General features: G+C 49.7%; 53 protein-coding genes (2 of these 53 only partly in view). 25 read left to right on the top strand and 28 right to left on the bottom strand.

Annotation, left to right across the window (positions count from 1 at the left end; genetic code table 11):
- From ACO05Z_RS16330 to ACO05Z_RS16340, 3 genes are all read left to right on the top strand, one after another.
- Positions 1–1,625: the 3' portion of an NTP transferase domain-containing protein gene (locus ACO05Z_RS16330; protein WP_421903244.1), read on the top strand. The gene continues 217 nt to the left of window position 1, outside the view; the window shows 1,625 of its 1,842 coding nt (coding positions 218–1,842); its start codon lies off the left edge, out of view; it ends in the stop codon at positions 1,623–1,625.
- Between the two features lie 84 nt (positions 1,626–1,709).
- Positions 1,710–2,300, top strand: coding sequence for a hypothetical protein (locus ACO05Z_RS16335; protein ID WP_421903245.1), 591 nt, complete (start codon positions 1,710–1,712; stop codon positions 2,298–2,300).
- Positions 2,301–2,486: 186 nt separating this feature from the next.
- Positions 2,487–3,677 (top strand): PhoH family protein, encoded by a 1,191-nt coding sequence (locus tag ACO05Z_RS16340; protein WP_421903246.1) that lies wholly within the window; start codon positions 2,487–2,489, stop codon positions 3,675–3,677.
- A gap of 81 nt (positions 3,678–3,758) precedes the next feature.
- On the opposite strand, the gene ACO05Z_RS16345 is transcribed toward ACO05Z_RS16340, so the two are convergent.
- The 3 genes from ACO05Z_RS16345 to thyX form a co-directional block, all read right to left on the bottom strand.
- Complete coding sequence (locus ACO05Z_RS16345; RefSeq protein ID WP_421903247.1) at positions 3,759–4,451, bottom strand: DnaA N-terminal domain-containing protein; 693 nt, start codon at positions 4,449–4,451, stop codon at positions 3,759–3,761.
- A gap of 208 nt (positions 4,452–4,659) precedes the next feature.
- Complete coding sequence (locus tag ACO05Z_RS16350) at positions 4,660–6,021, bottom strand: chromosomal replication initiator protein DnaA (protein WP_421903248.1); 1,362 nt, start codon at positions 6,019–6,021, stop codon at positions 4,660–4,662.
- 980 nt (positions 6,022–7,001) lie between these two features.
- Positions 7,002–7,745, bottom strand: coding sequence for an FAD-dependent thymidylate synthase (gene thyX, locus ACO05Z_RS16355; RefSeq protein WP_421903249.1), 744 nt, complete (start codon positions 7,743–7,745; stop codon positions 7,002–7,004).
- Between the two features lie 286 nt (positions 7,746–8,031).
- Here thyX and typA point away from each other — a divergent pair, with 286 nt between their 5' ends.
- Positions 8,032–9,879, top strand: a complete 1,848-nt coding sequence (gene typA / locus ACO05Z_RS16360) for a translational GTPase TypA (RefSeq protein WP_421903250.1) — start codon at positions 8,032–8,034, stop codon at positions 9,877–9,879.
- A gap of 84 nt (positions 9,880–9,963) precedes the next feature.
- Here typA and ACO05Z_RS16365 read toward each other — a convergent pair whose 3' ends face one another.
- Positions 9,964–11,895, bottom strand: a complete 1,932-nt coding sequence (locus ACO05Z_RS16365; RefSeq protein WP_421903251.1) for a PAS domain-containing protein — start codon at positions 11,893–11,895, stop codon at positions 9,964–9,966.
- A 204-nt stretch (positions 11,896–12,099) separates the two neighbouring features.
- Here ACO05Z_RS16365 and ACO05Z_RS16370 point away from each other — a divergent pair, with 204 nt between their 5' ends.
- Entirely contained in the window at positions 12,100–13,110 is a 1,011-nt protein-coding gene (locus ACO05Z_RS16370) for an asparaginase (RefSeq protein WP_421903252.1), read from the top strand.
- A gap of 59 nt (positions 13,111–13,169) precedes the next feature.
- Here ACO05Z_RS16370 and ACO05Z_RS16375 read toward each other — a convergent pair whose 3' ends face one another.
- The 4 genes from ACO05Z_RS16375 to ACO05Z_RS16390 all read right to left on the bottom strand — a co-directional run bounded on the left by ACO05Z_RS16375 (position 13,170) and on the right by ACO05Z_RS16390 (position 17,828).
- The gene (locus tag ACO05Z_RS16375; protein ID WP_015853060.1) at positions 13,170–13,451 is read right to left on the bottom strand and encodes a peptidylprolyl isomerase; all 282 of its coding nucleotides are present in this window, start codon (positions 13,449–13,451) and stop codon (positions 13,170–13,172) included.
- Between the two features lie 123 nt (positions 13,452–13,574).
- Positions 13,575–15,080 carry a leucyl aminopeptidase gene (locus ACO05Z_RS16380; RefSeq protein ID WP_421903253.1) on the bottom strand — a complete coding sequence of 502 codons (1,506 nt, stop codon included), beginning with the start codon at positions 15,078–15,080 and terminating at the stop codon, positions 13,575–13,577.
- A 35-nt stretch (positions 15,081–15,115) separates the two neighbouring features.
- Positions 15,116–16,246 (bottom strand): ABC transporter substrate-binding protein, encoded by a 1,131-nt coding sequence (locus tag ACO05Z_RS16385; protein WP_421903254.1) that lies wholly within the window; start codon positions 16,244–16,246, stop codon positions 15,116–15,118.
- A 106-nt stretch (positions 16,247–16,352) separates the two neighbouring features.
- Positions 16,353–17,828 (bottom strand): STAS domain-containing protein, encoded by a 1,476-nt coding sequence (locus ACO05Z_RS16390; RefSeq protein ID WP_421903256.1) that lies wholly within the window; start codon positions 17,826–17,828, stop codon positions 16,353–16,355.
- A gap of 146 nt (positions 17,829–17,974) precedes the next feature.
- On the opposite strand from ACO05Z_RS16390, the gene ACO05Z_RS16395 reads away from it, so the two are divergent.
- Positions 17,975–18,889, top strand: coding sequence for a DUF362 domain-containing protein (locus tag ACO05Z_RS16395; RefSeq protein WP_421903257.1), 915 nt, complete (start codon positions 17,975–17,977; stop codon positions 18,887–18,889).
- A gap of 19 nt (positions 18,890–18,908) precedes the next feature.
- Here ACO05Z_RS16395 and ACO05Z_RS16400 read toward each other — a convergent pair whose 3' ends face one another.
- From ACO05Z_RS16400 to ACO05Z_RS16420, 5 genes are all read right to left on the bottom strand, one after another.
- Positions 18,909–20,015 (bottom strand): HD domain-containing phosphohydrolase, encoded by a 1,107-nt coding sequence (locus ACO05Z_RS16400; RefSeq protein WP_421903258.1) that lies wholly within the window; start codon positions 20,013–20,015, stop codon positions 18,909–18,911.
- 186 nt (positions 20,016–20,201) lie between these two features.
- Complete coding sequence (locus ACO05Z_RS16405; RefSeq protein WP_421903259.1) at positions 20,202–20,711, bottom strand: peptidylprolyl isomerase; 510 nt, start codon at positions 20,709–20,711, stop codon at positions 20,202–20,204.
- A 57-nt stretch (positions 20,712–20,768) separates the two neighbouring features.
- On the bottom strand, positions 20,769–22,055 hold the full coding sequence (locus ACO05Z_RS16410; protein ID WP_421903260.1) for a DUF401 family protein: 1,287 nt from the start codon (positions 22,053–22,055) through the stop codon (positions 20,769–20,771).
- Positions 22,056–22,175: 120 nt separating this feature from the next.
- Entirely contained in the window at positions 22,176–23,891 is a 1,716-nt protein-coding gene (locus tag ACO05Z_RS16415) for a tetratricopeptide repeat protein (RefSeq protein ID WP_421903262.1), read from the bottom strand.
- 2 nt (positions 23,892–23,893) lie between these two features.
- Positions 23,894–24,658 (bottom strand): glycosyltransferase family 2 protein, encoded by a 765-nt coding sequence (locus ACO05Z_RS16420; protein ID WP_421903263.1) that lies wholly within the window; start codon positions 24,656–24,658, stop codon positions 23,894–23,896.
- Positions 24,659–24,843: 185 nt separating this feature from the next.
- On the opposite strand from ACO05Z_RS16420, the gene ACO05Z_RS16425 reads away from it, so the two are divergent.
- Positions 24,844–25,302 carry a hypothetical protein gene (locus tag ACO05Z_RS16425; protein ID WP_421903264.1) on the top strand — a complete coding sequence of 153 codons (459 nt, stop codon included), beginning with the start codon at positions 24,844–24,846 and terminating at the stop codon, positions 25,300–25,302.
- Between the two features lie 12 nt (positions 25,303–25,314).
- A complete protein-coding gene (locus ACO05Z_RS16430) occupies positions 25,315–26,091 on the top strand; it encodes a dimethylarginine dimethylaminohydrolase family protein (RefSeq protein WP_421903265.1) in 777 nt (258 codons plus the stop codon).
- A gap of 49 nt (positions 26,092–26,140) precedes the next feature.
- On the opposite strand, the gene ACO05Z_RS16435 is transcribed toward ACO05Z_RS16430, so the two are convergent.
- Both ACO05Z_RS16435 and ACO05Z_RS16440 read right to left on the bottom strand, forming a co-directional pair.
- The gene (locus ACO05Z_RS16435; protein WP_421903266.1) at positions 26,141–26,665 is read right to left on the bottom strand and encodes a shikimate kinase; all 525 of its coding nucleotides are present in this window, start codon (positions 26,663–26,665) and stop codon (positions 26,141–26,143) included.
- A gap of 74 nt (positions 26,666–26,739) precedes the next feature.
- Positions 26,740–27,420 (bottom strand): class I SAM-dependent methyltransferase, encoded by a 681-nt coding sequence (locus ACO05Z_RS16440; RefSeq protein WP_421903267.1) that lies wholly within the window; start codon positions 27,418–27,420, stop codon positions 26,740–26,742.
- Between the two features lie 139 nt (positions 27,421–27,559).
- Between ACO05Z_RS16440 and cbiQ the strand changes: the two genes are divergently transcribed.
- From cbiQ to ACO05Z_RS16460, 4 genes are all read left to right on the top strand, one after another.
- Positions 27,560–28,333, top strand: a complete 774-nt coding sequence (gene cbiQ / locus ACO05Z_RS16445; RefSeq protein ID WP_421903268.1) for a cobalt ECF transporter T component CbiQ — start codon at positions 27,560–27,562, stop codon at positions 28,331–28,333.
- On the top strand, positions 28,330–29,028 hold the full coding sequence (locus ACO05Z_RS16450) for an energy-coupling factor ABC transporter ATP-binding protein (protein ID WP_421903269.1): 699 nt from the start codon (positions 28,330–28,332) through the stop codon (positions 29,026–29,028). Before cbiQ ends, ACO05Z_RS16450 begins: the two co-directional genes overlap by 4 nt.
- Positions 29,029–29,053: 25 nt before the next feature.
- A complete protein-coding gene (locus ACO05Z_RS16455) occupies positions 29,054–29,452 on the top strand; it encodes a 3D domain-containing protein (RefSeq protein WP_421903270.1) in 399 nt (132 codons plus the stop codon).
- 186 nt (positions 29,453–29,638) lie between these two features.
- Positions 29,639–29,974 (top strand): restriction endonuclease, encoded by a 336-nt coding sequence (locus tag ACO05Z_RS16460; RefSeq protein ID WP_421903271.1) that lies wholly within the window; start codon positions 29,639–29,641, stop codon positions 29,972–29,974.
- A gap of 244 nt (positions 29,975–30,218) precedes the next feature.
- Here ACO05Z_RS16460 and ACO05Z_RS16465 read toward each other — a convergent pair whose 3' ends face one another.
- Genes ACO05Z_RS16465 through ACO05Z_RS16475 form a run of 3 tightly spaced genes read right to left on the bottom strand, consistent with a single transcriptional unit; the run spans position 30,219 to position 33,469 of the window.
- On the bottom strand, positions 30,219–32,369 hold the full coding sequence (locus tag ACO05Z_RS16465; RefSeq protein ID WP_421903272.1) for a Tex family protein: 2,151 nt from the start codon (positions 32,367–32,369) through the stop codon (positions 30,219–30,221).
- 7 nt (positions 32,370–32,376) lie between these two features.
- A complete protein-coding gene (locus ACO05Z_RS16470; protein ID WP_421903273.1) occupies positions 32,377–32,862 on the bottom strand; it encodes a hypothetical protein in 486 nt (161 codons plus the stop codon).
- Between the two features lie 28 nt (positions 32,863–32,890).
- Complete coding sequence (locus tag ACO05Z_RS16475; RefSeq protein ID WP_421903274.1) at positions 32,891–33,469, bottom strand: hypothetical protein; 579 nt, start codon at positions 33,467–33,469, stop codon at positions 32,891–32,893.
- Between the two features lie 131 nt (positions 33,470–33,600).
- Between ACO05Z_RS16475 and ACO05Z_RS16480 the strand changes: the two genes are divergently transcribed.
- Positions 33,601–34,146 carry a tetratricopeptide repeat protein gene (locus ACO05Z_RS16480; protein ID WP_421903275.1) on the top strand — a complete coding sequence of 182 codons (546 nt, stop codon included), beginning with the start codon at positions 33,601–33,603 and terminating at the stop codon, positions 34,144–34,146.
- A gap of 105 nt (positions 34,147–34,251) precedes the next feature.
- Here the strand turns inward: ACO05Z_RS16480 and ACO05Z_RS16485 are convergent, their stop codons facing one another.
- The gene (locus tag ACO05Z_RS16485) at positions 34,252–35,682 is read right to left on the bottom strand and encodes a PLP-dependent aminotransferase family protein (protein WP_421903276.1); all 1,431 of its coding nucleotides are present in this window, start codon (positions 35,680–35,682) and stop codon (positions 34,252–34,254) included.
- Positions 35,683–35,818: 136 nt separating this feature from the next.
- Between ACO05Z_RS16485 and ACO05Z_RS16490 the strand changes: the two genes are divergently transcribed.
- Genes ACO05Z_RS16490 through ACO05Z_RS16500 form a run of 3 tightly spaced genes read left to right on the top strand, consistent with a single transcriptional unit; the run spans position 35,819 to position 37,431 of the window.
- Positions 35,819–36,529: an AzlC family ABC transporter permease gene (locus ACO05Z_RS16490; protein ID WP_421903277.1), complete on the top strand. Its 711-nt coding sequence runs from the start codon at positions 35,819–35,821 to the stop codon at positions 36,527–36,529.
- Complete coding sequence (locus ACO05Z_RS16495) at positions 36,529–36,852, top strand: AzlD domain-containing protein (protein ID WP_421903278.1); 324 nt, start codon at positions 36,529–36,531, stop codon at positions 36,850–36,852. The genes ACO05Z_RS16490 and ACO05Z_RS16495 overlap by 1 nt, the downstream gene beginning before the upstream one ends.
- 24 nt (positions 36,853–36,876) lie before the next feature.
- A complete protein-coding gene (locus ACO05Z_RS16500; RefSeq protein ID WP_421903279.1) occupies positions 36,877–37,431 on the top strand; it encodes an HDIG domain-containing metalloprotein in 555 nt (184 codons plus the stop codon).
- Positions 37,432–37,784: 353 nt separating this feature from the next.
- On the opposite strand, the gene ACO05Z_RS16505 is transcribed toward ACO05Z_RS16500, so the two are convergent.
- Both ACO05Z_RS16505 and ACO05Z_RS16510 read right to left on the bottom strand, forming a co-directional pair.
- A complete protein-coding gene (locus ACO05Z_RS16505) occupies positions 37,785–39,347 on the bottom strand; it encodes a hydantoinase B/oxoprolinase family protein (protein WP_421903280.1) in 1,563 nt (520 codons plus the stop codon).
- Positions 39,348–39,365: 18 nt separating this feature from the next.
- Complete coding sequence (locus ACO05Z_RS16510; RefSeq protein WP_421903281.1) at positions 39,366–41,336, bottom strand: hydantoinase/oxoprolinase family protein; 1,971 nt, start codon at positions 41,334–41,336, stop codon at positions 39,366–39,368.
- Positions 41,337–41,669: 333 nt separating this feature from the next.
- On the opposite strand from ACO05Z_RS16510, the gene ACO05Z_RS16515 reads away from it, so the two are divergent.
- From ACO05Z_RS16515 to ACO05Z_RS16525, 3 genes are read left to right on the top strand one after another with little or no spacing between them, the layout of a single operon-like run.
- Positions 41,670–42,644, top strand: a complete 975-nt coding sequence (locus tag ACO05Z_RS16515) for a TRAP transporter substrate-binding protein (protein WP_421903282.1) — start codon at positions 41,670–41,672, stop codon at positions 42,642–42,644.
- Between the two features lie 6 nt (positions 42,645–42,650).
- A complete protein-coding gene (locus ACO05Z_RS16520) occupies positions 42,651–43,136 on the top strand; it encodes a TRAP transporter small permease subunit (RefSeq protein WP_421903283.1) in 486 nt (161 codons plus the stop codon).
- Positions 43,126–44,463 (top strand): TRAP transporter large permease, encoded by a 1,338-nt coding sequence (locus tag ACO05Z_RS16525; RefSeq protein ID WP_421903284.1) that lies wholly within the window; start codon positions 43,126–43,128, stop codon positions 44,461–44,463. The genes ACO05Z_RS16520 and ACO05Z_RS16525 overlap by 11 nt, the downstream gene beginning before the upstream one ends.
- A 174-nt stretch (positions 44,464–44,637) precedes the next feature.
- Here ACO05Z_RS16525 and ACO05Z_RS16530 read toward each other — a convergent pair whose 3' ends face one another.
- The 6 genes from ACO05Z_RS16530 to ACO05Z_RS16555 all read right to left on the bottom strand — a co-directional run bounded on the left by ACO05Z_RS16530 (position 44,638) and on the right by ACO05Z_RS16555 (position 51,202).
- Positions 44,638–45,447 (bottom strand): sugar phosphate isomerase/epimerase family protein, encoded by an 810-nt coding sequence (locus ACO05Z_RS16530; protein WP_421903285.1) that lies wholly within the window; start codon positions 45,445–45,447, stop codon positions 44,638–44,640.
- 28 nt (positions 45,448–45,475) lie between these two features.
- Positions 45,476–47,134 carry a M99 family carboxypeptidase catalytic domain-containing protein gene (locus ACO05Z_RS16535; protein WP_421903286.1) on the bottom strand — a complete coding sequence of 553 codons (1,659 nt, stop codon included), beginning with the start codon at positions 47,132–47,134 and terminating at the stop codon, positions 45,476–45,478.
- A 43-nt stretch (positions 47,135–47,177) separates the two neighbouring features.
- Positions 47,178–47,882: a hypothetical protein gene (locus ACO05Z_RS16540; RefSeq protein ID WP_421903287.1), complete on the bottom strand. Its 705-nt coding sequence runs from the start codon at positions 47,880–47,882 to the stop codon at positions 47,178–47,180.
- Complete coding sequence (locus ACO05Z_RS16545) at positions 47,882–49,150, bottom strand: L,D-transpeptidase family protein (RefSeq protein WP_421903288.1); 1,269 nt, start codon at positions 49,148–49,150, stop codon at positions 47,882–47,884. The genes ACO05Z_RS16540 and ACO05Z_RS16545 overlap by 1 nt, the downstream gene beginning before the upstream one ends.
- Before the next feature lie 294 nt (positions 49,151–49,444).
- Positions 49,445–50,740, bottom strand: coding sequence for an adenylosuccinate lyase (gene purB / locus ACO05Z_RS16550; RefSeq protein ID WP_421903289.1), 1,296 nt, complete (start codon positions 50,738–50,740; stop codon positions 49,445–49,447).
- A 174-nt stretch (positions 50,741–50,914) separates the two neighbouring features.
- Positions 50,915–51,202, bottom strand: a complete 288-nt coding sequence (locus ACO05Z_RS16555) for an FmdB family zinc ribbon protein (protein WP_421903290.1) — start codon at positions 51,200–51,202, stop codon at positions 50,915–50,917.
- Positions 51,203–51,761: 559 nt separating this feature from the next.
- Here ACO05Z_RS16555 and ACO05Z_RS16560 point away from each other — a divergent pair.
- Positions 51,762–52,280, top strand: coding sequence for a hypothetical protein (locus ACO05Z_RS16560; RefSeq protein WP_421903291.1), 519 nt, complete (start codon positions 51,762–51,764; stop codon positions 52,278–52,280).
- A gap of 53 nt (positions 52,281–52,333) precedes the next feature.
- Here the strand turns inward: ACO05Z_RS16560 and ACO05Z_RS16565 are convergent, their stop codons facing one another.
- A complete protein-coding gene (locus tag ACO05Z_RS16565) occupies positions 52,334–52,834 on the bottom strand; it encodes a C40 family peptidase (RefSeq protein ID WP_421903293.1) in 501 nt (166 codons plus the stop codon).
- A gap of 313 nt (positions 52,835–53,147) precedes the next feature.
- Between ACO05Z_RS16565 and ACO05Z_RS16570 the strand changes: the two genes are divergently transcribed.
- The 5 genes in view from ACO05Z_RS16570 to ACO05Z_RS16590 are tightly spaced (at most 48 nt apart) and all read left to right on the top strand, a layout consistent with a single transcriptional unit that may run on beyond the window.
- Complete coding sequence (locus tag ACO05Z_RS16570; RefSeq protein WP_421903294.1) at positions 53,148–55,052, top strand: NADH-quinone oxidoreductase subunit L; 1,905 nt, start codon at positions 53,148–53,150, stop codon at positions 55,050–55,052.
- Positions 55,052–55,900, top strand: a complete 849-nt coding sequence (locus ACO05Z_RS16575; protein WP_421903295.1) for a respiratory chain complex I subunit 1 family protein — start codon at positions 55,052–55,054, stop codon at positions 55,898–55,900. Before ACO05Z_RS16570 ends, ACO05Z_RS16575 begins: the two co-directional genes overlap by 1 nt.
- Positions 55,901–55,904: 4 nt before the next feature.
- Positions 55,905–56,339, top strand: coding sequence for an NADH-quinone oxidoreductase subunit B family protein (locus tag ACO05Z_RS16580; RefSeq protein WP_320174339.1), 435 nt, complete (start codon positions 55,905–55,907; stop codon positions 56,337–56,339).
- Positions 56,340–56,359: 20 nt separating this feature from the next.
- Positions 56,360–56,731 carry an NADH-quinone oxidoreductase subunit C gene (locus ACO05Z_RS16585; RefSeq protein ID WP_421903296.1) on the top strand — a complete coding sequence of 124 codons (372 nt, stop codon included), beginning with the start codon at positions 56,360–56,362 and terminating at the stop codon, positions 56,729–56,731.
- A 48-nt stretch (positions 56,732–56,779) separates the two neighbouring features.
- Positions 56,780–57,671 carry the 5' portion of a nickel-dependent hydrogenase large subunit gene (locus tag ACO05Z_RS16590; protein WP_421903297.1) on the top strand. Its footprint extends 185 nt past the window's final position, so the window shows 892 of its 1,077 coding nt (coding positions 1–892); it begins with the start codon at positions 56,780–56,782; the stop codon falls past the right edge of the window.

Raw genomic sequence — 57,671 nt, forward strand, 5'->3', positions numbered from 1 at the left:
ATATATTCGAATCCCGCAGTTCCCTAACCGGAATCCACTCAGCCCTCTATCATTCACGCACTGATCATGTGTTCATCACCGCCTGCGATTCACCTTTTCTTAACCGGGAGCTGATCAACGAATTACTTAGCCGGGTAGAGCCGGAAGACGATGTGGTCATTCCCAAGCACCCTGACGGATTTTACGAACCGCTCTGTGCTGTTTACTCAAAACGCTGCCTGCCCTTTATTGAAGAAAACCTCAAAAAGAATATCTTCCAGATTATTCGCTTTTTTCCGCAGGTGAAGGTCAAAACCGTGGACACGGACCTGCTGGCCCAAAAAGATCAGCAGCTGACAACTTTTATTAATATAAACACCCCCGACGAACTGAACCGTATTCGCCAAGACCTGAACGATTCTACCGGCAACGCAGAAGACGGACAAAACTCTTTTCCGCAATCCATACCGCGCAGCGCAGCCCTAAAACTTATCCGCAAAGCCGTCACCATGCCGGAGAATGAATATGTCCCGGTTACAGACTGCTCCGGGCTGGTCTCCGCAACGACGATTGAATCAGGAATTTCCCTGCCCGATCACGACCGCTCAGCCATGGACGGTTTTGCCGTACCCAGCGCGTGTACTGCTGAGGCTTCTAATGACCACCCGCTGGAACTTAAATTTTCCGGTGAAGTACGACCCTCATGCACGGTTCCGGAAAAATGCGACGGACAGGCAGTGCGCGTGCTCACCGGAGGCATTGTTCCTGAAGGCACTGACGCGGTTGTGCCTTTTGAGAATGTTCAGGTTGGGAAATGCTCCATCAGCATCAGCTCCCCGGTACGCAAAGGAGATTTTGTCCGCAAAACCGGATCGGACATCATGAAAGGGGAGACCATCGTCAAATCAGGGGCTGCTATTTCGCCCTGTGATGCCGCTCTGCTGGCTTATGCCGGCATCCGTTCTGTTCCGACATACCCGCTACCCAAAGTGGCTGTACTGGCCGTTGGCAACGAGCTCTGTGACCCGGCCGAGGAAACCCAGTGCGGACTTATCCCGGCGGACAACCTGATCCTCATGAAGTCCCTGTGCTGCCGTTACGGAATTCGTAATGTGCGCATTGCACCCTGCGCCAACTCACCGGAAGCAATCTCCGAAGCAGTGCAGGCCAACAGCGATTGCAGACTTATTGTCACCACCGGAGGAACTGGACCCGGCAACCGTGACTTCGTATTCAATTCCATCCAGCAGGCCGGAGGAAAGCCTATTTTCAAGGGACTGGCCATGCATCCGGCAAAATCCGTCTTTGCATGCAGGCTGAATGATTCCATTGTCATCGGGCTGCCCGGCCCACCCAATGCAGTGAATCTGGCCTTCCACACCATCATCCACCCGGTCATCAACATATTGCAGGCCAAGGCGCTAACTTCAGCCACCAGCCCGGCAATTCTTACCGAGGCTCTCAAGGGTGGCCGGGACCGGGAAAAGCTGCGTCCTTGCCGTATTTTTGAAGAAAACGGGAAAATATTTGCTGACCCCCTGCTTGACAAATCCCTTTCACCTCGCAAGGTTATGAGTCTAAGCAACGGCATTATCATTCTCCCTGCAGACTGTGGTGACCTTTCCCCAAAAGTATTGTTCAGGTGATCCGCCTCTAGCTTATTATTTCAGGCATAATTTCTGCATAAATTCGGCTCAGGAAAAACTTGCCCTAAATCCATGGAGCCGATCATGATCAATTCCGTTCAATCAACATACGCAACACAATCAGTCAACGAAGTTCAGCAATCCCGGACCAAAGCCCAGAACATCCAGCAGGACCAGCAATCCGGGGACAAAGTCACTATCTCTGATTCCGCCAAGACGCTTGCTTCTATCGGCAGTTTTTTCTCTGATATGAACATTCCCTACACCCCGGGCCAATCCATCTCCCTTGATGATCTTAAAACAGGTCTGGAAACCAGCACGAAAAAATTTCAGGATGATGTAAATGTGCTTTTCTTACAAAACGATATCAGCACAGATCCCCCGGTGGAACTGACCACCGATCATTCCGGGAACGTGCGGGTAAAGGGAGACCATCCGCAAAAGGAAAAAATTGAGCAACTCTTTCAGGACAACCCCGATCTGGCCAATGATTTCCGGGGAATAAGCGGCCTAAACAGTCTGGTGGAAGCAGGTGAAGAATACCTCGGATTTGCCAAGGCTTACGAAAAAAATCCCTATGAAGCCGTGGCTAAATACAGCCACATTTTTAACGGTATGAATGTTGAACAATTCAGCATGCTCATCGGCGGGGATGCCTCTGTCGCAAAAACTTAACCTAAACGGAATATATTTTCCTTCCTCTGCAGCTCATGATGTTGTACCTTGAAATCATGAGAAAAAATCAAGCAGGCAAGACCTGCAGTTTTACTGAACTAAAGGATTACGGATCTATTTTGCATATTAAGGCGACCCGATGCGGTCGCCTTTTCTCTTTTGGATAACCGTAAAAGAGGAGGATTTATGGGACAAAAGAACTTCGTGCTGGACACCAACGTACTCATCGAAAACCCCAAATGCATCACCGCCCTGCGCAACGGGGTGGAAAACAAAGTCCATCTTCCCTACACAGTCATAACCGAACTGGACAAGCTCAAGCGCGACCCGCGCATCGGGCATATTGTTTCGCAAGCCGTCCGTTCAATCCTTAAAGACGATAAAATCACTATTCTCTCCCCTGAGTATGCTGAAACACTCGGCGATATCAGCCCGGATGACAGCATTCTCAAAGAAACCCTCAACGCGTCCATTGATAATCCGATTCTGGTAACCAACGACCGTATCCTGCAAATCAAAGCCGGAATTCATAACCTTACTTGGGAGGAATACAAGGATTCCGACCCCTTTCGTTCCGACTCCCAGATGTACACAGGATTCGTTGATGAAGGCGAGACTCCCTACGTAAACAGCTTCCGCTGGGAGAACGGAAATCCTGTCTTTTACGGTCACAAGGAGAACAAAAATATAACCTATACCCACGAGGTCTGGGGGGTAAAACCTCGCAATGTATATCAGAACCTAGCTCTTGAGCTGATGCTGAACCCTGAAATCAACCTTGTCTCAATACAGTCCGAAGCAGGGTACGGTAAGACCTTTCTCGCTCTGGCCTCCGCCCTCTATCTGGCCTTGGAGAAGAAGGATAACCCCTTTGAAAAAGTCTACCTGGTCAAACCCATCTGGGAGATCGGGGCAAAAATGGGCTTCCTGCCCGGAACAGTGGAAGAAAAGATGCAGCCCTATGTGCGTTACGTACGCGACCTGACCGTGAAACTGCATGAGCAGCGTCCGGCCAACCGCATATTCATGGATACGGATTCCGAAAAGTTCCGCTTCAACCAGAAGAAATTCGAGATCCTGCCCATTGCCTATATCCGGGGCATGAACCTTGAAAACTGCGTGGTCATCATCGATGAAATGCAGAACATGTCCCGTTCCGAAGTTCGCTCACTGCTGACCCGCATGGGTGAAGGCGTAAAATGCATCTGCCTCGGCGATACTCGGCAGGTGGATAACCCTTACCTCAATGAGAGCAACAACGGGTTAAACTGGGTAGTTAAGAAACTGCGCGACAACAAGGAATACGCACACATGGTTCTCAAGGGCGAACGCTCACGAGGCCCCATTACCGACATGGTTCTGAAGACAGGACTATAAAGAGAATAGCCCCTATTTGGAAATCAAAAAAAACGGCAGTCCTTGCGGGCTGCCGTTTTAATTTTTATTTATGAAATTTTGTTATTTTTGGAAGATCCTCAGGAGGAGTTCGTCGAGGTCTTCTCCGTTATCAATTGCTTCGGAAATTTCGCTTTCCAGAACCTGTGCGCCCTTGCGCACTTCGGAAACCGTGCAGTCCATGTTCAAAGCCACTTCCTCGGCAGGGATACCGTAACGGAAGCAGAGGTAGTACAAAGCCCTTCGAGCCAGTACGGCATGCTCGTTGGCCTGCAACATCAGATCGCGAAAGGAGACCGCAAAAGCCTCCAGCACCGCATCAAGGATGGAATCAAAGGTCTGCGCTTCAAGCTCAGGCATGACCTCGGTGGCTTCAGCCTCAAAATCGCCCTCTTCGAAATCAACAGGGCTCACACTGCGCACAATCCCGGTCAGCCTATTAATGCTGGCCAAAATTTCCTCTGCTGCATAATAGGCAGTCACATCGGAAATGAATTCCCGAGGAGTGTCGGCCTTACCGCTTTCCAAATCAATGGTTACCCCGACCTTGGTCTCAAGCACTTCCTGCGCAGCATCCTTGATACGATCCAGCAAATGTTCCTGCACCCAGTTCATGACAAACTCATTGGGTGCGGTCAGCTGAACCACGCCGTCTTCATAGTGTGCTGAAAGAGGTTCCACCCAAACCCTGACCAGCACCGGATTAATGCGAACAAGAAGCTTTTTCTTTATGGAGCTCCATACATTGGAATTCATTTCCCACCTCTGCAATTTAGGCCCTTAAAAAAGGACCGCCAAAAGACATTTACAAACCGGTTGCAATGAATATCCCCAAACCCGAAAAAGAGCAAACAGCTTTATGCTGTCACTCTTTTTCGGAAATTCAAAACGCCAAAAAACAAAAACAACAGAATAACTTCCCATATGGGAATCATAGAAAATCTGTTGTCCAAAAAAACCAAACTTACGGAGTAAGGCGGTCTATTGTATCCTGCAACTGCCTTCCAAGAGGAGTCTGCAGGGAAATTTCGCGTTCAATATTGGTGATACCTTTGATTACGGTAGAATGTCTGCGGCCCAGTCTGGTTCCGATATCCTTGAGGGAAAGTTCGGTATGTTTGCGGGCGAGGAAGAAAGCGGTGTTTCTGGCCAGAACAATCTGGCGTTTACGGCTTTTCGAACGCAGTTGATCGGGAGTGAGCTCGTAAGAACGACAGATATGATCCACAATGGAATCGTAGCTGGGCGCGACTTTGGCAATGGAGTAGTTCTCCAGTACCTGCCATGCCAGTTCCTGCGAAACATCACGGTTGAGCAGTCTTGCCTTAAGTACAAGGTTCTGCAGGCAGCTTTCCAGCTGTCTTACGTCTGTGGTAATACGGTCCGCCAGAAGTTCGGAAATAGAATCCGGAACCTGGGTTCCCAGTCGCATGGCCTTGCTTTCAACGATTCTCTTTCTGGTCTCGAAATCAGGAGTGGAAATCAGTGCGAGAAGCCCTGAACTGAAGCGGGAAACCAACTGCTGGTCGATCTTTTCCAGTTCGCGGGGCAGGAAGGAACTGGTCATAACCACCTTGGAGCCGCGCAACTGCAAGCTCTTCAGGGTTTCCAGAATTTCATCCTGCATCTTCTGCTTGCCTTGGAAGAAATGAATATCTTCCAGCAGCAGGCAATCCACATTTTCTCTGAATTCGGATTTGAAACGGGAAATTTCACCGGCTTTAAGAGCCAGAACCATTCTGTTCGCAAACTCTTCCGCTGTAAGGCAGGCAATGGAAATGTGCTTCTTATTACTGGAAGCGCAAAGATTCTTACCAATGGAATGCAGCAGATGGGTTTTTCCCAGACCGGGAGCAGAGCTCAGGAAGAGCTGGTCACCGGGCAGGGAATTATCACAGAGACTTCTGGACGCGGCGCAGGCAAGTCTGTTGGACTCGCCAATTACGAAATCGTCAAAAGAAAAACGCCAACGGGGAATACGAGTATTGACCACCGCGGAAGACATCATGGGAAGCCCCATGCTTGCCTGTACTGGACGGGCTGCCGCAGGTCTGGGTCTATCAACCTTGACCGCGGGCCTTTCTACGGACTTCCGAACCCCAATCTCCACCTTGGGGCTGGTGCCGAGAACCTGCTCGCCAGCTTCTTTGATGTTGTCCATGAGACGGTCCCTAACCCAGGCTGCGACAAAGTCATTGGGAGCATACAATTTAATTGTATTGCTGCTGACTTCTGCCTTCAGGGGCTTGATCCATACTTTGTACAGACCGGGGTTCAGTCCCTTCTCAAGAAATTTTAGAATTTTATTCCAGCTGTCTCTCATCATGAGGGGTTAACTAATTCAAAGAGAGTGTAACCATCAACTCGTGATAAGGCGGCAGACAACCAATGACAGCAGGATTGTTTTCTACAGCCCAAAACACTGTTTTTAATAGCTTTTCTTCTAAGGCTAGCAATTCGGTCGGCAACACGAAAAAGCCGTTAAAGGCCGGAACTACAAGCTTGAGCAAGATTCTCAATTACTTTTTCCACACCTGTGGAAAACTTTTTCCACAAGCAATTCAAAAAAAAACTCCATATTACGCAAAATTTCGTCTTTTCCCTCATTGTTACATTTCTTCTTACTCATTATTTTAAATATGAACTTCTTCACGAATTTGCAACAACAACTCCATAACAACCTGATTTAATGAATATTAAAAAAAATAACCCAAAAAACATCAAGCGTTTATAAATATCCTTTCAAAGACGACACCCCGCTAAACCCAGTAAACTAAAGGGTTCTGAGGTACCCCTATTTAGAACAAAGCGTAAACACTTAAAATAAAACACTTTTTATTTCCTTGACACTGAGCAACCCTTGGAAACAAAGACTTTTCAGCCGCACCAGTTACTGACAGAGGCGTATGAAAAAATGCAATGGTTGATCAAATAATCAATCTGGTCACCTTCTGTACTTCCGTCAGATTAAAGTTACTGGGAATATAAGTATCTATGCGGCACCAGCTGTTGTATGTCGTGAAATAATGAACTTGGTTTATGTGCCCCAATCGATCTGGGCAGCTTATTTTTGCCTCCTTAGAATCTACCCAAAGCCATTTAATCTGTCTCAAAAGCCATTTTAAGCAAATTTTCATACCTAATTCCCAGTTTTAGCCAATTTCGCCCGATTTCAGACAAATTCAGGACAAAAAAAAGCCCGTCCATAATCAATGGACGGGCATATAAAAAAAATCACTGAATATAAATATAGAAAAACTAAGCTGAGCACATACTCCATGCGGACATATTATATAATGTAGGGGATCACTCGCCCTTGGTCAGCTCTTTGAGAGTCGGGTAACGACCACAAGCAAATCTGTCTGCCTCAGGACAATACCCCAATTGCTCACAGCTGGCTCCACCGTGCTGGAAAATTGCCGGGAATTCTTCCTTACATATCTTGAGCATCTTGTCAGCCATCTTGCGAACTTCCCATTGCGCACGCTGGCAGCAGCGCAGATTGAAGAAATGCATCAGGGACCGACAGTTCATAGTGATGACGATCTTGGTCTCAGCGGCCTGCGGCAGCACAAAACGGGCGTCTTCGTTGGCCTTGGCTTCACGTCCGGCATCAACCAGAATCTCGCGCAAATCCTTATAGGCACTGCCTACTTCTTCCATGAACTTTTCAAAACGCTCACGGGCTGCGGGGATCTTGGCAATTGCCGGGGGAATGATGTAATCCATATCATTTTCAGTCACATAACGCTGACTCTGCTGGGAATAAGAAGCAATGCGATGACGCACTATCTGGTGTGAGCAGGCCCGGGAAATCCCTTCAATAGCAAAAGTAAAACTGACATGCTCAATGGGGCTGTCATGGCCGGACTCAAGAATCTTGGAAACAAAAGCGGACTGCTTTTCTTTTTCAATTTCACCGTTCAGGAGCCGGGGCCACATATCTGCCACGAATCCGGCATGATAACATTGCCGAAAAGAAGCATAAAGCAGCTCCAGTGCATTGGGGGTCATGGACAACAATTCCACTCGTAAATCTTTCTCAGGCATATGCGCTCCTTAAATTTATGCACCCTACATAAAGTAATTCATACCGGGGCGCAACTTGATATAGGGAGTGCGCTTGAAAAGCAAGCCCTAGGACTGCAGCAGAAAATTATTCGCCTGAATGTCACCTGAAAGCCCATTTTTTCTCTTGCCAGCCGCCCTAATATACCCTAACTAACGTCTCCTTATCTCTACTTTAACCAGCCGCTGAGAATTTTGCCCCTATTTTAAGACTGCACACCCCGTGCAGGGGATTTTTTTTGGCAAATCTCCGGCGCCGGAGGAATCCGTGACTAATCTTATCCAAAACGAAAAAATTAGAAATATAGCTATCATAGCACACGTTGACCATGGCAAGACCACTCTGGTTGACGGTATGTTCAAGCAGAGCGGCCTGTTCCGTGAAGGTCAGGAAGTTGATGACCGTCTCATGGACAGCATGGACCTTGAACGCGAACGCGGCATCACCATTGCTGCAAAAAACTGCGCTGTTGACTGGAAAGGCGTCAAGATCAACATCATCGACACCCCCGGTCACGCCGACTTCGGTGGCGAAGTTGAACGTTCCTTATCCATGGCCGACGGTGCCATCCTGCTGGTTGACGCATCCGAAGGTCCCTTGCCCCAGACCCGTTTCGTACTTAAAAAAGCACTTGAAGCAGGTCTTAAAATCATCGTTGTCATCAACAAGATTGACCGTGGCGATGCCCGCCCCGACGAAGTACTCGACGAGGTATACGACCTCTTCATCGATCTGGATGCAAACGAAGAACAGCTCGAATTTCCCCTGCTCTACGCCATCGGCCGTGACGGTATTGCTCAGGAAACCCTTGAGGAAAAAGGTGAAAACCTTCATCCGCTCATGGACCTCGTTCTGGAGCAGGTTCCCGGTCCTTCATACAATGAAGAAGAGCCTTTCCAGATGCTGGTATCCGACCTCGGTTACTCCGACTACCTCGGCCGCCTTGCTATTGGTAAAGTAATCCACGGCTCTGCCAAGCAGAACGAACCTCTGGTCTGCATCAATGAAAAGGAAGAACACGTTTCCCTGCGTCTGACCAAAATCCAGACCTACGACGGCCCTTCCTTTGCTGAGACAAAATCAGCTGAGCCCGGAGATATCGTTGTTGTTTCCGGTATTGAAGACATCACCATCGGTGACACCATCTGCACCAAGGAAGCACCCAAGGCCCTGCCGCGCATCACGGTTGACGAGCCTACTGTTTCCATGCGCTTCACCATCAACACCTCGCCCATGGCAGGTCTTGAAGGCAAGCTGGTCCAGTCTTCCAAAATACGCGAAAGACTGCACAAGGAAACACTGCTCAACGTGGCTGTAAAAGTTGAGGAAAGCGACGAGAAAGACAGCTTCATCGTCAAGGGCCGCGGAGAATTCCAGCTGGCTATCCTCATCGAAACCATGCGCCGCGAAGGCTTTGAGCTTTCCGTGGGCCGTCCTGAAGTTATCTACAAGAACGAAGGCGGACAGAAACTCGAACCCATGGAACAAGTCTTCATCGACTGCGAAGAAGATTTCCTCGGCGTGGTCACTGAAAAGCTTTCCACCCGCAAGGGTAAGATGACCAATCTGGTCAACAACGGAAAAGGCCGTGTACGCATGGAATTTTCCGCACCTTCCCGCGCCCTCATCGGCTACCGTGACGAGTTCCTGACCGATACCAAGGGTACCGGTATCATGAACTCCCTTTTCGCCGGTTACGAAGCGTACCGCGGAGATTTCCCTTCCCGTTACACCGGTTCCCTCGTGTCCGACCGTGCAGGTAAAGGTGTTCCCTACGCCATCTTCAACCTTGAACCGCGCGGTGAAATGTTCATCGAGGCAGGTGATCCGGTTTACGAAGGTATGATCGTAGGTGAGCACAACAGGGACAATGATATCAACATCAACCCTACCAAAGAGAAAAAGCTCACCAACATGCGTGCTTCCGGTAAGGATGAGGCTGTAATCCTGACCCCCATCCGTCCCATGACCCTTGAGCGGGCCATGCACTTCATCCGCGACGATGAACTGATTGAGATCACCCCGGAATCCATCCGCCTGCGCAAGGTGGAGCTTTCCGCATCCAAGCGCCACATGGCGCGCGGCAAGCAGCTCAAGGCCAAAGGCCAAAAATAAAAACAAGCCGGGGGAGTTTTCTTAAACTCCCCCGGCTTTCCCTTTTCTAGCCAACTTCCCTTTGGCGTCATCTTCCCTCAGATCTTAAACCAGACCTTGGGAAAATATATCCGATACCGGCCCGCGCGGCAGTTGGATGGTAAATTTCGTCCCCTTGCCCGGTTCGGAGTCAATTCTGATTGTTCCGCCGTGATTACGGGTAATAATGAAATATGCCACGGACAATCCCAGTCCGCTGCCACCTTTAGACCGAGAGCTGAAAAACGGTTCAAAAGCCTTCTTACGGGTAAATTTATCCATGCCCGGCCCATTATCCTCCACTTCTATAGTCAGATAGGCGTTATTGCAATATCCTCGGACAGCTATTTCCGGGCTAACTCCAGAATATCCTTCATCAATGATGGATTGTGCTGAGTTACGCATCAGATTGAACAAGACCTTCTCCAGTTCAGAGGAATAGCAAAGCACTTGCGGCAAATCCTCCTGAAAATCTCTCACAAAATTGATCTTGCGGAAGTCGCAACCTTCTTCATTACATAACTCTGCATCAGCAGTTTCAATTGCCCGCTCAACAATATCGGGAATGGAACAGGAATCTTTCTTATCTCCGGACTTACGGCTGAAATTAAGCATATTCACAATTACCTTAGCCGCACGGGTCCCGGCCTCCTTGATTTCTTCAACCATCGTCAGGATTTTACGTTCACCAAGATAACTGCGCACAGAATCCAATGAAATACCAATCTTCTTCGCAGTTTCAATATTACCGGGTAAATCCGGAGAAAGCCTACGCTCAATATTCTGTGCTGACTGGGTAATGACCCCTAACGGATTATTAATCTCATGGGCCATACCTGCGGAAATACTGGCTACGGTGGTCATCTTCTCAGTCTGGATCATCAATTCCTGAACTTTCATCTTGTGGGAATAGTCCCGCAATACACCGACCATACGCACCGGAATTCCATTGGAATCCAATAAGAAACTGCCCTCATCCTCAACATAAAGATAAGTGCCGTTCTTGCGCTTGAACCTGTATACGGAAACAAAGGGAGTTCCTTCACGGGTACACGCTTCAAGTTCCTCCATGACCTCCTTGCGGTCATCAGGATGAACCCTTTCTTCCCAGCCCTTAAGGTCCACGGACTGAAATTCCCGTTCTTCTACCCCGGTAATCTCCAACACCGCCCCGGACCAGACTATTTCACTATTTTCAAGATTCAGGTCATAGACCAGCTGACCGGTCTTTTCGGCCATAAGCCGATAGCGCTCTTCACTTTGATGCAAAGCCTGTTCAGCCAGCATAAGCGGTGTTACATCGGTAATAAAACCTTCGAGAAAACCGTCACCATCTTCGTTCCGGACATCAACGCCCTTTTCCCAGACCCATTTTTCCTCACCGGAAGCGGTCCTGATCTTGTAGATTATTTCAAAAGGCTCCCGATCCTGAACCGCCTCCTGCACACATTCCCAGACGTGGGCCTGATATTGGGGCAGAATTATATCTGCATAAGAAATATCGCGATTTCTCAACATGGATTCAGCCTTGTATCCAGTGAGTTCAAAGCATCCTTCACTGATAAAATCCATGGTCCAGTTTACATCATTTTTACAGCGGTATGCCATGCCCGGAAGATTAGCCAACAGAGTGGCAAGAATTTGCTCCTGTCCATAAGGTCCGGAATCAACTTCACTGCTGTGACCACGCACACGCCCTTTAAGCACAACAATGCCTGAATCATCGTGAAACATACCTTTCCAGTGAATAACTCCCGCGTCAGTTACCGATTCAAAACTTCCTGCGGGCAAAGGATCTGCTTCAATGATCCGGTCAGCGAATCTGCCCAGTCCTTTTACCAATAGTATAGAATCTGACGGGTCCAGATATTGCCCGGCAGTCAATTGACCTGAAATAACAGCAGCTTTTTCGCCACCGATAAATACTATGCGTTTGTTTTCATCAAGGCCGACAACAACACCGGGATAATCCTGAGCCAGAAACTCAATCCCCTGCATGATATATCCTTCTAAAGCCACCACGCTTGAAGTACCCTCCAAAGCAGTAAAAATGGAAACCTGACTTCACTATATCACACCCGGCATATAAGGACAGAGAAAATTTAATTATTTTAAAAAAGAAGTACTACCCGGGATTGTTGCCATTCAAGGTTTCCTGCGGTACCAGAATCCAACAAGACTATATTGTTTACGGAGATTAAAATGGGTTCAAAAAATATCTCAGGAGAGGTCATCCTCATCTTCACCGGAGGCACCATCGGCATGAGCGAAAAGCCGGATGCCGGAGGAGTTGTCCCGGACGATAATTTCACCAAGCTACTCAATGAGGTCACCCCGGACGGACATGACATCAAGATCCGTCCCGTGCTCTGGTCGGACATTCCCAGCCCGCACATGTCCCCGGACAAGATGCTCCAGCTAGCCCATGACGTTGAAGATTTTCTGACTGAAAAACAGGTGCTGGGCGCGGTAATCCTGCACGGCACAGACCTTATGGCCGAGACCGCCTATGTTCTGGACCTGACCGTGCGTTCACCCAAGCCGGTCATCCTTACCGGAGCCATGCGCTATTTTAATGAATCCGGTTATGACGGTATCCGTAACCTTGTGGACGCCGTCCGCACCTGCCTGCTGCCCCCGCCTGAGGGTACCGACGTCATCATCCAAATGGCAGACAAACTTTTTGCCGCCAAGAATGCCATTAAATCCAGTTCCCTGAACGTGGACCCATTTATCGGCCAGAACACCGGGAGAATCGGTTTTATCGCCGGAGAATCAGTCATCCTGACCCGGGCCAAACCGGGACGCAGACCGCGCCTGCCCTTCCCGGTCACAGGAATGGCTGACAAAGTCCATCTGGTGGGCTGTCATCCGGGCATGGACTCAACTATGCTGGAAAAGCTTATCGAAAGCGGAGCCAAGGGAATTGTGCTCGAAGGATTCGGAGCAGGAAACACACCTCCCGGACTGGTTCCGGGCATTGAGAAATGCATTGAAGCGGGAATCCCGGTAGTACTATGCACCCGCTGTGTTGAAGGCGGGGTCTGGCCCATCTACGCCTATCCCGGCGGAGCCGCCAACCTGAAGCAAAAAGGGGTCATCATCGCCGGGGGACTCTCGGCCCTCAAAGCGACCCTGCTTTTACAGATGCTGCTTGGATCAGGATGTCCCTGTGAGCGGATTGAGGATATTTTTGCTGAAGAGAGTGTGTAACTCAAAAAAGAAAGCCCCGACTAAGTCAGGGCTTTTTTATTACAACGTTGAAGAATTGTTTAGTCTTCGCGGCTATCGATGATCAGCAGGTGGTAACCGAACTGTGTTTTTACCGGGCCGTGAACTTCGCCAACGGCTTCATTGAACACAACGGTGTCAAATTCAGGAACCATCTGGCCGGGGCGGAATTCACCGAGATCACCGCCGCGCTGTCCGGAGGGGCAGCTGGAGTGTTTTTTTGCTACTTCACCAAAATCTGCGCCGTCCTGAATCTGTTTTTTCAGGTCCAGACAGGTCTGTTCATCACTAACCAAAAGATGACGGGCTGATGCTTTTGCCATGCTCGTGCTCCTATAAGCTTAAATATTTTTTAATAAACCATGTAATCTTGCCATTGCGATTTTTATACATCGCGAAAAGATGAGATTGCATGGATACGCATGAACTGCAAGATGAAATGCAGCCTACATATCTTCCAAATCTATACGCTCCGCCAGCTCAACCAGCGTCCTCACACCGAATCCGGTACCCCCGGCTGCTCCGGCAGGCGACTTTTTCTTGCGCCATGCGGGTCCGGCAATATCAAGATGCGCCCACGGGGTATCTTCGGGAACGAATTCCTTGAGGAACATCCCGGCATGAATGGTCATGCCTTCACGGGAGCCGACGTTCTTGAGATCGGCAACCTCGCTCTTGAGTTCTTCCTTGTAAATATCCCAGAGCGGCATGGGCCAGAACCGCTCTCCTACCCGCTTGCCGGATTCAATGACCAGATCCTGCATCAAAGGAGAATTATCCATTACCGCTGCCACGTTCCAACCAAAGGCCACAATACAGCCCCCGGTCAGGGTGGCAATGTCGACTATTGCCGCAGGCTCATATTGAACAGAATAGGCAAGGGCGTCACAAAGCAGCAGACGGCCCTCGGCATCGGTATTTAGAATTTCAATGGTCTTGCCGGAAAATGAAGTTACAACCTCACCCGGACGGGTAGCATTGGAATCAGGCATGTTATCGGCGCAAGGCAGGATACCCACGATAGGCAGATCCGGCTTGATTTCGCCGATGGCCTGAAAAAAACCGAGAATGGCAGCAGCCCCGGCCATATCGCATTTCATATCTTCGATGAATCCAGTGGGCTTGAGAGAAATCCCCCCGGTATCAAAGGTCACCCCCTTACCGACAAGCACCAGCGGCTTCTCGCCTTCGCGGTCCTTGGGACAATATTCAAGGGTGATCATACGCGGTTCATCATTGGACCCCCGGAACACGGAGGCGTACGCGCCCATGCCCTTATCGATGATCTCCTTGCGTTTCATAGCCTTGAACTTGAAACCGTACTTCTTGGCCATTTTCTTGGCCTCATCAGCAAGATAGACCGGAGTGGCTACGTTGGGCGGCAGATTGACCAAGTCACGGGCATAGCCCATGCCCAGCCCTACGGCCTGCCCTTTGGCGAGCATTTCTGCCAAATGGGCCGGAGGCTCTTCTTCGCTCAGGAAACGGACTGTTTCCGGCAATTCATTCTTTTCATCCTTCTTGCTCTTGAATTCATCAAAGGAATACAAGCCTTCAATGGCAGCAACCACAAAGTGCTCCAGCTTATCTTCAAGGACGATTCCTTCAAAGGCCGCGAGCGGAACACCCACAGTACGGAATTTCAGTTCCCGACATTTCTGAAAAGCTGAACTAACCGCCTGCAGAAATTTATCGACGCCGAATTTATCTTCCTCACCCAGACCTACCAGCAGCACGCGCTGCACAGATGAACCGGAACCGTAGATGACAGTTGAACTGCCCAGTTCCCCGGAAAAATCTCCCAAAGCAGGAGATCCGGCTACCCAGTCGGCATCAGAAGCCATCCATGAAGAAAAGCCGCTAAGGTGTTCTTCAGATTCCTTGAAAGCAAAAAAGATAACCGCGTCCGCGGACCATGCGGAAGCCGGTTCGGTAACAATATTGAATTCCATAAACTGCTCCATATTGCTGCGCAGAAAATGCGGCATTATTTAGGTGAAACCTGTTCCACAAAGGAAAAGGTTCCATTCTGATATTCAACTATGTCCACGCTCTTCATGGGAACCCGTATCCCTTCTGGATAGTAAAATTCCCCGGTAACACCTTTAAATCCAGATGTTTTTGCCAGAGCCTCACGCACTTCTGTTGATTTGGCTACCCCGGCCTTTTCAATGGCCTGAGCCAGAAGCATGACCGTATCATAACCGAGAGCGGCAAATCCTGACTCAGGACGGATACCGAACATGCGCTCATAACTGTCCACAAATTCCTGAACCTGCGGATCAGGGTTATCCAGAGCCACATGGGTGGCAAAATAGATTGAATGAGCAAACTCCTGCGGAATATCAAGCAATCCCGGAGTATCAAATCCATCGCCGGAAACAATAGGCTGATTAAAACCGGCCTTGCGGACTTCGGTTACATACTTGGGTGCATCCGGAGGAATGGAGGAAATGAAGATCAGATCAGGATTCTTTTCATCGCCCTTGGGTATAGGGTATTTACCTCCACCGGAACTATACCAGACCTCATCAACTACAGTTCCACCGTACTTGCGGTAACGGCGCTTAAAGTACTTGGAAAGGGTCTTGGTGAATTCGTTGGAAATGTCAGTACCCACAAAACAGCGGGAAGTATCCAGCCTGCGCTTGGCAAATTTAGCAACAGCGCGGGACTGCATATTATCCCCGAATGCGGTCATGAAAAAATTCTTCCCGTACATGTAGGGCAGGTTCTGCATAGTCGCCCCGGCAGTAATGAAAATGATATCCTTTGCGGTTATGGCCGGAGCCGCAGCCATTACATAGTCAGTATCATTCAAGCCGATAACAGCCACCATATCATCCTGAGCTGCCAAGGCCTCGGATGCCATTGCCGCAGAATCAAGGTCTGAACGGCAGTCGGAAACCACAAGGCTCAGCTTGCGACCCATAATTCCGCCTCCGGAATTAATTATTTCCTTAGCCAGCTCCATGCCTTGCAATCCGGGCCGGTCAATGGCTGCCATTTCACCGGTAAGGTTGTACAACACCCCGACCTTGATAATTTTATCCCCGGCAAAAGCGGATGTGCACAAAAGCATCACGGCAATCAGGCTGCCCAGCAAACGAAACCACATATATCCTCCTTAAAATCCATCACAATATTAACATTTGGTTTTTCTAATATTTACCCGCAACAGGAAGACGCAGGCAACCTGTATTTTGCCTACAAACCCAAGATTATCAATCCTGACTACCGAGCTTGGCCTGTTGTGCTTCCAAAAAACGCTGAAATTTGTTTAATTCCGCCTCACGTTTTTGCGGCACAAGAGGAAATTCAGCTTCCTCGCGGTAACGTTTTTCGGCAATAGTCCGGCTGACCGGAATCTCGGCAGTCCCCTGCCACCCGGCATCATCACGGGCCAACTTGCGGATATAGCTCACCCCCAGAAAGGCCCTAGTCACGCGGCTGTTATCACGCAGTTTACGCATATCCTTGAATTCAGCCTTTGCGGAAACATCGCGGACCATCTTATCAAGACAGACCATTTTTTCCGGCATATGCATCTGCTCAAATACAGCGGCATGGTTGTTAAGGATATGCCCGCGATCCCCGGCTGTGGCCGGATCAATATAAAAAGCATTGTATAGCCCGGACTGGTCGTAAACCGAAAGATCACAGGAAAGATCAACACCCACCCCGCAGGTCAGACAGGAGACGTCCCGGTGCCGGGGCAGCACATCGCGCTTGAACCATTCATCACTGTTGACCGGATCGGTAATGGCCTTCTTGTTCTCAGGAGCAAATTCACGCACAGGTGAACGCATCATGGTCCCGGCCATAAGTTCACTGACCTGCATCCACGCGGCCACGCCGAGCACTCCCTTGAAATCCCTGCGCCTGCGCCGGGAAAGCAGGAAAAGCCCGCGATAAAGGCGATCCAGAGTTGTTCCGCCTTCTTCCGTGGACTCGAACATTATATATTCATTGAAACCGCCGGAAAGAGTCAGGTTAAACGGGGTGCGGATCATCACTGATCCGGTATCATTACGGGGCACAAGGAAGTCGGCGAGATCATGCCCGTCTGTGGGCAGCCAGGCCATAGTCCCGCCAATGGTGATCATGGAACCGAGCACCTTCATATAGTCATCCGGGACTTCACCCAGCCCGCCCACACCGATTGAATATTCGGTCTGGGAAAAACCGCGGGAAAATATCCGCGACTCATCTATGCGGGAATGGAAAATATCTGCAATTGAACCGATAACCTTCAGTTCGCAAGGGGAATTCTCGCCGGGAACAAACCTGAACTTACCAATGGGGGAATCCGCTGTTTCCATGCTCTCCCAGTTATCAAGGGCCTGCCGCTCCCAATGCACAGACTGGAGAAAAGTCATGGCCTCACTGCGGGTAGCAAAAATATTCAGGGAACTGGTCATTCCGGCGGTATCGAGCACATTGCGGCAATAAGAACAGAGAGCACAAAGAGCCAATGCACCGTTACGGCGATGCAAAATCTTCATGGTCCGCACAATGGACCTGATTCCGGCACTGCTCAGATAACGCACATCGGCCATATCAAAAGCGATGCAGGCCAGTTCCTCATCTGCAAGGATATTTTTAAGGGTCTTCTCAAGTTCCCCGGCCCCAAAAGCGTCTATCCTTCCGCTCATGCCGATAACAACTGTATCCCCGTGTCTGCGCACTGTAATTTCCATTCACAACTCCTGTTCAACTCCGTCAGGAATATGTTATCAGATTCAGAATCAACATAGGCATAAGCATAGTGGATTGTGAAGTTGCTTCTGGAAAAACTGTACTATTTTTATCGGCTCTGATAATTATGTCTATAAGAGGGAGAACCATGAAAAGAATCCTAAACAAGTTCATACCTGACACTGAAACCGGTGAGTTCCTGAAGCAGGCCCTTGAAGACCGGAACCTGACCATGAAGGATGTTCTTCACGGTTATATGTACATCCGCTGGCCCAAAGCCTATATCGGAGCCGCATTGGGTGAGAACAATCTGGCCCCTATCGCGGAATTCTTCACCAGTCTGGTTGCTTCTCCCAAAGACAAGGAAAAACGCCAAAAGCTCAAGGACGATTTTGCCCAAAGCTATCACGGCAAAGTCATTCCTACTGAGGAAGCTGTAAAGCTGATCAAGATAAAAAGAGAAGTGCGCACCACCCTGCCGGAACGTGTTCTGCCCTATGAAAAGGCCCGCGATATTGTCCTGCAACACCCTGATCATATTGTGCTCTTTGAGTGCCCATGTAGAGCCTCACGGGAAAAGCCCTGTTATCCGCTTGATGTATGTATGATTGTGGGTGAGCCTTTTGCCTCCTTTGTAGCCAAGAACCACCCGGAAAAGTCACGGCGTATCACCGAAGACGAAGCTGTGCGTGTTCTGGAAGCGGAAAATGCACGCGGCCATGTACACCATGTTTTTTTCAAGGATGTCATGCTGGGCAGATATTACGCTATCTGCAACTGCTGCACCTGCTGCTGCGGTGCCATGGAAGCCATGCGCAACGGAATCCCCATGCTGGCCCCTTCCGGATATATCGCAGTGGTGGACCCGCAAAAGTGCATCGGCTGCGGTCAATGTATGGAGTACTGCCCCTTCGGCGCCATGTATCTGCGGGACAAGCGCATGCGCATAGATCCCAAGAAATGTATGGGCTGCGGAGTGTGCACCAACAAATGCCGCAAGGATGCCCTGCATCTTGCACGCAACAAGAAGCACCCCGAACCTTTGCTGGTAGATAAGCTGTAAAGAGTGGACTTAGTCTGGGTTAACCGTCGGGAAAAGTTCGTCTCAATTCGAGAATTTCATCAAGATTCTCGAAAAGCAGGTCAGTCAGGTGCGGGTCAAATTGCTTACCTTTGCCCTCTTCAAAATAATCCCTGATCTTTTCAATGGGCCATGCTTTCTTGTAAACACGCTCGCTGCCCAAGGCATCAAAAACGTCTACAATACCGGTAATCCTGCCGTATACATGGATATCCTCCCCGGCAAGCTTGCGGGGATACCCTTCACCATTCCACCACTCATGATGCTCATAGGCTACGACTGCAGCGGCCTTGATAATGGGACGTTCAGAATGTTTCAAAATTTCATGGCCGATGGTGGTGTGGGTCTTGATCAGTTCAAATTCTTCGGGAGTAAGCCGTCCGGGCTTATTGAGCACGGTATCGGGAATACCGATCTTGCCCACATCGTGCATGGGCGAGGCAAGCCGCAGCAAATCAGCCTCTTCTTTGCTCAAACCATAACGGCGGGCGAGAATATATGAGAGTTCAGCTACCCTGCGTACATGGTTGGCGGTCTCATTGGAACGGGTCTCCACAACTTCACCAAGAGTCAGGATAACTTCTTTCTGGGTTTCAATAACCTCATCCTGAATTGCCATCAGAGCGTCCTGAGCCTCACGGCGGACCTTAATCTCGTTGCGTAGGGCTTCGGTCCTTTTTTCCACCTCAGCTTCAAGATGTTCCTTGTAGCGGCGGTTCTCTTTAATGAGGGTAGCCCGCTCAAGCCCCTGCCCCAAGGCATGCTCCAGAATATTCAGATCAACAATGGGTTTGGTGACAAAATCCCACGCACCCAGCCGGACAGCCTTGATAGCATCCTGAATCAAACCGGCACCGGAAACAACAATAATCGGAGTATCCGGACTTTCCGCTGAAACATTTTCAAGGACCTCAAAACCATCAACCTTAGGCATATTCAGGTCAACAAGGACTGCATCAGGACTTTCACGCCTGAAAACTTCCAATCCTTCCTCACCGTCTCCGGCATCAATGATGTTAAAACCGGAGTCGCTCAGGTAATCGCTGATTGTTTCCCTTACAAAATCCTCATCATCAATAACAAGGATAGTTAATTCTGAATTATCCAATGCTTACCCCTGATCATTTTTACTCTGCAATTACAATATCCACCATTAGATTACAGACATAGCAAAAAAACAATATATTTAAAACTGTTATTCCAAAAGTATAACACATCGGGTCAAACATAAAAAAAACACCGAAAAGCAATAACTTTTCGGTGTTTTACTATCATTCATCTACATTTTGAGCAATTAGTCTTCAAAACGCTTCATGGAGATGATGCTGATGGGATCAACCGGAACATCATCCATAGGACCGTAAGAACCGGTCTTTACTTTCTTGATTTTCTCAACAGCTTCCATGCCGTCGATTACTTTACCGAATACGCAGTAGCCCCAACCCTGGGGGTTCTTGGCAGTGTGATCAAGGAAACCGTTGTCCTTCACGTTGATGAAGAACTGTGAGGTTGCAGAATGGGGGTCCATGGTGCGAGCCATGGCGAGAGTGCCGAGTTCGTTTTTGAGTCCGTTATCAGCTTCGTTCTCTACAGGCTCGTTGGTGTCTTTCTGCTTCATGGAGAAGTCGAAACCGCCGCCCTGAATCATAAAGTTATTGATAACCCTATGGAAGAGAGTTCCTTCGTAGAAGCCTTCGTCTACGTAACGCAGAAAGTTTTCTACGGTTTTGGGGGCTTCTTTTTCAAAAAGTTCAATCAGGACTTCACCTTCAGGTGTTTCCATCAGTACCATGGGATTGGACATATTAAGTTCCTCCGATTTTTATCTTACTTTTTATATCACCCGCGTGGGGATTTTCATCTACAATAAAACAAAAAAGTACGCCACTCCGAGCAACATAAGCATCAAACTGGGAATGACAACCTTTTTCCATGCAGCAACCATATCCACCTTGAAGTATTCGCAGGTCAAGAGAAAACAAATATGCAGCGGGGAAGCCATGATCCCGGAAAAACCGGAGAACATGCACAACACAGCCCAAGCCGGAAGCTGATCCTGCAATCCGGAAGCATGCACAAGGCCGACAACCAACGGCATGGCCGCCCCCACAAAAGCCAGAGTAATCCCGGCGATAAAACCGACCAGAAACGGCACAAACACTGCCGCGGCAATGAGTGCGGCCTCCCCTCCGGCCAAACGGGCCAATTCATCTACCACCCCGCAGGCTCCGAGAATATCCTTGAACACAAACACACAGACAATCATGAAGATCATGTTCAGGAACCGCTTCTCCAGCAGTAATCCCCGGATAATGGACATTGAACCGGGGTTGGCAAACAAGGAACAGAAAACAGCAGCCAGCAAAGCCAGAATAATCCCTATTTCAAATGGAATGCCCGGTAAAAGAAAACTCAGCAATGTCTCAAAAAGGAAAGCTCCACCAATGGCTACGATAAGCGGCAGGCCTTCCTTGAGCACAATTTTGATATCCCGCCCGTTGGCAGAAACATCAGCCCCATGTCCGTTGTTTTTCATGGGCAGGACTGAGGGGCGCAGATAGTAAAAGCAGCCCAGAGCAATGCAGGCAAAGGCCCCGGGAAAGGTGTAGCCGATGTATTCAAAAATAGTCATTCCGCAAAGTGATGCGGCCAGGATCATGCCCGGATAAAGGGGCCAAGCCAGTTCCCATACATGGCGGAACCAGTAGTTGATGACCACCTTGTCCCGCCCGGAAACATCAAGGCCGTTTGCCGCTTCCTGAATCATGGGCGCGGAAAAGATAGCTCCTCCGGGCATGGGCAGCAAACCGATAAGTGCCGGAAAAAAGACCAGCCGCAAGCGGGGGCTTTTCAAGTATCCGGTCAGGGAATTCATAATCCTGCCCGCCTGCCCTGTTTTCTCCAGCAAACCGGACAAAATCATAATCAGGGCCACGATCAAAGCCAGAAATATTGTCTTATCATCCAATAGAGCTTCAGAGCTGACCTTAAGCACCTCAGCAAATTTCATGGATGTGAGCAAGGCCAGAACACCGCCACCGGCCAGAATGGATGGACCGACCCCGAGCCTGAACCTGATCCCGGCCAGCATGCACATAAAAACAAATATGATTTTGAATAACGGCAGGAGATTTTGCAGAAAGTCCATAGATTACCCCGAACGCAGAAGAAGATTAACGCCCGCAACGCGCAAGAAAAGACATCAGCACAGGGGGAAAGACATTATTCTCCCTAAAATGGGAATACGTCAAAATGCTTGATTACTCAATCAGGGAATCAAGGCCAGATTCTTACGGGCAAGATCATTACCCGGATCAATCTGCAAAGCTCTACGCAACCATTCTTTAGCTGCAGCATTATCCCCGCGCATGTAATAGAGAAGCCCCATATTGATCATATGGTTGGGCTGCTGCGGTTCAAGCTGCTGGGCCTTGCGAATATCGGCCAATGCGGCTTCGAACTTGCCCTGCTGCATGAAGACAATCCCCCGGTTGCCAAGCGCAGTGGCATAATTAGGGTTGATCTGCAAAGCTCGCTGGTAAAGTTCCAGCGCGGTATAGGGATCACCCTTGCGGCTCATGATTGAAGCAAAACTGGTCATGGCTTTGTAATGGGAAGGGTCAGCCTTGAATGCGGCCTTAAAATGCTTTGCCGCCTCGGTAAAATTCTTTTCCCGCTCCAGCAGATTACCGTAATTGTAGTGCATATGGTGGTTATTCTCGGTCACCGCCAACGCACGGGTATAAAGGGCCTTGCTGTCCTTCCAATATCCGGCTTGAGTGTAGGCCCCGGCCAGCAGCACCGCCACCACAATTGATCCTAGCGCAACTGCCCCTTTGGCTGGCACACGTCCTTCACGGACCAGACGCGCCACACCGAAAGCGATGATCATATAAATTCCCATGAAAGGAATGTAGACATAGCGGTCAGCCATGGACTGATCACCGACCTGCACCAGTCCGATGACCGGCACGAGAGTTCCCAGATACCAGAACCAACCCACTGAACCGAGAGGAAATTTTTTAATAAAGCGGACCGCAACCGCAGATACGGCAATGATAAACAATGCCGCCAGAGCTGGCTTCCAAAACGGAATCTCATGCGGGTAAGGATAAAAAACTGCCAGATTAACCGGAGCCAGCAATTCACCGAGATAAGCGACATAGGAAACAAGAGCATTTGACAAACGCAGGCTCAGCGGAAAAGATTCCACACTCTGCATGGCCCCTCCGCCCTGCTGGGCCATGACGGTCAGAACAGAAGAAAGTAAGGAAAGCCCGAACAAAGGCAGCTTTTCAGCAATCAGCTTGGCAAGTTGTGCCAGAGGGGGCTTGGAAAAATCCACCCGGTTAAGAGGCCAGATATCCAGCAGAACCAGAGCAGCGGGCAGGGTCACCACCATGGGCTTGGCCAGAATACCCAACCCGGTGAAAAAAAAGGTAAGCCCGTAGGACCCCATATTTCTGTCTCTGACCCAACTCAGCCAACTATGCATAGCACAGAGCCAGAAAAATGTGGAAAGCACATCCTTGCGTTCCGCAACCCAAGCCACGGATTCTACATGCACCGGATGTACGGCCAAAAGAGCGGCCACAAAAAATGACGGAATAAGCGCGTCTTTATCAAAGCCTCGTGTTGCCTTGAGCAAAAAGGAAAATAGCAACAGCACGTTGCATAGATGGAAGAAAACATTGACCAGATGGCGCGCCCCTGCGGAGTCACCGAACAGGGTGGTATCGAACATGTGCGAAACCACGGTCAGCGGATGGTAGTTGGAAAGCTGAAAGGTACTGAAAGCCCAGCCTATATTCTCAGCGGAAATTCCCTGCATGACCCGCTGGTTGTTGGTCACGTAGCTGGTGTCATCATAGGTGACCAGCTCAAAACCACCGCATTGCCCGTAGACAATAAGTACCAGCGCGGAAAGGATTGCCGCAGCAATCAAAGCTTTCTTCATTTCATTTCCAACTTTCGCACCACTCATAGCTATTCCGCCTGTCTTTTTCTGGGAACATCCTTCAAGAATTCACTTTTCAGCCAACCCAACCTATGCCCTAAGGTCTCGCAGGAACAACGCAGCACTCCCAGACCATATTTCACAGAACGAGCAAAACTGATGGACGAAGAATCATCCATGTAACGGGTCGGACAGGTAACTTCCCCGATGTCATAACCGGAATAAATAATCTGGCAGAGCATCTGGTTATCAAAAATGAAATCATCACTGTTGCTTTCAAAGGGAATGGTTTCCAGCAATTCACGGGAAAAGGCCCGGTACCCAGTGTGATATTCGGAAAGATGATAACCAACCAACATATTTTGAAAGCAGGTCAGTGCCCGATTGGAAACATACTTATAGAATGGCATCCCCCCCTTACGTGCCCCGGTGCCCAGAATTCTTGATCCGAGCATACAGTCAAAGACCCCGTTGGCAATGGGCGAAATCATGGCTGAAATAATCAACGGGGTGTACTGGTAATCAGGATGGACCATGACCACCACGTCAGCACCCATTTCAAGGGCTGTGCGATAACAGGTCTTCTGGTTTCCGCCATACCCGGTATTACAGGTATGGACCACGGTCTTGATTCCGAGGCTTTCCGCCTGCGAAACCGTATCATCACGGCTGCAGTCATCAACCAGCAGAATTTCATCCACCACATCCGCAGGCAGTTCATCCAGAGTCTTTTTTAAAGTGGATGCCGCATTATAGGCAGGCATTACCATTACTACTTTTTTACCATTCACCATTTCTAGATTCTCTCCTGAAATTAACTGCCGTAAATATTATATGCGCTTTGCTTCTTGATTTGTTCCGGGCTTACCACCAAAGTTCCGCATCAATCAAGCCAAGGTAGCTTCTGCTGTTGCCTGCGCTCTCGCTTTTTAGTAACCAGACATCAGTTTTTTATGAATTTTGCAGCAGGAGACAAACAATGCAGGAAGCGGAAATCAAAAAATATATCTATAAAATCATCATGGATAAATGCACTGCCGATGAAGAAGCCCGTCAGGATGCCCTTGGGGAATTCATCGCCATGACCATGCCCAACATTGATGAAGGCGCAGTGCGCAACATCAAATCCATGATCCCACCCATTACTGATCTTTACGACAAATGGGCCAATATGTTTGTCGAGCGTCTGCTTGAAACCGTGCCCCGCAACCAGATTGAAGAACTTTGCAGCGGTACCCCGGACAACGACTCCGCCTTGGTGCTGGTTTACATCATGTTCATGGAATCCGAGCGCATGGAAAAACAGGTTGCTGAAGACATCGCCGCTTTCGCCCCCAATCAGGACGACGAGGCCGGAAATATCGCCAGTGCCTACATCCGTTCCAAGCTGACCCTCATTGCTGAAGAGCAGAAAAAGAAAGACGCGACTATCCAATAAAGGAGGCTGAGAATGTTCAGCAAAGCAATTGTCAGGACCCCGGCGAAAAGCCTAGGTCAGGGACTGACTGAAGCGGGCCTCGGCTGCCCGGATATTGAACTGACCCTTGCCCAGCACAAGGGTTACATTGAATACTTTAAACAAGCCGGAATCAAGGTGACCGTACTGCCCGCTGTGGAGGAATTTCCGGATTCCGTCTTTGTGGAAGATACTGCGGTCATGATCCCCCACGGCAGCGAAACCGCAGCTTTCCTGACCTGCCCCGGAGCAGAATCAAGACGCGGCGAAGTGGATGAAATCGAAGCCGCCATTGCAGACCAGACTGACGTAATCGTCCGCATGGAAGGCAACGGGCTCATGGAAGGCGGCGACGTACTGTTTATGGACAAAACATTTTTCGTGGGCATTGACAGCCGAACAAACGCCGACGGTTGCGAACAGTTCAGCAAAGCTGCTGCCAGATTCGGTTACAAGACTGTACCCGTGCCTTTTAATAACGGTATGCCCCATCTCAAGACCGAGATGTCCGCCCTTGATGAGGAAACCCTGATCATGAGTGTACGCTTTGCCGAGCGCGAAGAGTTCGCAGGATTCAAGAAGCTTATCGTGCCCGAAGGCGAGGAATACTGCTCCAACTGCCTCTATCTGGGACAAAAGCTGCTTGCGCCGCAAGGGTTCCCCAAGACAGCCGAGCTGTTGGACAAAAACGGATTCAAACCGGATTTTATCGACATGTCAGAGTTCCGCAAAATGGACGGTGGACTGACCTGTTTATCTTTAAGATGGTAGAAAGAAAATGGGGTGGTGACTGTAGTCACCACCCCATTTTCTTATTCTATTAAATAGCTATCTTTTCTAAAACATCCTGCAAAATTTCTTCTTCGCTTTGATCGGAACGCACGATGTGATGTGCGGCTTCCATGAAGCTCGGTTCGAAGCGGTTGAGCATGAGTGATATCTGTTCGCGAGCATCCTCCGAACCGTCTGAAGCATTCAGCAGGGTCATGAAGTCACACATGATAAAGATGACCTTGCCGTTATTCTTAAGCTTTTCACGGACCTTCTCAGATTTAGCGGCCCCGCGCGGCAGGCTGACAATCTGATTATCACCCTCCGCCACTTTCTCCAGCACCGGGTTACCGTCACTGCGGCTGACCACTAAAAACTCGCGGCCGAGCTTTTCTGCAACTCTGGCTGCAATGGACTTACGCAATTCGTCATTCAAACAAAAAAGAAACACGTTGCCGGAATCGCGCCCGCCGATAATCATATCTTTGGCCATTCCCGGCACATAAACACTTTTCTTGTCCTTCTCTTCCACCTGATATTCAACATCGACCATTTCTACAAATTCTTTCGCCATTTCAATCCCTTATATTTCTAAAGCCTAAATCCAAACAGAAAGATTAAATAAGCACTTCCGCGTCAGATGCAAGACTACCTGCGTTTGAAATGCACAGTACGTTTGTATTGCTTGTCTTCAGGATGGGGCTTGGAAAGATAGGTCATCTCCCAATTATCAGCAAAAAGATCCACTGCAAAATCCAGCAGGCTAAAAATACCGTTCTCAATCTTGGCCTGAGGATACATTTCTAAAAATTCATTCATTTCCAGGCCAAGGTGCTTGCCTACAAAGTATTCGGGCCGAAAAGTAAGCAACATTTCGGACTCGCAACGTTTTTCAAGCCCTTTAAGGATCGCACTCATGTGACCTTTAGCAATATTTATCTTGCCAAGGATATCGATAAGCATGCCCATGTTAAAAGTACGGTCCGGTTCATCATAAGCAAAATTGCAGACACAGAAATCAACATTGTCCACACCATAGAGTCCGGCAAGCTTTTTAGCCCCGGCAATAACTTTGGACTCAAGGTCATAGCCCACAACCTCACGGGCACCCCGTTCTCGGGCATAGAAAGAAAAATGCCCCATATTACAGCCGAGGTCGCAAACACTTTTACCGGTGAAATCCAGTTCCTTGAATTCAGGATCTATTCCATCGATTTCATGTCCGACACCATCGGCAAGGGGGTTGTTTTCAAAGTCATACAGTGGACGCCAGATCAGGTCTTCGCCAACCTCAGCTACAATCTTTTCCAATTCAGCGTTTCTGCTCATGCGGACCTTCCAGAGTAGTATTAATATTCAAAATATACGATTGCATATAGCTTCATTATGTCCTTTACTCAAGATTTGTTTCGGATTGCATGGAGTATAGATGCATGCTACGCCAATAAGCTGAAATAAGGAGTTTATTTTGCAGCAGTTAACTGAACCATTTGCCTACGGCAACTCAATCATCCACACCATGCATCCCGGATTCAGGCTGGCCTGCGCTTTCCTTTTTTCCCTAGCCGGGGCGCTGGTTACAAACCTTGCCGCAGCAACAGGTGTACTGACCGCAGGTATCATATTCGCCATTGCCGCCCGCTTATCATTAGCGACCCTGCTCAACCGGCTGCTTATCGTAAACTTCTTTGTCCTTTTCCTCTGGGTATTCCTGCCCTTTTCCCGGCCCGGAGAACCTGTGTTCAACATAGGTCCTTTTACCGCCACACTTGAGGGGATCATCTACACTGCAATCATCACCCTGAAATCAAACGGGGTAATCCTCGCCATGACCGCGCTGATCTCCACCATGGAAGTGCAAACCCTTGGTGCAGGCATGCAGTCCCTGAAACTGCCGGAGAAACTCTGCCGCCTGCTCCTTTTCAGCTGGCGCTACGTACACGTAATGAGCACTGAATACAGCCGGATGCGGAGGGCCGCAGCCATGCGCGCATTCAGTCCCCGGACCAACATGACCACCTACCGCACTTATGCATGGCTCATGGGTATGCTGCTGGTGCGCAGTCTGGACCGTGCCCAAAGGGTATGGCAGGCCATGCTTTGCAGAGGCTTCGACGGAACATTCCATACCCTGACCAGTTACCGCATAGGCAAACGGGATGTGGCCCTGTTACTGGCAACCCTTGGCTGCGTTGCAATTTTCATTTTTCTTGAGTTCAATAAAATCGAGGTTCTGTTGTGAGTTCTCCCATATTTTCCCTGCATAATATTAATTTTTCCTACCCCGGAAATGATGTCCTTAAAAACGTAGATTTCCAACTGAATAAAGGACAGAAAATAGGCCTGACCGGGCACAACGGATCAGGTAAAACCACCCTGCTGCACATCATTATGGGCTTACTCAAGCCGCAGTCAGGACAGGTCCGCTATCTGGACCAGAAAATTAAATCCGAAAAAGATTTCCGGGAGTTGCGTAAAGGCGTAGGGCTACTTTTCCAGCAGGCCGATGACCAGCTATTCTGCCCGACCGTACTTGAAGACGTGGCCTTCGGCCCGCTCAATCTGGGAAAATCACCGGAGGAAGCACGTAAGATCGCCGAGTACACCCTCTGCACTCTCGGCCTTTCCGGGTACGAAGACCGGGTTTCATATCGCCTTTCCGGTGGTGAAAAAAAACTGGTCTCACTTGCTACTGTACTGGCCATGGAGCCGCAGGCATTAGTGCTGGACGAACCCACCAACGACCTTGACCCGTCCATGCGCGAAAGACTGATCGACATCCTGAATTCGCTGGACATTGCCATGCTGGTGGTTTCCCACGACCTTGATTTTCTGGTAAGAGTCACTGAAGTGGAATATTCATGCAGCAAAGGAAAAATCCTGCGTGAAGCATCTAATTTCAAAGACGATCACGACTACGGAAGGTGTGAACTTTAAATGGAAAAATCAAACAGGAGTCATCATGGGTAAATTTCGAAATCTGATACTGATTGTTGTCGCTCTTTTTCTGGTTTCAGGATGTCTTGGTGAAGACAAAACCATAACCATGAAAGTGGCTTCCACTGCATATACCTCGCATGTAGCCCAGACATCCGCCCACCCGTTTCTTGGGGCATGGGGAGATGAACTCAAACCGGGTATGAAAGCCATCGCGGTCTCACGGGATTTGATTCAGAAAGGACTGACCCACAACACCAAGGTTAAAATCGAAGGCCTTTCCGGTGAATATGTGGTCAAAGACAAGATGAACAAGCGCTGGACCGATAAAATCGATATCTACATGGGCCTCGACACCAAAGCCGCCAAGGAATGGGGCAAACGGGAAGTGACCATCACTTTTGAAAAGAAAGAGAAAAAGTAAAAAACAAGGGCGCACTCAAATGAGAATGCGCCCTTTTTCTTTATCTATTCAATGTCTTACAAAAACTTTTCAATCAAAGCCGATCCGCTCTTTATTTTTACGCCCGATTTACGTAAAGATGGGCTTTCGCGGCCAAGGGCATTACCATGCCATACAAAATCTCTGCCGCGATAAACGGAGAACAAATTGAGCGAACGGAAAAGAAATCCTCATCAGTCCATCAGGGCTTACTGCCTGTGGTGCATGGGCGGCAGCCCGCAGCTTGTCAGGGAATGTGAGGACAGCGACTGCTCTCTTTATGAATTGCGCGGCCCCAAGACTGAGGAATCCCAGCGCACCTGCATCCGGGCCATCCGCCGGCATTGCCTTGCCTGCACAGTGGGTGACCGTCAGGCTATCCGCGATTGCAAAGAGAAAGAATGCGTCATCCGCCGCTTCCGCTTCGGAGTGCACCCCAGAACAATGCAGAAGCGAAGAAAACGGCAGCAGGCCAAGAGCCATCTCATGCTTCCCGGACTTTAAAGGCATGCCTCCGGTGGCTTAAACCCTTTTGCAAAAGGGTTTAAGAACCCCAAAACATTTCGATAAGCTTCGCATATAACACGCTTAGACAGCTTCTAAAAACAAAAAATCGCAATAGCTTGAAAACTATTGCGATTTTATTTTTGTGCAATCTTCCAGACGAAACGGCGAAGCCTCGCTAAAAAAGTTTGGAAGAGTCCAGAGAAACCTTTCCAAAGGTTTCTCTGGCCGCCGGAGGCATTCTTTACATATCAGACTGGCGCATACTCAGCGAAATTCGCTTGCGCTGTATATCTACGTCGAGGACTTTGACTTTCAATGCCTGCCCGGGATAAACGACCGTTGCCGGGTCACGCACAAATTCATCGGCCATACGGCTGATATGAACCAGTCCGTCCTGATGCACCCCGATATCCACGAAAGCCCCGAAAGCGGTAACGTTAGTCACTATCCCGTTAAGGATCATGCCTTCGCTCAGGTCTGAAACTTCCTTTACGGAATCATCAAACTGCACAGCCTCGAACTGCTTGCGCGGGTCACGTCCCGGTTTTTCCAGTTCCTTCATGATATCTTTAAGGGTAGGCAGCCCCAGATCATCGGTAACGTAATCTTCCAGATTGATCTTGGCCCGCAGCTCAACAGACTTGATCAGATCAGCAACATCTGCACCGAGATCCTTGGCGATCCCGGCAACAGCCTTGTAACGCTCCGGGTGCACCGCAGTACCATCGAGCGGATTCTTAGCCCCACGAATACGCAGGAATCCCGCGCACTGCTCAAAAGCCTTGGGACCGAGCCGGGGGACCTTAAGCAATTCCCTGCGGGAACCGAATGGACCGTTCTCCTCACGAAATTTAATTACATTGGCTGCCAGCACCGGACCCAGCCCGGAAACTGATTGCAAAAGCCTTGCGCTGGCAGTGTTCAGCTCTACGCCGACCATGTTAACGCAGGATTCAACAACCCTGCCGAGACTTTCCGCCAGGCCCTTCTGATCTACATCATGCTGATACTGGCCCACCCCGATGGATTTGGGATCAATCTTGACCAGCTCCGCCAGAGGGTCCATGAGCCTGCGCCCGATGGATACCGCGCCACGCACAGTAATATCATAATCCGGGAATTCCTCACGGGCAATCTCTGAGGCAGAATAAACAGAAGCCCCGGATTCATTAACCATGATCACCTGAATGGAATTATCCAAGCCTAACTCCTTAACAAACCGCTCGGTCTCACGTCCGGCAGTCCCATTGCCTATAGCAACAGCTTCGATATCGAATTTATCGACCAAGGAACGGACGATACGCGTGGCTTCTTTCTTCTTGCCCTCTGAAGTAACCGGATAAATGGTTTCGTTATGGAGTAAAGTTCCCTGCGCATCTAAACAGACCAGCTTGGCTCCAGTACGAAAACCCGGATCAAGGGCCAGCACCCGCTTGCCGCCCAAGGGAGGCGCAAGCAGAATTTCACGCAGGTTAGCAGCAAAAATATTAATAGCCTCGGTCTCAGCCTTTTCCAGCAGCACACCGCGCAACTCAGTCTCCATCTGCGGAGCCAGCAAGCGCTTGTAGCTATCGGTTGCAGCCTGCTGCACCTGCTTGGAGACCGCTGAATTGGAACGGACCAATTTGCGGTGCAGGATATCCAGACCTTCGTCCTCTTCAGGGCGGATAGAGACCTTTAAAAATTTATCCCGCTCACCACGGAACAGGGCCAGAATACGATGGCCCGCAGCCTTTTTGGCTGGCTCGCGCCAATCAAACCAGTCCCGGAACTTGGAAGCCTTGTCCTTGTTCTCATCGGCCTGTGCAGCCTTGGTGGACTTGGACTCAATCAGAGCCTTGCGCTCGAACAGCGAACGAACAGCCTCACGGCTGACCGTGTTCTCGGCAATCTTCTCGGCAATAATATCGCGTGCTCCGGCAAGGGCATCATCCACGGATTCCACACCCTTTTCAGCTGAGACAAAAGCCTGCGCTTCCTGAACCGGATCGCATTTCTGGGCAAAAATCTTGTAGGCCAGCGGCTCCAGACCTTTCTGGATAGCAGCCTGCCCTTTTGTTTTGCGCTTGGGTTTATAGGGCAGATACAAATCCTCAAGCTGACGCATAGTTTCGGCTGCTTCAATTTTCTTGCGCAGTCCGTCATCAAGCTTGCCCTGCTCATCAATGGATTTAATAACTGTCTCGCGACGTTTATCCAGTTCCTTAAGCTTCTCAAAAAGGTCACTGATATTAGCAACCGCAACTTCATCAAGGCTTCCGGTTGCTTCTTTACGGTAACGGGAAATAAAAGGAATGGTCGCCCCCTCATCAAGCAGGGCGACCACAGCTTTTACATTTTTTTCGGGAATATTCAGTTCAGATGAAATACGAGAGATATTTTTTGAATTCATAAAAACACTAATTACTTGATTCTTCTTTTTTCAATTCTTCAGGAGAGAGGGACCAGAATGGAGTACCGTCTTTGGTCAGGCGGAACTTGTATTTACGATCTTCCCCGGCCTTGAGCTTTGCGCACATGTATTCGTACTCGCCGTCAATCTCAACCAGAACACCGTATACTTTTACACGAACACCGGAGCGCAGGTCTTTGATGCGCGGCTCAACAAAGTCTTTAGGACCGAGATGGACAAGCACTTCCTCACCATCTTCTTTATCTTTAACCAGAAGGCCAACACCTTCGACCATGCCGTCCAGCGGTTCAATATCCTTAATTTTAAGGAGCGTTCCCTTGAACACATCACGATCGGTGTTGTCATAAAGGGAGTCATATTCACCGCCCTTCTCCCAGCCTTTGATGTTCATTTCTCCGGCAAAAGCGGAATGGACACTCAAAAGAGCCAGACAGAAGACGATAAAAAGACTCTGAAAAATTCTTTTCTTCACTACAAAAACTCCTTTTAAATCAAGCTTTCTACTGGGTAAGCCATTTATTAAAGGCACGCAAGGTAACCTTCTTAATCGCATAGTCGGCACCACCGCGCGTAAATTCTGTACGTTCGAACTCGACCACGACTTTTCCGGTCTTCACGTCTACCAGAAACAAGCGGACGTAGTCAGCTCGGTAAGTACTTATCTCATCACGGGCACCCAATGCGTTATCTGCCGAAATATCATAAAGAAGTGCCAAATCAGCATCTACACCGGAAAGCACGGCCTGAACTTCTGGTACAACCGGATATTGCTTTCCATACTTACGCCGTTCCCACAAGTCGGACGTTTTAATATTTTCAAGAATGTCAACATTCCCACCGTTGACGGGATAGACTGACCATTTCAGATCAAAAGCCCCAGACTGCTTGCAGGCGTTCAGCAAAGACTGAGTCATGCGCCAGCGGTATTTCAAATCAAAATCCATGGTGGTTGTCCGCCAAGGGAGCAACGCCAACGTGTAAACTTTCCCTCCGGTATCAAAGGGAGTACTGTAATTTTCTACTTTAGCGCAAGAAGCGCAAACAAGGCACAGCAGCAGAACCAGCAATATCTTTTTCATGGCAACCTCATATTTTTTTACAGATACATTGTTTTATAACGGCAGTATCCATATGTCCATAGCCCGAGTTTAAACTTGGCGTCTGGCTCTTTTGCCGTTACACTCCGGCAGTTTTCAAAGCGGAGGAACAAATGTCGGATAAAAAAAAGGCCCAAAAACTTTCCAGAAGAGGTTTCCTTTTCGGAGGATTCAGAAAAAAAGAAGACCGTGAACAGGTCCTGAGCGCGGCCAAGCCTATTGCTGCCAAAGAAGTGAACCTCGACACTCTGGCAGAAGCCAACGTAGCCTATGAAAACGGCCGCTATGAAGAAGCTGCCGGCAAATACAAAGAATTCATCAAAACAGAACCGCAAAATGCCGACGCCCGCAAAAGACTCGGGCATTGTTTGTACAAAGCCGAAAAATACATTCAGGCCAAAGTTGAATTCGAAAGGGCCATTCGTATCCTCGGCAAAGACAACTTTTCTTACCTGTACCTAGGCTTACTGCTCTGCCGCGCCGGAGCCGGACAAAAAGCTGTCCCGGTCTGGAAACTCTATTTCGATCCCGAAAACATAACCCTGCAGCGCGAAATCAACCTGCAAATCGCACTCATTGAATCTGATCCCGAAGCATCCTTCGAAGAAGCCGCCAACATGGTGGAAAAAGTAATCGAAGAAACTGCTATGAAAGCTTAAAAAAGCAATTTCGTACAAGCCCGCAGAACTCTTCCTCTGCTACAAATTTTCCAAGCAACACGGCGAAGCCTTAATAAAAGGTTTTGAAAGGGATGTGGTCTGGGGCTACTCCGCAGCAAGTTCGCCTAACCGGCGAACTCCGGCTTGGATTTCGTCGCTCCAGAGCGATCCGCTGGAAAGGCGGATGTAATTGGAGAACACATCCTGCGGAGAGAAAACTGTTCCGGGCACAATTCCGATACCTTCTTCGCGGGCCTTGAAAAAGAGCTCCACTCCGTCTTTACCTTCGGGCAGCTCTACCCAAAGCACAGAACCGCCCTTGGGATTGGTGACCTTGGTTCCTTCAGGGAAGGCCAGACCGATCTCGGTACGCATCTTCTGCATCTGGTCCTTCATGGCCGCGCGCAGTTTCTTGAGATGCCGGTCGTAAAGGGTTTCGCGCAAGTAGCGGGCAATAGCCATCTGGGTGGCGGCAACGCATGAAACATTGGTGGTGGCTTTAATCTCAAGAGCCTTTTCCAGATAACGGCCCGGAGCCAGCCAGCCTACCCGGTAACCGGGAGCGATGGTCTTGGAAAAGGATGAGCAAAGCAGCACCTCGCCCTCACGGTCATAGGATTTAAGTGTACGGGGCCGGGAATCGCCGAAGTAAATTTCCCCGTATACGTCATCCTCAACCAGCGGAATTTTACGCTTAGCAAGAATTTCAACAATCTTTTTCTTACGCTCATCCGAGGTAAGACCACCGTCAGGATTGTTGAAATTAGGCGAAAAAATGCAGGCCTTAATGTCAAAAGTACGGGTAATGTCATCTACCCGCTCTGGGTTGATTCCCTTTTTGGGACAGGATGGCATTTCAATGGCCCGCAAGCCGAGATTCTCCACCAGCTGCAAAAAGCAGTAATAGGAAGGAGACTGAATCAGGACAAGATCACCGGGACGGGTCAGGGTCCTTAGGGAAATATAAAGTGCTTCCATGGCCCCGGTGGTGATGATCAGCTCATCGGCAGTGATGTTTGAACCACAATCAACTGAGCGGAAGGCAATCTGCCTGCGCAAATCAAGGTTGCCGGGAATCATCTCATATCCGGCAGTATCGAGCGGATTTTCCCTGATTACGCTGTTCATAATCTTGGCAAGCTGGCGAGTAGGTAACAAGTCATTGCTGGGGCAGACCACGCCAAGGGGCAACTGATCCTTGTTTCCCACGGTTTCAAGGGCTGTGTTGATAAGTTTATTTTTGGTGACAGTGTGCGGTTCCAGCTTCTGGGTTGTTTTGATCTCCGGAGTGGGAATGGTCCGGAATTCGCTACGTACGTAATAGCCGGAACGGGGTCGGGATTCGATCAGCCCGCGCTTTTCCAGCTCTTCATAAGCGTGGGAAACAGTTGAAATGGAAACTTTGAGGGTTTTACTCATCTGGCGCAGGGACGGCAGTTTATCACCGGGTACAAGGTCCCCGGCTTCAATGTGTTTTGAAAGTTCCTGCTCAACTTTTTTGTATCTGTACTGATTGTCTGAACTGTCCAGATTCATTTATTTTACCCTCAGAAGCTAAAACTGTTATGATTCATATTTCTCAAATCTGTATCTGTACTGATGTCAGATTTTATGTACACTGGCAAGCAAATCGGAATAGCAAGTTTGAATTTTACGAACGGGAGAGGTAAATATGGAATCCGTAATGAATTCCCAAAAGATAAAACAAAACAGTGTATTAATTTCAGCTTTCAAGCAGGCTTTGCCCATTGTGCTGGGCTACCTGCCTGTGGGCTTCGCATACGGTGTACTGGCCCGCAAGTCCGGTATCTCCATTGATAACACAGTGATCATGTCCCTAATCGTCTTTGCCGGATCAGCACAGTTTATCGCCGTGGGACTGATCGCTTCAGGTGCCTCCGCCCTATCTGTGATCATCACAACTTTCATTGTTAACTTGCGCCACATGCTTATGTCTGCGGCCCTTTCACCCTACCTTAAGAAATGGAGTAAGCTTGAGATTGCCGGGTTTACCTTCCAGCTCACTGATGAAAGCTTTGCGGTGCATTCCACCCGCTTCGCTGACGGAGACAACCACAAGGGCGAAACATTCCTGATCAACTCCATTGCCCAAGCAGCTTGGGTTGGCGGAACCGTACTAGGTATATTCTCCAGCACGCTTATCAATGACGTAAAACCCATGGGCCTAGATTACGCACTTCCGGCCATGTTTATCGCCCTGCTCATTTTCCAGATCAAGGATAAGAGCCACGTCATTGTAGGACTCATCACCGGACTGTTATCAACCGCACTGGCTCTCGGCGGAGCAGGCCAGTGGAACGTAATTATCGCCACCCTTATAGGCGCAACTCTCGGCGCAGCAGTTAAATGGGGGAACAAATAATGGACCAGCAGACAATACTTTTCACCTTGTTCGGCATGATGGCGGTAACCTACATCCCGCGTGCGCTCCCGGCACTGGCCCTGAGTTCCCGAGACCTCCCGCCCGTCGTGGTCAAATGGCTTTCCTACGTACCCACAGCGGTACTTTCCGCCCTGCTGATGCCGTCATTGCTTGCGCCCGAAGGTGTTATCGACCTGACTTTCAACAACCTTTACTTTTGGGTAGCAGTGCCTACCTTTGCGGTAGCCATGTTCACCCGCAATTTCTTCGGCACCGTGGCGGTCGGTATGGGGCTGGTGGCAGCAGCCAGATATTTCTTGTAATTTCAGCAACAAAAGGATTTCAAAATGATTTCACGTGATGAAGCACTTGAACTACTCAAGTCAAATGTAAAAGAAGAAAACCTGATCCAGCATTCCCTCGAATCCGAAGCCGTGCTCGGCGCGCTGGCAGAAAAACTGGGCCAGGATGTGGAACTCTGGTCCATGACCGGACTGCTGCATGATCTCGATTACAGCGAGACCGCCGATACCCCGGAAAAGCACGGCCTTATCGCCGCAGAAATGCTCGAAGGCAAGCTGCCCGATGAAGCAATTCAGGCAATCCGTGCCCATAACGGCGATATGACCGGAATTGCGCCGCAGTCCGATTTCGATTTCGCCCTGCGTTGCGGTGAGACCGTGACCGGACTGATCCATGCCAACGCGCTCATGCGCCCTGAAAAAATGAACGGTATGAAGCCTAAGAGCCTCAAGAAGAAAATGAAGGCTAAGGCCTTCGCCGCCAGTGTAGATCGTGAGATCATCAAAGAATGTGATAAGATCGGCCTCGAACTGGGAGACTTTTTCGCTATCTCCATCGAAGCCGTGACCAAAGTCGCACCTGAAGTAGGATTGGATTAATTTGATGCGCTAACGCGCTTTTGGATGAAAGAGTTTGCCTTCGGCGACCCTGCCGGGGGCCTAAAACCCTTTGAAAAGGGTTTTAGAATCCCAAACTTTTTTAATTTGCTTCGCAGCTTCGTTTGGAAAAGCTGTGTGAGCTTAAAATATTTTAGATTGTTTGAACTCCAAACGTTTGTTCCCTGCTGGAACAATCACCCAAAAAAGCGGTCCGACATTTGCCAGAAATGTCGGACCGCTTTGAGTTCTTTAGTAGGAAAGCTTACCGCGTTACACGGCGAAGCCCTATTAAAAGTTTTTGAAGAGTCCAGAGAAACTTTTTTCAAAAAGTTTCTTTGGCTGCCGGAGGCATCCTATTTCCCCCAGCCGCCGCCTCCGGGAGTTTCCATGCGGATGATATCACCTTTCTTGAGCGGCGAATGAAACTTACCGGGCTGAACTATTTCCTCACCATCACGGATCAAAATATTCTTGCCGGGAGTTCCGGGGCTTCCGCCCTGCAGACCGTAAGGCGCGTTAACCCGACGCTCGGAAAGCACGGTGATTTCACAATCGGAGAGCAGCTCAATTTCACGCACAAGACCGTCACCGCCGGGGATTCTGCCTGCCCCGCCGGTATTCTTGCGGATGCAGTAGGTCTTTACCCGAAACGGATAGCTGTATTCGAGAGCTTCCACCGGGGTATTCAGGGTGTTGGTCATGTGTGAATGGGTGGCATGCTCACCACTACAGGTGGCGGATGCGCCCATGCCCCCGGCGAGGGTTTCGTAGTAGGCAAAAGGCTTGCCGGTACGCTCATCCATGCCGCCAATGGTCATGTTGTTCATGGTTCCCTGACTTGCAGCCGGAATGCGCTGCGGAATAGCTTCAGCAAGCGCACCGAGAACCACGTCCACCACGCGCTGGGAAGTTTCCACGTTACCGCCTGCAACTGCTGCGGGGAAGTTCGCATCAAGAATGGAACCTTTGCGGGTCAGCACTTCAATGGGCCGCAGGATACCTGCGTTGGTGGGTACGTCACCTTCGATAAGTGACCGGAAAACATAAAGGACCGCGGAAAGAGTGATGGACCGAACAGCGTTGACACTTCCGGTAACCTGATCACCGGATGCGGTGAAATCGAGCTTGGCACTATCACCCTTTACTTCCATGGTCACGGAAATGGGTACGTTCTCGCAATCAACACCGTCACCATCCATGTAGTCGGTGAACTGGTAAGTTCCGTCAGGGATAGACTTAATGGTGTTGCGGGTGATGGACTCAGCGTAATCGTTCAGGCTGGCCGCGTAAAAATCAACCTTGGCAAGACCGTACTTTTCAATGAGTTCCTTGAGTCGGGTAACTCCGGTCAGGTTAGCCATGATCTGGGCTGCAAAATCGCCTTCACGCTCCACCGGAGTACGCACGTTGTTGAGCAGCAGGGCCATAACTCCGGGCACGATTTCACCATTTTCCACAACCTTCACCGGGGGGATAATGATCCCTTCCTGATAGAGGGAGGTTGAAAGAGGCATGGAACCGGAAGCCATGCCGCCCACATCGGAATGGTGGGCGCGGTTGGCTACGTAAAAGGCAGGCTCGGTGGAACCTTCACAGAAAACCGGAGCCACAAGGGTGATGTCCGGCAGATGGGTTCCGCCCTTGAAAGGGTCGTTGAGCATGACCATATCGCCTTCTTTGAAATCACTGTTTTCAATGGCGGATTTCACGGAAAGGGGCATGGAGCCGAGGTGCACCGGGATATGCGCGGCCTGCGCAACCATGTCGCCTTTGTGATCAAAGACCGCACAGGAAAGGTCACGCCGTTCCTTGATATTGGGGGAGAAAGCGGTACGGGTCAGGGTTACGCCCATTTCTTCAGAGATGGCCGCAAACCTGTTCTTGAAAACCTCAAGGAGGATCGGATTCACATTCATTATATATAAACCTCCTGACTACTCGATGTCGAAAATAAGGTTGCCGTAGGGATCGACCTCACCCTTGGCAAAGGGCGGGATAACCAGAGTGGAGCTGTATTCGATGATGATTGCCGGACCGGCGACTTTGTTGCCGGGGCGCAGCTTTTCACGGTTGAGAATACGGGTTTCCATTTTATTGGAATCGAAAACAGTCTCGGTGGTGCCGAGCAGTGCTTCGGGGTCCATTTCGGAAACCAATTCGCCCGCTTCGGGGAATTCCGGCTTGGTGGGCATGCCCTTGGTACGCAGACGGATGTTGACGATTTCAACAGTCTTGTCATCGTTGCGGTAGCCGTAGTTCTGCTTGTGCAGACGTGAGAATTCCTCAATCCAGTCACCGCTGAAGGGCACGATGATTTCAAAGGACTGGCCCTGATAACGCATGTCGAGAAAACGTTCGACAATGATGTCGTCGGAGGCAAAGCCCTCTTCAGCCAGATCAGCGCGGCCCTGTGCTTCCAGCGGAGCGAAGAGCTCTTCAAGATCCACGTCATTGGTGTTGTGCTGGTCGCGCATGACGGTCAGGGAGTAATCCTTGATAACGTCAGCCATGACCATGCCCACTGCGGAAAGAATACCCGGGTTGTTGGGGATGAACAGTTTGGGAATAGAAAGCAACTTGGCAAGAAATGCGCAATGCATACCGCCCGCACCGCCGAAGGAAAACATGGTGAATTCGCGGGGGTCGAAGCCGCGCTCAACGGAAATTACGCGAATAGCGCGCTCCATGTTGGTGTTGGCGATATCAAGGATACCTTCAGCCAGTTCCACCGGGGTCAGGCCCGCTTTTTCTGCCATTGCTTCCATGGCCTGATTCAGCTTTTCAGTCTCAAGGGACATCTCACCGCCGAGGAAATGCTCGGGGATAAGGCGGCCAAGGTAGAGGTTGGCGTCGGTAACGGTGATCTCGGAACCTTTGCCGTAGCAGATCGGACCAGGATCAGCACCCGCACTTTCAGGACCGACGGTCAGTGATCCACCGGCATCAAGACGGGCAATGGAACCGCCACCGGCACCAACGGTATGGATATCAATCATGGGCACCTTGACCGGGTAATCCTCAATTGCGGATTCCAGAGTCAGGGGCAGCTCTTCATTAATTAATGCAACATCGGAAGAAGTTCCGCCCATATCGAAAGTGATCAGACGGTCATAACCGGCCATCTGTCCGATAGCGTGAGCACCGACTGCGCCGCCAGCAGGACCGGAAAGGATGGTCCGCACAGACTCGTTCATGGCAGTTTCCGCGGAGATGGAACCACCGTTACTCTGCATAATGCGCAGGGGATCGTCGCCGAGAGTATTCTGCAGCTTGGTCAGATACTTGGTCATCTTGGGAGAAACATAAGCGTTGATAACTGTGGTGGAAGTACGCTCAAACTCGCGGAATTCAGCAAGGATTTCGTGAGAAACAGAAACCGGAACACCGACTGCGTCCAAAAGTTCGCGCATTCTGTTCTCATGTTCGGGATTTAAGTACGAAAAAAGGAGACAAAGTGCGACGGATTCCACACCGGAATCTTTAATTCTTTGCAAAATAACTTGCACTTTTTCTTCAGAAAAAGGTTCTATTTCGTTCCCTTCATGATCAATTCTTCCGGTAATTCCGAAGCGGAGTTCCGGGGGAACAATATGAGGCTTTTTACAAAAAGATAAATCATAGAGGTCTGAACGATTCTGGCGTCCGATCTGGATAACGTCTTCAAAACCCTCATTTGTGATCAAGGCGGTCTTTACACCCTTACGTTCAAGGATGGCGTTGGTGGCGACGGTGGAACCATGGACAACTTGAACAGCACGGTCGCCTGCAATGTGCTTAATGCCGTTAATTACGGCCTCGGACGGATCATGAGGAGTGGAAAGGCGCTTATGTACGCCCCATTTATCTCCGTCCTTATAAATGAAATCTGTAAATGTTCCTCCGGTGTCTACTCCAATTATCAGCACTATATTTCCTCCGCTGGGTCAATATTAAATCGCTATGCATAAATTGCGATTTGTCATTTTATTTAGGGTCTATTTTCCGATTCGAGCGAACATTAACCAATTTTGTCCACATTTAAAAGATTTTATTTTTGTCAAATTATGTGTATAAACACTCTTGATTCGCTCAATACACCCCAAAAACGAACAATCTATTTTTAAAATACCCGTAAAAACTGTTTCCATTTTTTCGAGTTTTTTAATTTTTCACAAATATTAAAACGCAAATAACGGACAACCTTAAAAAATAGTATTTCTAAAATAACAAAAATAGCAAAACCCAAACGGAGGTTACTCATGTTAAAACGGATCACCACTGCCCTGCTCATGGTTCTGGCCTTTGCCATTTCCGCCCAAGCCGCAGACCTCAAGATGGACTGTAACGCCATCTACGGAGCCACCAACTTCCATTCCCAAGGCGGCAAGCTCTTTGCCGATAAAGTCGCTGAATACACCTCCGGTTCAGTACAGATCACCGTCCACCCCGGCGGAAGCCTCGGTTTCAAAGGCCCCGAACTTCTTAAGACAGTTAAAGACGGCACCCTGCCCATGTCTGATATCCTTATGGGCGTTGTTTCCGGTTCCGATCAGGTTTTCGGTGTAAGCTCCATGCCCCTGCTGGCAAACGATTATGCTGAAGCCAAGAAGCTCTATGAAGCAGCCAAACCTTATTATGATAAGGCCTGCCGCCGTTGGAACCAGAAAATGCTCTACGCCGCACCTTGGCCTCCCAGCGGACTTTTCACCAAGAAACCGCTCAAAACCGTTGCTGATTTCGAAGGTCTCAAGACCCGTACCTATGATAAAAACGGCGCAGAACTGCTCCGCGCAGCAGGTGCCAGCCCCATGTCCCTGCCTTGGGGCGAACTCTACTCCGCACTGCAGACCGGACTCGTTGATTCCGTGCTGACCTCCGCAGTTTCCGGAAAGGACGGTAAATTCTGGGAAAACCTCAAGTATTTCACTAAAATCAACTACGCATTCCCCCTGAACATGATGGTTATCAACCAAGACTACTGGGATGCCCTGAATCCCAAACAGCAGGAAGCCGTGCTCAAGGCTGCTGCTGAAATTGAAGCCTACCAGTGGGAACAGTCCGCAAAGAGCAACGACGAATCCCTCAAAATACTCGCTGAAAAGGGCATCGTAATTTCCGAGCCCTCCAAGGAAATCAGCGACATGCTGCACAAAGATGCCAAGCTTATGCTTGAAAACACCCTCAAAGGTGCCAAAAAAGGTTTTAAAGCAGCCATCAAGGCTTACGAAAAGTAGAATTCTATGCGTGCAATTATCAGGTTAATCGAAGGCCTCTCCGTTGGAGGGGCCTTTCTTTCAGCAGCCGGGATGCTTTTTATCGTGGCCCTCGTGGTCATTGAAATATTCCTGCGCTCAGTACTGAACACATCCACCCTTGTCTCCAGTGAGTACGGCGGCTACGCCCTTGTTTTCCTGATCCTGACCGGGCTGGCCTATACGATGAAAGAAGACGGACTGATCAGGATCAACCTGCTCACTTCCCATTTTTCCGAAAACGGCAAACGTATCGCTGACATCATTTCCGGAATCATCGGAGCAGCAATCACCGCATTCGCTCTCTGCTATACCCTACAGATGGTCTATGAAACATGGGACCTTGAAATGACTGCGGACACCATTGCCGAAACCCCGCTCTGGATTCCCCAGCTGGCCATCCCCGTCGGTCTGGCCCTGCTTCTGCTCCAGATTATCGCCTTTATTGCCAGGAGAGCTATTAATGATAAGTGATCCCTTGATGCTGGCCGTTGTCCTTGTAGGGGCCATGGTTCTTTTTCTGCTTTCCGGCCTCTGGATCGGATTTTCCCTCTACGCAGCAGCTATCTGCGGCATGCTTTTCTGCAAGATGAACCTACCGCCGACCATTTCCGTGTGGGACAAGGTTGGTGACCTCATGGCCAACTCCCTGTGGAACACCATGAACTCATGGCCTCTTTCGGCCCTGCCCCTGTTCATCCTCATGGGCGAGATCCTGTACCGCACATCCATTTCCACACGGTTGCTCAACGGTCTTGTTCCTTGGCTGTCCAATATTCCGGGACGCCTCTACCATATCAACGTTGTGGCCTGTTCCCTTTTCGCCGCAGTTTCCGGCTCCAGTGCTGCAACCACCGCCACCGTTGGTAAGATCACCTTCAATGAACTTTCCGAGCGCGGCTACCACAAGAGCCTCGCAATCGGTTCCCTTGCCGGGTCCGGTACTCTGGGCTTCCTGATACCGCCCAGCCTGATCATGATTATCTACGGCATCCTTTCCGATACATCCATCGGACAGCTGTTCATTGCCGGAGTTATCCCCGGACTGACTCTTGCGGGCGTATATTCCGTTTACATCATTGTGCGCTGCATGATGGACCCCACACTGGTTCCGCAGGAGAAGGAAGAATTCACTACTGCCCAGCGCATTGAGTCCCTGAAAGACCTTTTCCCGGTTTTCCTGCTTATCACCGTGGTACTCGGCGGCATCTACGCCGGATTGACCACCCCCACCGAAGCAGCGGTAATCGGTGTGCTCGGCGCACTGGGAATTGCTTGCTGGTTCAAGAACCTGACCCTGTCCAATTTCAAGGAAGCCCTGCTTTCCGCTGTAAAAACCAGCGGCATGATCTGCTTCATTATCTGCGGTGCGGCTTTCCTTTCACAGGTTGTCGGGTTCCTCGGTATTGCTACCGCGATCAGTAAATACATCGCTACCCTGAACCTCTCGCCGTACATGCTCATTTTTGTACTCGGCATTATGTACGTAATGCTGGGCATGATTCTCGACGGTATATCCATCGTGGTTATGACCCTGCCCATCGTGCTGCCTATCGTAACCGCAGCAGGATTCGATCCACTCTGGTTCGGTATCTTCGTGGTATTCATGGTCGAGCTATCTCAGGTAACACCGCCCGTTGGATTCTCTATCTTCGTCATCCAATATATCACCGGGGACGACGTAAAAGACATTCTCAAGGCGACCTTCCCCTTCTTCGTGATCATGGTCCTGATGGTAATTCTGGTAACCATGTTCCCGGAAATAGTCTTCTATCTGCCTGAAAAGATGATCGGGAGTTAAATTTGCCTCCGGCGGCTGGGGAAGGAAAAACTTTTGCAAAAGTTTTTCCTTCCCCAGACCCCATCCTTTTCAAAACCTTTCGAAAAGCTTCGCATTTAGCGCGGCAAGGCGACATAAATAAAAAATCCCCGCAAAGTTTAACTTTGCGGGGATTTTTATCTAAAATTCTACTTCTCAAAACAAGTTAGGCGCTACGTGCTCTTTGAAATAGGCGTAGGTCAAAAGAAAATCATCACGGTTGTGCGGCTCTAGGGTGAATGTCGGTAAGGGATTGAGTTCGCTCATCCGGGAAAGGATATGCTCCCAATCCATCTTGCCCTGCCCGAGGGCAAGATGTTCATCCTTGCTGCCGTTGTTGTCATGCAGATGCATGTGCTTGATATACGGCGCAAAGGCATCAAACCAGAGATCAAAATCATCGTGCTCCGAACCTTTGGAAAAAGAAAACCAATGCCCGAGATCAAAGCAGATGCCGATGTTCTCCCGATCCAGATCAGTCACCAAGCGGACAATGGCATCCGGTGTAAATTCGTAAGTATTCTCAAGACAAAGCGGCGGATGGTCAGGCCATGAATTGCTCAAGCGGCGCACACCTTCCACGCAATTGGCGTAAGCCCTTTCGAACAGCGGCGGCTCAAGCCATGAAGTAAATGAAGGATGCAACACCATCCGTTCTGGAGAGAACAATTTTGCCAGATCAAAGGCGGTAAGCAAGGTATCAATGGAGGCGTTGCGGATGGCCGGATTCAGGCTGGACGGCTTGAGATCCAGAAACGGCAGATGCACCGTGCATTTCAACTCAGCTTCTTCAAGACGATCCCGGATGGATATGAGCCAATCCATGCTCAAACATTCATCACCTAGACAATCCAAGCCCAGTTCTGGCTGGATCGAATTTTCAATGAAAAAATCAAAATACTCTGGAGAATTGTAGATATAGCGCAAGGGAAGATTAACGAAACAGGTTTCAAATTCTGGCTTCATCACACTTCTCCCTTCCGGCTTATTTCATTTACTGCTCAAGCCGGGTCTGTAGATAATCCGTACCCTTGAGCACCATCCGCCCCACCGGCACAAAGGTAGTGGTATGACGCATGGTCAGGACCGTTTCCTTCCCGGCTCTGACATCAAAGGATTCACCCCATGAAACTGGAATATTATCCACAAAAGGCTGAATTTTGCAACGTTCACCGTTACTCCAAACATCTTTCAAAGCGTAAGAGTCTGGAAGGATATCTCTGCTATCCCCGTTAGTCCAGTTAACAAAATCAGATCTGCCGTCTTCGTCAGCCAGTTCAAGGGCCTTAATTTCACGGGGTACGATAGCCAGATAAAATTCTGTACGTTTTTTGCCGAAAGTTTCGCGTACTACCCGGTACCGTGAAACCCCATCCGGTCCCTTGAGCATGTATTTTTCCATGAAATTGGACGGATCGGCTATAATCTCATGGCCCACATCCTGACCGCTGTTAACCATGACCGAAGCCACGAATCCCTTAAGATTCAGGATTTCTTCTTTGCTGCTACCGAGGATACCTTCCAGAATAATCTGGTCGCCCTCGACCGCCTGCAGGGTTCCCCCGGCACTTACGAACTGGGGCTGACCGTTCAGCCAGCAGAGAAAAACCGGACCGTTTACTTCCGGAAGATCGGGCTTACTGCCCTTCCAGCGGACCTTGGCCTTGGCCTGCCTGCTGCCGTCAATACGAACTTCAAGGGCCGGGAACTGCGACAAAGCCATACGCGGAGCGGTAAGCAGGTTCAAATTCGGGCGGTCACTGGCAAATACAGCCACTGCCGGTTCCAACTCGGTATCAGCCTTAGCCTTACCGGAAGTGGAAACTGGTGCGCCGCGAACAAGTTCAATGCTTTTTCCCCGCAAAGGCTTTCCGTTAATCAAGACTTCAACGCCCTGCCCCTTCTGGGATTTGGGAAAAGAAAATTCCGGAACGTCAAGCTCAAGGCCGAACTCGTGCAGCAGGTAGACTGTAGCCCGCAGCTGCTGGCGAACCTTCCAGCCCAGATCCTTGATATCCTTACTGACTTCAACGGCCATGGCCGGGATACCCCGCTCATGCAAGGCATAGCAGGTCAGGGATTTCAACATTTCCGGGTATTGAGTAGCCTTTGCAAATGTCTTGGTATTGAAAAGTGTGAACCAGTAGGATTTATTACTAATTTTACTATTAAGACTCTTGATGGTGCGCTCGCACATTTCAGCCAGCTGGATGTCTTTGTAGACTGCGGCATCAATGATCAGGGACTGGCCGTAACGCTTGGGGTTACGCAGACTGTTCACATACTTGGGGTTGTAAAACCCGCTGCCCTCGTGGAGGTGGATAAACCCTTCGGCTCCACCGATAAGAAAACGAATCGCGCGGGCAAGGCGATCTTCATAAAAGCTATTGTATTCTTTGTCGAAACGACGGTTTAAGTCGACGTTGATCTGCCGGGTCCGGCGTAAAATGGAGGGTTCATTAGCCCGGGGAACAATGATCAGATTTCCTTTGCGCACCTTGCAGCGGGTCAATAGCTGGGCAGTAAAAAAGCCGGACAGTTCGTCCCCCTGAATACCACCCTGAACCATGATTGTGGGTCCCGGCTCGTCACCGAAAACCCAGGTAACCCGCAGCGGATATTGCGTACCTTCAAAAAAGGTATAGTTCCTCACCTGTTGTGCCGCAGCCGGAAAAGCCAGACACAGGGTAAAAATACTAATTAAGAACGCGCGATAAAGGATATACTTCACTGAAAATCAACTCACCCTTTTTAGTAGTGATCATCAATCTGATGCCGTAAACATCTTTCAGGGACTTTCCGGAAGGCAGACCGAAACGGGTGCGGACAACCTTGAACCGCTGAATGTGGAAAGACATATCATTGCGGTTGGCCTTGATCTGGACACCCTTACCGTTGTTTTCGATCAATTCGACAGTGGCAAGACCGCTCAGAGCTGAAGCTGTCTGCAGGTTATTAAGGTCGAAACTCAAAGCCAAGCTGTTACCGGACTTACGTACCTTAACATTCTCCACACCGGCCCGCATCAAGTTCTTATAGAAAAGCAATTTATTCAGGTCCACAGCAGGAGTGGTTTCCACCTTTTTCTCTTCCACCGGAACAGCGGCCAGCAGGGACTGCAACTCATTGGGATCGTATGAATCAAGAATTTTGTTAACGTTCTCCAACCGTTCCAGTTGCACAGAAGCGTCATTAAGTGTCTTCTGTAACTCAATCTTTTCCTGCTTAAGCTGGGCGTTCTCGCTCCAGAAGGTGTATCCGGCCCAAGCACCGGCACCGGCGCAGACAGCAAGCATGAATACAATCCAAAAAAGAACCTTCAACCAGAAAGGGCTGAGACGGTAACGTTTGACGGTGTCGTCGTCACGCATGAAAAGAACATTGTACTTGGTATTGCCCATCAGAGCTTTCTCCATTGTTCGTCAACAATCCGCCAGCTGTCTTTTTCCGGACGGATAACCAGTTTTTTTAGTCCCTTGTCACTGTATCCGGAAGAATCCGAATATTCCTGCCTGAAAACAGCCAGCAACCCTCGAGGGTGTTCCCGCAGGGACAACTTGCCGAATTCAACAGTTGCGGGCTTACGTTCTTTCCAAATGGAAGTTTTATTTTTCCTGATGGAATCTGCTCCCTTCCTACGCCCTTGTCTGGCCCGGGAATCGTACAGGGAAATATACTTATCCATATCAGCTGAAAGCCAGCTTTCCTTCCACATCTTGAGAAATTTTTCCACATCATCCCGCTTGGTGGCGAGATACTCCTTTCTAAGAGAACGGATCGAAGGACCGTACTCACGGCCTACAATCTTCCATTGCCCATCCACTTTCTGCCAGTAGAGCCTCTTGGAAGACGAAGAGGACAGCCTGCCGGAACGGTAGTACTGGTCAAACCATGTTACCCAGTAATCAGGTCCGCGCAGAGCGTGCAGGTTGTACAGCTCAATGTCGATCCATCCGGCCCGGGAGAAGATTCTTTTCTTACGTTTCTTAAAAGCCTTGAAAGAACGTCTCTCTGATTTGGCAAACAGCTCCGGGGAATAAGCTGCAAAAAAGCCTTCATCACGGGCTTCCCAATCTGCTGCCCACTTATATACGAGTTTTTCCAACTCAATAGCTTCAGCAGTCTGCCCGTCACTGTTATTGTTCCAGCCGACTTTCTCGCCGATAACAACAGGAGCACCGGGCTTGATATTCTCATCAAGGTAATCCATATCGGTATTAACCAGAGCCACGCACCCCTGAGTGTCCATGGGAACAAGCTCCTTACCTCGGCCATGAATCCAGATACCGTATCCGGTTTTATCCTTTATGCGGTCAACCGGGTTGGGAAAATCCAGAGGAAAAGCCATCTTCCCGTACAAGCTGAAATTCTTCAGTCCGGTTCTTTTTCCAGTGGTAAAGTAGACGCCTTCGGGAGTTTTCAGGTCTCCTTCAACTGTCTTGTCACCGGCAACCTGCCCGGTAGCGCAGGTAAAACTGGCTTCAGCGTGCAACGGACTTTTATGAACCAGCAGATGCAGCTTCTGGGATTCCTTGTCAACAGCAAGAATATAATCAGGAACCAGCGGGGTTGGGTCAATTACAGGTTCCCAGCCCTTGGCAAAGCCAAGGGAAGTAAAGCCTGCCAGCAGAAAATAAGCTGCCGTAAAAACTCTCAAAAAATAATTCATTCCGACCCGACACTCCATTGTCCCAAAAAAACAAAACGACGAACCCAGTAACATTAAATAAGGCAGAACTAAAACCTTCGCCCAAAATTTGATTCACTAATCAATGACTTACGTTAAAATAAAAACCTTGAAAGAAGTATTTTCAATCAGCTTCCTTACAACACTTTTCCATTATTAAAAAGTAGCTTTTTAAGACCCTAACATGAATGTAAAAGTACTGCAAAAAAGAAGACCCGGCGCAGCTGAAACAACTGCGCCGGGGGCAAAAATCAGTTTAAAATAAAACTTTCCAAGCTATTCACCGAACACTCTTTTGAAGATCATCTCTTCATAGCGGGTGTAATAGCCCATATCAAAAGCTTCATCGAGAGCACCGCTATCGAGGTGGGAATTGATGGTTTCATCCTTGCGTACTTCATCAGGGAAGGAAACCTTATTTTCCCAGCAATGCATAGCAACTTTCTGAACCATTTCATAAGCCTTCTGACGCTCAAGACCGGTTTCTACCAGCGCAATAAGAACACGCTGGGAGTAGAACAGGCCGTAGGAAGCCATAAGATTACGGTCCATGTTGTCGCCGTTGATCTTCAACCTTTTGATAACTCCGGTCATACGGCCGAGAATGTAGTCGGCGAGGATGGTGGAGTCGGGCATGATAACCCTTTCCACGGAGGAGTGGCTGATGTCACGCTCGTGCCAGAGGGGCATGTTTTCCATGGAAACAAGACCGTTGGTACGCAGCAGACGGGAAAGACCACACAGGTTTTCTGCGGAGATGGGGTTCTTTTTATGAGGCATGGCGGAAGAACCTTTCTGGCCCTTACTGAAACCTTCCTCAACTTCGAGAACCTCGGTGCGCTGCAGATGGCGCAGTTCAACGCCGAGGCGTTCGATACCACCGCCAAGCAGGCCCAGTGCGGTAAAGAAGTCTGCGTGGCGGTCACGCTGCACGATCTGGGTGGAAATGGGGTCCACACCGATTCCGAGGATTTCGCAGGTGATGCGTTCTACTTCGGGATCAAGCATGGCGTAGGTTCCCACAGCACCGGAAATTTTACCCACGCTGACGCTTTTCAGGGCATCGGCAATGCGCTCACGGTGACGGGAGAATTCAGCGTAAAAGCCGGCCATTTTCAGACCAAAGCTGGTGGGCTCGGCGTGGATACCGTGGGTACGGCCCATGCACATGCGGCCCTTGTTGGCATGCGCCATTTCCTTAAGGGCTGCCAGAAATTCATCAAGGTCGTCCAGAATCATCTTCCCGGCACGGCTGAGCATAACTCCGTTGGCGGTATCGACAATATCGGAAGAAGTGCAGCCGAGGTGGATGAAGCGGGAGGAAGGACCAACCTTCTCTTCAACTGCGGTCAGGAAGGCGATTACATCGTGTTTGGTCTTTTCTTCGATCTCAAGGATGCGATCCAGTTCGAAATCTGCCTTTTCACGGATGATTTCCATGTCTTCAGCAGGGATACGGCCAAGCTTGTGCCATGCTTCGCAGACAGCGATTTCAACTTCAAGCCACACCCTGAAGCGGTTCTCCAGAGTCCACAGTTCACCCATAGCGGGACGGGTATATCTTTCAATCATTTTACCAATTCCGGTTAGTTGTTCTGAAAGTAAAGGTAAAGTTTAAGACGACCAGGGCCAACCATATTATAAACGGCAGGCCGGGACAAGACACAGGGAAATTTTATCGGACAGAATTCAGAGCGCAAAAAAACAGACGGCCCGGAATACACCGGGCCGTCTGGCCTTTATCAGCTAGCTTGATGCGCTGTCGGAACTCTTTGCGGAAGAATCCGAGGAAGTGGATGCACTGGTACCGCTCCCCGCCGGGCTTGAGTTGCCGGTTTTCCCGGCAGCCGAGTCGGTTTTACAGTACCCGGAAGAATACCAGCCTCCGCCTTTAAGGACGAAGGAGGAATGAGAAAGGACCTTGGTGGCTAATCCACCGCAGACCGGACATTCCAGCTCTTTATCTTCAAAGCTTGTCTGCCACTCTTCAAATATCTGCTGACATTCATGACATTGGTATTCATAAATCGGCATAATACCCTCCAATAAAAAAAGGTACGCCACACCTCATGCTTGAGGCTGGCGGACCTGTCCCTGAATATGAGGGGAGCTGAACCGGATCAGTCCCGCTTAATGCCGGCAAAAGCCCGCGCGGGGACTGAAACAGATCAGTAAAATAACTTAGCTGGCTGCTGCAGCCTTTGCTTCTGCGATGCGAGCCTTAATTCTTTTAGCTCTGCGATGACGTTTACGCTGAAGTTCTTTCTTTCTTTCGATCTTTTTGTGCCTACCCATTTGGAGGACCTCCTGAATATTTTTTTCGTACTTGCTGCACGATTATATGCTGCAAAGAAGGTGTCATTACCCTAGAAAGGGAGCAATTGTAAAGAACTTAAGCTAACACAATTGGCCGCCAACCTCCCCACAATTAGCAAAATATTTTTTTCACAAATTAACCATTTAATATTTTTAACATTTTTTCAGCAGAGCTTATTTTACCCCTTGACTACAGGCCGCATCATGAACATATAAAACTTTCCCAGCCGGAAGCAGAGTAAATACTCCCCGGCTAAAATCCTGTGAGGAGAAAACCATGAAAAAAGCAAAGCCAAATAAAGCATTCAACCAAGCTGTCGAAGATATATCCGAAGTTTTCATGTTCGACCACTGGATGAGATTCTACTTCATCTTTGAAGAAGGCAAGAAACTGTCAGTGAAAGTTCCTGAAGAAGTCTGCACCCAGATTGATAAGGAGTACCCCAACCTGAAAGGTTTGCTCGACCTGATGAACAACGAGGAAATCGACCAGCAGAAATCCATGAACACCGTCTGCTCATTCATCGGCGCGCGCTTTGACGGCACCAAGTACAGCAGCAAGATTGTCCCCAAGGTTTTCGACTCCAAAGATTTCAAAATGGAGATGTATCTCTTCAACCTCTGGATCAAAGGACACGAGTCCTACCTCGAATCCGAAGTCATGACCTTCAAGGATTGGCAGGAACTCTATGATGGCTGGAGAGAACAGGACGAAGTTAAAAACTACGTTGAAAGACTGGGCAACGCCGGAAGCGGAGCACACATCCAGCCTCCGACCTGCTCTACTGTCCAGTAGTGATCAAATACATATATAATTAAAAAGGGAGTCTGCAGTGCTGACTCCCTTTTTTAATTTATGACCCTACGCGCCCCGACATAATACTTGCGCCAGTAATTCTTTTCCATGGACTCTTCCCGCACCCTGTGCCCGCTCTTAGGGCTATGGATGAACGAATAGCCATTGCCGGAATATATCCCTGTATGCAGGCTCTTGCCCTGCCCGGGAATCTTGAAAAGCACGATATCCCCGGCCTGAATATCGCTCCTGCGCACAGACCTCCCGACCGCTTTCTGCTGCCATGAAACCCGTGGCACGCTGATTCCGTGGCGCTGATACACCCACCAGACAAGCCCGGAACAATCAAACCCCTCATTAGGGGATGCCCCGCCCCATTTATATGGTTTACCAATCTGGGACCGCGCGCTTTTTACTACTGAGTACTTCAGTGATGAATGCGAAATACGGCCGCCACTCCCTGTTCCGGAATAGCCGATTACCGTCTTCCCGCACCCGGAAATCAAAATCAGCAAACAACAAAAAATTGCCAGCCTCAAAATTCTATTTTTCACAACTCCCCATCTGTTCATAACATAGTTTCTATCTTGAAAAATCGGCATTAACAATAGATTTAACCACTATCACCCTATGCGCTGGTGACATTTTTCACAAAATAATTTTCAATTATCAGCAATTTCTATAGGTAGATAAACCCATTTCATCTCAATTAGCTGTTGACTTTTCTTCAAATTTTGAAGACTAATTTGTACAGTTTAGGTGATAATTGTGAAACATTTTCAAGAGTTGCACAAAACCTAAAAAGTTAACACGGCTGAGGCACTTTTTTCAAAATCTGGTACAACATCGCGTTACAGTGAGGTCCGTATGTTGCCCATGATGTTAGTTCTGGCCATCTTGTTGCCCTTGGTGGCTGCTGTCGGCTGCTACTTTCTGCGCGTAAGTGCGATCAGGTCCCTGATCGTTCTCGGCACAGGTGTAGTTCTTGCCGCGGTCTCCCTTGCCCTGCTCGGTCAAGGGTCTTTTACCTATTCTCCAGGTACAATTGTAGGAATCAGCTGGGATTCCCTCATAACCCTGGCGGATTTTGCCCTGCTTTTCGTAATGCTTTATTACGCATTCAAACTCAAAAACCAGATGATCAAGATATTTGTTATCTTACAGATCATCCCGCTTGCTGCGTTTGAATTGTTCATCGTCGACCATGCGGTCGAGACTCCCGCTATCTTTGCGGACAGCCTCTCCCTGATCATGGTTGCCGTCATCTCCGTCATTGGATCGCTGATCTGTTTCTTCGCGATTCCTTACATGAAGGAGCATGAGGAACACATGCACTTGGTAAAATCCCGCCAGCCGCAATTCTTTTTCTTCCTCGTTCTGTTCCTCGGAGCAATGAACGGGCTGGTTCTTTCCAACAACATTCTCTGGCTCTACTTCTTCTTCGAAGTGACCACCTTCTGTTCTTTCATGCTCATCGGGCATGACCAGACCCAGATTGCGGTCAAGAACGCTACCCGCGCCCTGATGCTTAACGCACTCGGCGGTGTTGCTTTCGTCTTCGGTATGATCTGGGCCTACGCTGAAACCGGCTCCCTTGACCTGCAGGTCATCATTCAGGCCGGTCCCATGGGCGGCCTTATGCTTGCTCCTCTGGGTCTGCTCTGTCTCGCAGGTTTCACCAAAGCCGCTCAGGTTCCTTTCCAGAGCTGGCTGCTCGGAGCAATGGTTGCGCCTACTCCGGTTTCCGCACTGCTCCACTCCTCCACCATGGTTAAAGCCGGTGTATACATCGTCCTGAGACTTGCTCCCGCTTACGCAGGAACCTTCCTCAGCCAGGGTGTGGCTCTCTGTGGTGCATTTACCTTCCTTGCCTGTGCTGCCATTGCGGTCAGCCAGAGCAACGGCAAGAAAATCCTTGCCTACTCTACTATCAGTAACCTCGGTTTGATTATCTGTTGTGCCGGCCTGAATACCAGTTGGGCCATCACCGCAGCAATCATCCTGATTATCTTCCACGCAGCCTCCAAGGCCCTGCTCTTCCTGTGCGTCGGCACAATTGAGCACGGTATCGGCAGCCGCGACATTGAAGACATGCACGGCCTGTATCTCAAGATGCCCCGCACTGCGATCATCACCATCGTGGGCGTCATGACCATGCTTCTGCCTCCCTTCGGTGTTCTGCTCGGTAAGTGGATGGCTATCGAATCCGCATCCGGCGACATGTTCGTAATCACCATGCTCGCTCTGGGTAGTGCGGTTTCCCTGGTATTCTGGGCCCGCTGGGCAGGTATCCTGCTCACCGCTCCCCTGCGCGACAAAGTTCCCGCAGAATCCCAGAGTGTGCTGACAAGACTGACCCTGACCGCACTTGCCGGTATCGCAGTGGTTCTGTCTTTCTTCTCACCAGTTATCTACACCAAACTCATCGAGCCTATGGTCGGCAAGTCCTTTGAAATTACTGCTGGCGTATTCACATCACCCGTAGGTGTTTTTGCTGTATACCCCATCTTCATAATCCTTGCCGCCGCGTTCATCTACTCATGGATTGAGACCAAGAAGTCTGCAACCGATAAGACTTCCCAGACTTACATGTGTGGTGCCAACGTTCCTGAAACCGGTGTTCAGTCCTTCATCGGACCCATGAACGGCCCGGTAGAACTGAAGGCAAGCAACTACTACATGAAAGAGTTCTTCGGTGAAGAAAAACTCACCCTCTGGGTCAACTTTGTTGCTCTGGCTCTCATCGTTCTTATGCTGGGAGGGGCTCTGTAATGAAAACTTTAATTCTCATCATACTCGGCATCGTTATTGCTCCTATTCTGGGCGGCCTTATTGCCGGTCTTGACAGACGCATTACTGCGCGCCTGCAGTCCCGCTTCGGTCCCCCGATCCTGCAGCCCTTCTACGATGTTGCAAAACTGTTCGGTAAAGACAAAGTCGTCAGCAACTTCTGGCAGGTTTTCTGCTCATGGGTTTACCTCATTGCAGCAGCCCTGTCCGTCGGCCTGCTCTTTGCCGGAAGCGACCTGCTCCTGATCTTCTTTGTTCAGGCTATCGGCGCTGTCTTCCTGGTCATGGGTGGCCTTTCCACTCCGTCCCCGTACAGCCAGGTTGGTTCCCAGCGTGAACTAATTCAGGTCCTGACCTACGAACCGCTCCTCATCCTCGTTTTCGCATCCATCTTTATGGTAACCGGAAGCTTCAGGATTGATGAGATCCTGGCCTACGAACAGCCGCTGCTGGTTCAGCTGCCGCTCATGTTCGTAGTCCTCGGTTATGCTCTGACTATCAAGCTGAGAAAATCCCCCTTTGACTTCTCCACTTCCCACCACGGGCACCAGGAGCTGGTTAAAGGTATGCTTACCGAGTTCTCCGGTCCTTACCTCGGCATTATTGAAATCGGCCACTGGTATGAAACCATCTTCATTCTCGGTATTTGTGCCCTCTTCTGGCACACCAGCCTGGTAGGTTGCGTACTCTTGATCGCCTCCACCTACTTTGCAGAGCTGATCATTGATAACACTATGGCGCGCATGACCTGGCGCTGGATGCTCAAGTACGTATGGAGCATCGGTCTGGCCATGTCTTTCGTCAACCTCATCTGGCTGTACGCAGGTTAAGCTTATGTTCAAGAAATTCATTGGAAATTCACGCGCCAAGTCTCCGTGGATCATGCATTTTGACTGCGGAAGCTGCAACGGCTGCGATATCGAAGTTCTGGCATGCCTGACACCGCTGTACGACGTTGAACGTTTCGGTGTTGTCAACGTGGGTAACCCCAAGCACGCAGACGTGCTTCTGGTAACCGGAACCGTCAACCACAGAAACGCCAAGGTCCTGCGCAACATCTATGATCAGATGCCTGATCCCAAAGGTGTTATCGCTATCGGTGCCTGCGGCCTGTCCGGTGGTATTTTCCGCGAGTGCTACAACGTTCTCGGCGGAGTCGACAAGGTAATCCCGGTTGATGTTTACGTCCCCGGATGTCCGGCGAAACCCGAAGCCATCATCGACGGCGTGGTCGCAGCCCTTGCCAAGTTTGAAGGCCTTAAAGGCTAAACATTACGAGGGGTAAGATCGTGATTGAAAATCAGATAGATGTAACTCTGGAAAGCCTGGTAGGCGAAGTATCCAAGATGAAGAGTGACGGACAGCGCATGGTCACCTACTCCTGCACCAACCTTGGTGAGGGAAAAGCGGATATCATCTACCACTTTGATAAAAATGAAGTACTCACCAACCTGCGCCTGACCGTGGACATGGATAAGCCCGTGCCCTCCATCAGCGGCGTGTACTTCGCAGCACTGCTCATCGAAAACGAAATACAGGACCAGTTCGACATCAAGTTCGACGGCCTCGTACTCGATTTCGGCCGTAAGCTGTACCTTGACGACGAAGTGACCATCATCCCCATGTGTAACAACACAAAGGCGATGAAACCTAAAAAATAACTCGTCTTCCCGGATGAACCCAAGACGATAACAACTATAGGGTAAATTATGGCACGTACCATCATACCTTTCGGTCCGCAGCATCCGGTTCTCCCGGAGCCGCTGCATGTGAAGCTTGTCGTGGAAGACGAGATCGTACAGGAGGCCATTCCCGCACTCGGATACGTTCACAGGGGTCTGGAAAAACTCGCTGAAATCCGCGATTACCACCAGATGATCCAGGTCGTTGAACGCGTCTGCGGTATCTGCTCCAACATCCACTCAATGTGCTACTGTCAGGGCATTGAGGAAATGATGGGCATTGAGGTTCCTGAAAGAGCCGAATACCTCCGCACCATCTGGTCCGAACTTCACCGTATGCACAGCCACCTGCTCTGGCTGGGTCTCTTTGCCGATGCTTTCGGTTTCGAAGCCCTGTTCATGCAGTTCTGGCGCATCCGTGAACGCATTATGGACATCAACGAAGCAACCACCGGTTCACGAGTTATCACTTCCGTGAACATCGTTGGCGGTGTCCGCCAGGACCTGACTCCCGAGATGTGCTCCTGGATCCTTTCCGAAGTTGATACCTGTGAAAAGGAAATCAAGGAAATCCAGAACACCATCCTCAACGACTACACTGTGTGCGCACGTACCAAGGGCGTTGGCGTTCTGACCAAAGAACAGGCATACGACCTCGGCGCAGCAGGCCCGACCCTGCGCGGTAGCGGAGTTGCTTCCGACATGCGTCTCCTGAAGTACGCAGCATTTGATAAAATCGACTTCGAACCTATTGTCGAAACCGACGGCGACTGCTGGGCACGCTCCACAGTCCGTTTCCGGGAAACCCTGCAGTCCGCAGAGCTCGTAAGACAGGCTATTGCAGGACTTCCCCAGGGCGACATTGCAGCTCCCTGCAAAGGTAACCCCGAAGGCGAAGTTATAACCCGCGTGGAACAGC

The sequence above is a fragment of the Maridesulfovibrio sp. genome (assembly GCF_965230075.1).
Lineage (GTDB): Bacteria > Desulfobacterota > Desulfovibrionia > Desulfovibrionales > Desulfovibrionaceae > Maridesulfovibrio.

What these genes read in the sequence shown, in the direction of transcription:
- ACO05Z_RS16425 (WP_421903264.1), top strand. Translation starts at nt 24,844, where the DNA reads ATGCAGGAAGCGGAAATCAAAAAATATATCTATAAAATCATCATGGAT.
- ACO05Z_RS16395 (WP_421903257.1), top strand. Translation starts at nt 17,975, where the DNA reads ATGAAAAGAATCCTAAACAAGTTCATACCTGACACTGAAACCGGTGAG.
- ACO05Z_RS16555 (WP_421903290.1), bottom strand. Translation starts at nt 51,202, where the DNA reads ATGCCGATTTATGAATACCAATGTCATGAATGTCAGCAGATATTTGAA.
- ACO05Z_RS16495 (WP_421903278.1), top strand. Translation starts at nt 36,529, where the DNA reads ATGGACCAGCAGACAATACTTTTCACCTTGTTCGGCATGATGGCGGTA.
- ACO05Z_RS16505 (WP_421903280.1), bottom strand. Translation starts at nt 39,347, where the DNA reads ATGAATGTGAATCCGATCCTCCTTGAGGTTTTCAAGAACAGGTTTGCG.
- ACO05Z_RS16560 (WP_421903291.1), top strand. Translation starts at nt 51,762, where the DNA reads ATGAAAAAAGCAAAGCCAAATAAAGCATTCAACCAAGCTGTCGAAGAT.
- ACO05Z_RS16420 (WP_421903263.1), bottom strand. Translation starts at nt 24,658, where the DNA reads ATGGTGAATGGTAAAAAAGTAGTAATGGTAATGCCTGCCTATAATGCG.
- ACO05Z_RS16340 (WP_421903246.1), top strand. Translation starts at nt 2,487, where the DNA reads ATGGGACAAAAGAACTTCGTGCTGGACACCAACGTACTCATCGAAAAC.
- ACO05Z_RS16580 (WP_320174339.1), top strand. Translation starts at nt 55,905, where the DNA reads ATGTTCAAGAAATTCATTGGAAATTCACGCGCCAAGTCTCCGTGGATC.
- ACO05Z_RS16335 (WP_421903245.1), top strand. Translation starts at nt 1,710, where the DNA reads ATGATCAATTCCGTTCAATCAACATACGCAACACAATCAGTCAACGAA.
- ACO05Z_RS16350 (WP_421903248.1), bottom strand. Translation starts at nt 6,021, where the DNA reads ATGATGAGAGACAGCTGGAATAAAATTCTAAAATTTCTTGAGAAGGGA.
- ACO05Z_RS16385 (WP_421903254.1), bottom strand. Translation starts at nt 16,246, where the DNA reads ATGTGGTTTCGTTTGCTGGGCAGCCTGATTGCCGTGATGCTTTTGTGC.
- ACO05Z_RS16345 (WP_421903247.1), bottom strand. Translation starts at nt 4,451, where the DNA reads ATGAATTCCAATGTATGGAGCTCCATAAAGAAAAAGCTTCTTGTTCGC.
- ACO05Z_RS16500 (WP_421903279.1), top strand. Translation starts at nt 36,877, where the DNA reads ATGATTTCACGTGATGAAGCACTTGAACTACTCAAGTCAAATGTAAAA.
- ACO05Z_RS16540 (WP_421903287.1), bottom strand. Translation starts at nt 47,882, where the DNA reads ATGGGCAATACCAAGTACAATGTTCTTTTCATGCGTGACGACGACACC.
- ACO05Z_RS16575 (WP_421903295.1), top strand. Translation starts at nt 55,052, where the DNA reads ATGAAAACTTTAATTCTCATCATACTCGGCATCGTTATTGCTCCTATT.
- ACO05Z_RS16435 (WP_421903266.1), bottom strand. Translation starts at nt 26,665, where the DNA reads ATGGCGAAAGAATTTGTAGAAATGGTCGATGTTGAATATCAGGTGGAA.
- ACO05Z_RS16545 (WP_421903288.1), bottom strand. Translation starts at nt 49,150, where the DNA reads ATGAATTATTTTTTGAGAGTTTTTACGGCAGCTTATTTTCTGCTGGCA.
- ACO05Z_RS16365 (WP_421903251.1), bottom strand. Translation starts at nt 11,895, where the DNA reads ATGCAGGGGATTGAGTTTCTGGCTCAGGATTATCCCGGTGTTGTTGTC.
- ACO05Z_RS16485 (WP_421903276.1), bottom strand. Translation starts at nt 35,682, where the DNA reads ATGAATCTGGACAGTTCAGACAATCAGTACAGATACAAAAAAGTTGAG.
- ACO05Z_RS16530 (WP_421903285.1), bottom strand. Translation starts at nt 45,447, where the DNA reads ATGAAGCCAGAATTTGAAACCTGTTTCGTTAATCTTCCCTTGCGCTAT.
- ACO05Z_RS16430 (WP_421903265.1), top strand. Translation starts at nt 25,315, where the DNA reads ATGTTCAGCAAAGCAATTGTCAGGACCCCGGCGAAAAGCCTAGGTCAG.
- ACO05Z_RS16525 (WP_421903284.1), top strand. Translation starts at nt 43,126, where the DNA reads ATGATAAGTGATCCCTTGATGCTGGCCGTTGTCCTTGTAGGGGCCATG.
- ACO05Z_RS16405 (WP_421903259.1), bottom strand. Translation starts at nt 20,711, where the DNA reads ATGTCCAATCCCATGGTACTGATGGAAACACCTGAAGGTGAAGTCCTG.
- ACO05Z_RS16415 (WP_421903262.1), bottom strand. Translation starts at nt 23,891, where the DNA reads ATGAGTGGTGCGAAAGTTGGAAATGAAATGAAGAAAGCTTTGATTGCT.
- ACO05Z_RS16465 (WP_421903272.1), bottom strand. Translation starts at nt 32,369, where the DNA reads ATGAATTCAAAAAATATCTCTCGTATTTCATCTGAACTGAATATTCCC.
- ACO05Z_RS16480 (WP_421903275.1), top strand. Translation starts at nt 33,601, where the DNA reads ATGTCGGATAAAAAAAAGGCCCAAAAACTTTCCAGAAGAGGTTTCCTT.
- ACO05Z_RS16440 (WP_421903267.1), bottom strand. Translation starts at nt 27,420, where the DNA reads ATGAGCAGAAACGCTGAATTGGAAAAGATTGTAGCTGAGGTTGGCGAA.
- ACO05Z_RS16410 (WP_421903260.1), bottom strand. Translation starts at nt 22,055, where the DNA reads ATGGACTTTCTGCAAAATCTCCTGCCGTTATTCAAAATCATATTTGTT.
- thyX (WP_421903249.1), bottom strand. Translation starts at nt 7,745, where the DNA reads ATGCCTGAGAAAGATTTACGAGTGGAATTGTTGTCCATGACCCCCAAT.
- ACO05Z_RS16490 (WP_421903277.1), top strand. Translation starts at nt 35,819, where the DNA reads ATGGAATCCGTAATGAATTCCCAAAAGATAAAACAAAACAGTGTATTA.
- purB (WP_421903289.1), bottom strand. Translation starts at nt 50,740, where the DNA reads ATGATTGAAAGATATACCCGTCCCGCTATGGGTGAACTGTGGACTCTG.
- ACO05Z_RS16570 (WP_421903294.1), top strand. Translation starts at nt 53,148, where the DNA reads ATGTTGCCCATGATGTTAGTTCTGGCCATCTTGTTGCCCTTGGTGGCT.
- ACO05Z_RS16380 (WP_421903253.1), bottom strand. Translation starts at nt 15,080, where the DNA reads ATGGAATTCAATATTGTTACCGAACCGGCTTCCGCATGGTCCGCGGAC.
- ACO05Z_RS16520 (WP_421903283.1), top strand. Translation starts at nt 42,651, where the DNA reads ATGCGTGCAATTATCAGGTTAATCGAAGGCCTCTCCGTTGGAGGGGCC.
- ACO05Z_RS16370 (WP_421903252.1), top strand. Translation starts at nt 12,100, where the DNA reads ATGGGTTCAAAAAATATCTCAGGAGAGGTCATCCTCATCTTCACCGGA.
- ACO05Z_RS16455 (WP_421903270.1), top strand. Translation starts at nt 29,054, where the DNA reads ATGGGTAAATTTCGAAATCTGATACTGATTGTTGTCGCTCTTTTTCTG.
- ACO05Z_RS16475 (WP_421903274.1), bottom strand. Translation starts at nt 33,469, where the DNA reads ATGAAAAAGATATTGCTGGTTCTGCTGCTGTGCCTTGTTTGCGCTTCT.
- ACO05Z_RS16515 (WP_421903282.1), top strand. Translation starts at nt 41,670, where the DNA reads ATGTTAAAACGGATCACCACTGCCCTGCTCATGGTTCTGGCCTTTGCC.
- ACO05Z_RS16390 (WP_421903256.1), bottom strand. Translation starts at nt 17,828, where the DNA reads ATGGAAATTACAGTGCGCAGACACGGGGATACAGTTGTTATCGGCATG.
- ACO05Z_RS16375 (WP_015853060.1), bottom strand. Translation starts at nt 13,451, where the DNA reads ATGGCAAAAGCATCAGCCCGTCATCTTTTGGTTAGTGATGAACAGACC.